34 protein-coding genes are annotated in these 42228 nt (G+C 68.4%); 14 read left to right on the plus strand and 20 right to left on the minus strand.

What is annotated here, in order from left to right; all coding sequences use genetic code 11:
- Window positions 1–151: 151 nt before the first annotated feature.
- Together GRX31_RS26365 and gorA are read right to left on the minus strand one after the other, a co-directional pair.
- Complete coding sequence (locus tag GRX31_RS26365) at window positions 152–406, minus strand: hypothetical protein (protein ID WP_160855591.1); 255 nt, start codon at window positions 404–406, stop codon at window positions 152–154.
- Window positions 407–1020: 614 nt separating this feature from the next.
- Window positions 1021–2370 (minus strand): glutathione-disulfide reductase, encoded by a 1350-nt coding sequence (gene gorA, locus GRX31_RS26370; RefSeq protein ID WP_016449732.1) that lies wholly within the window; start codon window positions 2368–2370, stop codon window positions 1021–1023.
- A gap of 388 nt (window positions 2371–2758) precedes the next feature.
- Between gorA and GRX31_RS26375 the strand changes: the two genes are divergently transcribed.
- Window positions 2759–4795 (plus strand): Ig-like domain-containing protein, encoded by a 2037-nt coding sequence (locus GRX31_RS26375; protein WP_237426783.1) that lies wholly within the window; start codon window positions 2759–2761, stop codon window positions 4793–4795.
- A gap of 38 nt (window positions 4796–4833) precedes the next feature.
- On the opposite strand, the gene GRX31_RS26380 is transcribed toward GRX31_RS26375, so the two are convergent.
- Window positions 4834–5922 carry a tartrate dehydrogenase gene (locus GRX31_RS26380; RefSeq protein ID WP_017406912.1) on the minus strand — a complete coding sequence of 363 codons (1089 nt, stop codon included), beginning with the start codon at window positions 5920–5922 and terminating at the stop codon, window positions 4834–4836.
- Between the two features lie 126 nt (window positions 5923–6048).
- On the opposite strand from GRX31_RS26380, the gene GRX31_RS26385 reads away from it, so the two are divergent.
- Window positions 6049–6963, plus strand: coding sequence for a LysR substrate-binding domain-containing protein (locus tag GRX31_RS26385; RefSeq protein ID WP_017406911.1), 915 nt, complete (start codon window positions 6049–6051; stop codon window positions 6961–6963).
- Between the two features lie 33 nt (window positions 6964–6996).
- On the opposite strand, the gene GRX31_RS26390 is transcribed toward GRX31_RS26385, so the two are convergent.
- From GRX31_RS26390 to GRX31_RS26400, 3 genes are all read right to left on the minus strand, one after another.
- Entirely contained in the window at window positions 6997–7443 is a 447-nt protein-coding gene (locus GRX31_RS26390; protein WP_016449728.1) for a GatB/YqeY domain-containing protein, read from the minus strand.
- Window positions 7444–7559: 116 nt separating this feature from the next.
- Window positions 7560–7772, minus strand: coding sequence for a 30S ribosomal protein S21 (rpsU, locus tag GRX31_RS26395; protein WP_003052999.1), 213 nt, complete (start codon window positions 7770–7772; stop codon window positions 7560–7562).
- 165 nt (window positions 7773–7937) lie between these two features.
- Window positions 7938–9158 carry an aminoacetone oxidase family FAD-binding enzyme gene (locus tag GRX31_RS26400; RefSeq protein ID WP_160855593.1) on the minus strand — a complete coding sequence of 407 codons (1221 nt, stop codon included), beginning with the start codon at window positions 9156–9158 and terminating at the stop codon, window positions 7938–7940.
- Between the two features lie 69 nt (window positions 9159–9227).
- Here GRX31_RS26400 and GRX31_RS26405 point away from each other — a divergent pair, with 69 nt between their 5' ends.
- Window positions 9228–9731 carry an acyl-CoA thioesterase gene (locus GRX31_RS26405; protein ID WP_017406259.1) on the plus strand — a complete coding sequence of 168 codons (504 nt, stop codon included), beginning with the start codon at window positions 9228–9230 and terminating at the stop codon, window positions 9729–9731.
- On the opposite strand, the gene GRX31_RS26410 is transcribed toward GRX31_RS26405, so the two are convergent.
- From GRX31_RS26410 to GRX31_RS26430, 5 genes are all read right to left on the minus strand, one after another.
- Window positions 9718–12681: an ATP-binding protein gene (locus GRX31_RS26410; RefSeq protein ID WP_160855595.1), complete on the minus strand. Its 2964-nt coding sequence runs from the start codon at window positions 12679–12681 to the stop codon at window positions 9718–9720. The genes GRX31_RS26405 and GRX31_RS26410 overlap by 14 nt on opposite strands.
- Before the next feature lie 252 nt (window positions 12682–12933).
- Complete coding sequence (gene cobA, locus GRX31_RS26415; RefSeq protein WP_016449724.1) at window positions 12934–13746, minus strand: uroporphyrinogen-III C-methyltransferase; 813 nt, start codon at window positions 13744–13746, stop codon at window positions 12934–12936.
- A 26-nt stretch (window positions 13747–13772) separates the two neighbouring features.
- Window positions 13773–14687 carry a DNA-binding protein YbiB gene (ybiB, locus tag GRX31_RS26420; RefSeq protein WP_074923178.1) on the minus strand — a complete coding sequence of 305 codons (915 nt, stop codon included), beginning with the start codon at window positions 14685–14687 and terminating at the stop codon, window positions 13773–13775.
- A 98-nt stretch (window positions 14688–14785) separates the two neighbouring features.
- Window positions 14786–17623, minus strand: coding sequence for a nitrate reductase (locus GRX31_RS26425; RefSeq protein ID WP_160855597.1), 2838 nt, complete (start codon window positions 17621–17623; stop codon window positions 14786–14788).
- A gap of 50 nt (window positions 17624–17673) precedes the next feature.
- On the minus strand, window positions 17674–18927 hold the full coding sequence (locus tag GRX31_RS26430; RefSeq protein ID WP_160855599.1) for an NAD(P)/FAD-dependent oxidoreductase: 1254 nt from the start codon (window positions 18925–18927) through the stop codon (window positions 17674–17676).
- A gap of 414 nt (window positions 18928–19341) precedes the next feature.
- On the opposite strand from GRX31_RS26430, the gene GRX31_RS26435 reads away from it, so the two are divergent.
- From GRX31_RS26435 to GRX31_RS26445, 3 genes are all read left to right on the plus strand, one after another.
- Window positions 19342–21030, plus strand: a complete 1689-nt coding sequence (locus GRX31_RS26435; RefSeq protein ID WP_016449720.1) for a methyl-accepting chemotaxis protein — start codon at window positions 19342–19344, stop codon at window positions 21028–21030.
- A 122-nt stretch (window positions 21031–21152) separates the two neighbouring features.
- On the plus strand, window positions 21153–21803 hold the full coding sequence (locus GRX31_RS26440; protein WP_016449719.1) for a DUF937 domain-containing protein: 651 nt from the start codon (window positions 21153–21155) through the stop codon (window positions 21801–21803).
- Window positions 21804–21925: 122 nt separating this feature from the next.
- Entirely contained in the window at window positions 21926–22366 is a 441-nt protein-coding gene (locus tag GRX31_RS26445; RefSeq protein WP_016449718.1) for a CBS domain-containing protein, read from the plus strand.
- Between the two features lie 60 nt (window positions 22367–22426).
- On the opposite strand, the gene GRX31_RS26450 is transcribed toward GRX31_RS26445, so the two are convergent.
- From GRX31_RS26450 to GRX31_RS26465, 4 genes are all read right to left on the minus strand, one after another.
- Window positions 22427–23233 (minus strand): ABC transporter ATP-binding protein, encoded by an 807-nt coding sequence (locus GRX31_RS26450; protein WP_017407363.1) that lies wholly within the window; start codon window positions 23231–23233, stop codon window positions 22427–22429.
- Window positions 23230–24165, minus strand: coding sequence for a nitrate ABC transporter permease (gene ntrB / locus GRX31_RS26455; protein WP_160855613.1), 936 nt, complete (start codon window positions 24163–24165; stop codon window positions 23230–23232). Before ntrB ends, GRX31_RS26450 begins: the two co-directional genes overlap by 4 nt.
- Before the next feature lie 40 nt (window positions 24166–24205).
- The gene (locus GRX31_RS26460; RefSeq protein ID WP_034367671.1) at window positions 24206–25486 is read right to left on the minus strand and encodes a CmpA/NrtA family ABC transporter substrate-binding protein; all 1281 of its coding nucleotides are present in this window, start codon (window positions 25484–25486) and stop codon (window positions 24206–24208) included.
- A gap of 317 nt (window positions 25487–25803) precedes the next feature.
- Window positions 25804–27069 (minus strand): nitrate regulatory protein, encoded by a 1266-nt coding sequence (locus GRX31_RS26465; protein WP_017407366.1) that lies wholly within the window; start codon window positions 27067–27069, stop codon window positions 25804–25806.
- 295 nt (window positions 27070–27364) lie between these two features.
- Between GRX31_RS26465 and GRX31_RS26470 the strand changes: the two genes are divergently transcribed.
- Window positions 27365–29059: a putative bifunctional diguanylate cyclase/phosphodiesterase gene (locus GRX31_RS26470; RefSeq protein ID WP_160855601.1), complete on the plus strand. Its 1695-nt coding sequence runs from the start codon at window positions 27365–27367 to the stop codon at window positions 29057–29059.
- 90 nt (window positions 29060–29149) lie between these two features.
- Window positions 29150–30190, plus strand: coding sequence for a tRNA (adenosine(37)-N6)-threonylcarbamoyltransferase complex transferase subunit TsaD (tsaD, locus tag GRX31_RS26475; protein WP_016449712.1), 1041 nt, complete (start codon window positions 29150–29152; stop codon window positions 30188–30190).
- Window positions 30191–30341: 151 nt separating this feature from the next.
- Here tsaD and GRX31_RS26480 read toward each other — a convergent pair whose 3' ends face one another.
- Window positions 30342–30722: an Hsp20/alpha crystallin family protein gene (locus GRX31_RS26480; protein ID WP_016449711.1), complete on the minus strand. Its 381-nt coding sequence runs from the start codon at window positions 30720–30722 to the stop codon at window positions 30342–30344.
- Window positions 30723–30819: 97 nt separating this feature from the next.
- On the opposite strand from GRX31_RS26480, the gene GRX31_RS26485 reads away from it, so the two are divergent.
- A complete protein-coding gene (locus GRX31_RS26485; RefSeq protein WP_160855603.1) occupies window positions 30820–32130 on the plus strand; it encodes a branched-chain amino acid ABC transporter substrate-binding protein in 1311 nt (436 codons plus the stop codon).
- Window positions 32131–32157: 27 nt separating this feature from the next.
- On the opposite strand, the gene mltB is transcribed toward GRX31_RS26485, so the two are convergent.
- Genes mltB through GRX31_RS26505 form a run of 4 tightly spaced genes read right to left on the minus strand, consistent with a single transcriptional unit; the run spans window position 32158 to window position 37440 of the window.
- A complete protein-coding gene (mltB, locus tag GRX31_RS26490) occupies window positions 32158–33330 on the minus strand; it encodes a lytic murein transglycosylase B (protein WP_160855605.1) in 1173 nt (390 codons plus the stop codon).
- Window positions 33327–35489 (minus strand): transglutaminase family protein, encoded by a 2163-nt coding sequence (locus tag GRX31_RS26495; protein WP_160855607.1) that lies wholly within the window; start codon window positions 35487–35489, stop codon window positions 33327–33329. The genes mltB and GRX31_RS26495 overlap by 4 nt, the downstream gene beginning before the upstream one ends.
- Window positions 35486–36520, minus strand: a complete 1035-nt coding sequence (locus GRX31_RS26500; RefSeq protein WP_016453787.1) for a DUF58 domain-containing protein — start codon at window positions 36518–36520, stop codon at window positions 35486–35488. The genes GRX31_RS26495 and GRX31_RS26500 overlap by 4 nt, the downstream gene beginning before the upstream one ends.
- The gene (locus tag GRX31_RS26505; RefSeq protein WP_016449706.1) at window positions 36520–37440 is read right to left on the minus strand and encodes an AAA family ATPase; all 921 of its coding nucleotides are present in this window, start codon (window positions 37438–37440) and stop codon (window positions 36520–36522) included. Before GRX31_RS26505 ends, GRX31_RS26500 begins: the two co-directional genes overlap by 1 nt.
- Before the next feature lie 90 nt (window positions 37441–37530).
- On the opposite strand from GRX31_RS26505, the gene GRX31_RS26510 reads away from it, so the two are divergent.
- The 5 genes from GRX31_RS26510 to GRX31_RS26530 form a co-directional block, all read left to right on the plus strand.
- Complete coding sequence (locus GRX31_RS26510; protein ID WP_017406772.1) at window positions 37531–38436, plus strand: histone deacetylase family protein; 906 nt, start codon at window positions 37531–37533, stop codon at window positions 38434–38436.
- Window positions 38437–38453: 17 nt separating this feature from the next.
- The gene (locus tag GRX31_RS26515) at window positions 38454–39263 is read left to right on the plus strand and encodes an enoyl-CoA hydratase (RefSeq protein WP_016449704.1); all 810 of its coding nucleotides are present in this window, start codon (window positions 38454–38456) and stop codon (window positions 39261–39263) included.
- Window positions 39264–39355: 92 nt separating this feature from the next.
- Complete coding sequence (locus GRX31_RS26520) at window positions 39356–40645, plus strand: mechanosensitive ion channel family protein (protein WP_016449703.1); 1290 nt, start codon at window positions 39356–39358, stop codon at window positions 40643–40645.
- A 209-nt stretch (window positions 40646–40854) separates the two neighbouring features.
- On the plus strand, window positions 40855–41604 hold the full coding sequence (locus GRX31_RS26525) for an electron transfer flavoprotein subunit beta/FixA family protein (protein ID WP_046239651.1): 750 nt from the start codon (window positions 40855–40857) through the stop codon (window positions 41602–41604).
- A gap of 14 nt (window positions 41605–41618) precedes the next feature.
- Window positions 41619–42228 (plus strand): electron transfer flavoprotein subunit alpha/FixB family protein (locus GRX31_RS26530; RefSeq protein WP_160855609.1); only part of this gene is annotated, 610 nt, incomplete at its 3' end.

The following is a 42228-nucleotide window of genomic DNA, read 5'->3' on the forward strand; positions in this document are numbered from 1 at the left end:
GCGCAACGCGGGCCACCGCGCAACGCGGGCCACCCTCTGTCGGCGGACCGCATGATCGTGGGCGCGCCCACGATCATGCGGTCCGCCGACAGAGGGTGGCCCGCGTTGCGCGACCCGGTCAACGGGGACCGGGTATCGAGTACATCGGTTGTCATGGATCTGTCTCCTCGTTGAGTGTGGTGTTGCGCCCCGGCCGCTGCTCAGCCCCATAGGCGCTGCGGGCCAAGAAGGCGTCATCGGCCAAGCGGCTCCCGGCGCCGCTGCCCGCACGGTGGAAGGCCTCCAGCGCGAACACTGCTTTCAGCCTGCTGCCCAGCGCGTGCGTTTGCCGCAGGGGCCAGAAGCTGGCCTGCATGCCGCCTGGCGCGGGCTCGCCATGCCCTGTCTTCGAATGCAGTCTGGGCATGGGATGTCTCCTGGGCTCCGATCGCGGCTCTCGACCCATGGCTGCTGGGTTGATGTGGAAAATCAAGGTGTATGCACTCGAATTAAGTCGGATTGCCTATAAAGAAACACCAAGGCTTTCCATGGAGCAATGCCTCTTTTTCCCCGCGTACAAGGATTGTGAATTTTTCGATTTGACTTGACTATCGGGAAAATACTTTATTTGTTTTTGACTATTGAATTGGGTGTTTGAGCGTAGGCGCTTGAAATTCCCGCGGTGGACGGATGTTTCCACCGGGGCCAGCGTGGCGACGCAGGACCCTGGACGGTGGCAATGCACCGCAGGCAGCTGAAATGTCAGCGCACAGCCATGCAGGCAGCGGCGGCATGCAGGGGCAGGAGGTCCATGTCGGGGGAATGAAAAGGAGAAGGAGGAGGAGCGGAGCCGGCTGCGGATCGCGCGCAGCTTGTGGCTGCCCACCAGCGTCCGCGAGGCTGGCGTCAGGAGCACGGCGCAGATCGGCCTGCTCACGGCCATTCCCGATGCCTTCGCCGACCTGGGCGGCTTCGCGCTCGCCCGGCGCGTGCCCTGCCCAGGCCGGTGGTCAACCGCCGAAGGCAGGTGGTGCGCGCCGTTCAGCGCATGGTCACGAACTCTTCTGCCGCCGTGGGGTGGATGGCCACGGTATCGTCGAAGTCGCGCTTGGTGGCGCCCATCTTGAGCGCCACGGCAAAGCCCTGCAGCATCTCGTCCATCCCCAGGCCGATGCCGTGTATGCCCACGATGCGTTCCTCGGGGCCCACGCAGACCAGCTTCATGCGCGCGGGCTGGCGGTGGCGCGTGACCGCCGTGTACATGGCGGTGAAGGCCGACTGGTAGATCTTGACCTGATCGTCGCCAAATCGCTCGCGCGCCTGCGGCTCGGTCAGGCCCACGGTGCCGATGGGCGGGTGGCTGAAGACCACGGTGGGCACGTTGTCGTAGTCAAGGTGCTCGCCGGTCTTGCCGTTGAACAGGCGCTCGGACAGGCGCCGGCCTGCGGCCACGGCCACGGGCGTGAGTTCGATGCGGCCCGTGATGTCGCCCACGGCGTGGATGCCGGGCACATTGGTGTCCTGGAACTTGTCCACCGCGATGTGGCCGCTGTCCTGCAGCGCCACGCCTGCGGCCTCCAGGTTCAGGCCCGAGGTGTCGGGCCTGCGGCCCACGGCCCAGACCACGCAGTCCACGGTGTGGCTGCTGCCGTCCTGCAGTTGCAGGTCCAGGCTGCCGTCTGCGTTGCGGACCACGGCCTTCGGGGTGGCCTGGCGGTGCACGGCGGGGCCTTCGGCCTCCATGATCTCCATCAGGGTCTGGCTCAGCAGCGGATCGAATCCGCGCAGTGCCGAGTTCTGGCGCAGGAACAGATGGGTCTGCGAGCCCAGCGCGTGCAGCACGCCGGCAATCTCCACGGCGATATAGCCGGCACCCACCACGGCCGTGCGCGCAGGCAGGGCCTTGAGGGCGAAGAAGCCGTCGGAGTCGATGCCCAGCTCGGCGCCAGGTATGTCGGGCCGTGCCGGGCGCGTGCCCGTGGCGATGAGGATGTGGTCGGCACTGAGCCGCTGGCCGCCCACCTCCACGGTGCGCGCATCCACGAAGCGGCCAAAGCCCTGGATCAGCTCGACCTTGTTGCGCGCCAGGCCGCTTTCATACGAGGCATGGATGCGGTCGATGTAGGCGCTGCGGCTGTCCAGCAGGCGCTGCCAGTCCAGGCCCTCGACGGTGGCATCCCAGCCGTAGTCGGGGCCGTAGCGGTGCATGGCCTCGCCGATCTGGGCCGCATGCCACATGACCTTCTTGGGCACGCAGCCCACGTTGACGCAGGTGCCGCCGATCTCGCCGGCTTCGATCAGCGCGCAGTGGCGCCCGTGCATGGCGGCGCGGTTGGCCGATGCAATGCCGCCGCTGCCGCCGCCGATGACGATGTAGTCGTAGTGCTTCATGGAGATTCCGTGCTGTGTCTGAGCGGCCCGAATGCCGCAGCCGGCCATCTTGCCCTGTTCGCCGGCCAGGGGCCTGCGGCGGGGGCAATGCCGCCATCTCCGCGCCCAGACGACGGCCCGGTTGGACGGCGTATCGCCGCTTTGCAGGGCCGGGGGCAGCAGGCGTTTGGTGGCAAATGAACGGACGGTGGCGCGGCAGCCCGCGTTGCGCAGGGGGCGGGACGCACTGTCAAGAAAAGCGCAACGCGCAGTCAAGGCGCGGGCAGGTGCGGCCGCTAGGCTCCTGCATTGCCGGTACCCCCGGCACGGACCAGAAGAACAGCAAGTTGAAACGGGAGTGCATGTGAGAGAACGAGGCAGTCGCCTTCAGGCGGAATTTTCCAGGGCCATGATGCCGTGGGTGGTGGTATTCGGAGCCGGCCTGCATTGCGTCGCGGCCGTGGCCGCGCCGGCGCAGGGGCTGGTCATGACGGGCTACCAGACGCAGTCCAACGCTTGGTATACGTCCATGGTGACCGAATACACGTTCAGCGTGGGCGGCGTGGTGCAGCAAGGCGGCTCGCCGCCCTCCACTGCGGATTGGGTCACCCCTTCCAACTACTGGGATGACGGCTGGGGTCTCAACAGTTGGAACGAGGACTACACATACAGCTACCAGGGCCAGGTCCTGCGGACGAGCGATCCCATGGGAATTCCCGCAGCGGCAGCCTGGGCCACGATCAGCTCCTTTCAGATCGAGGGGTCCTCCCTCCCGCGCCCCATCGACAGCACTGTTTTCCACTATTCGCTCGATGGCATCCAGACCCTGCTCGCCATGGACGCATCGACCATCCCCGCCAATGCGGTCTGGGCGGGCCTGTCATCCCTGTCCGATGGGTGGCATGCAGCGCAAAACCCTGGGTTTGCCGGCTATGTGCTGGGCCGCCCGGTCTTCAGTCTGGCTCCCGTCGTCGACCCGCAGGCAGGCGGTGTGACAGCCAAGGCCCGCGTGGCGCTGGACCGGGACGGCACGGGCTACTGGCAGGTGCTTGCTGCGGCCGCCGCGGCGCCGGATGCCGCCACGCTGCAGGCCGGTGGCTCCCCGGTCGGCATGACGGCAGGCGTGGTCCACGATATCGATATCGGGGGGCTGGCGGTGAATACGGCCTACAGGCTGCACTTCATCGCCAGGGATGGCGCAGGCCGCGTGCAGCCGGACGTGGCCAGCGTGCCCTTCACCACGCTCAGGCGGGAGCAGAGCATCGACTTTGCGCAGCCGTCGGCGCAAACCTTCGGCACGACATTCACGCCCGTTGCAACGGCTACCTCCGGCCTGGCCGTGACGTTTTCCGCATCTGCGCCAGAGGTTTGCACTGTCGATGCCGCAGGGGTGTTCAGCTTCCATTCCGCAGGCACTTGCACGATGACGGCCCGGCAGGGCGGCGACGCGACCTATGGTCCCGCCCCCGAGGTGGCTTACCCGGTGACGGTGCAGCCTGCTGCGCAGAACATCGTCTGGAGCATGCCGGCGCCCCTGGTCGTGGATGCACGGGTGGCTCTGAGCGCCGCCGGCGGTGGCTCGTCCCAGGCCGTGCAGTTCAGCTCCCTGACGCCGGCGGCGTGCTCCGTCAGCGGTGCCGAGGTGTCCGGCAGGCTGGCGGGTACGGACAACTGCCTGCTGGCCGCCGATCAGCAGGGGGATGCCAACCACCTGCCTGCGGCCCGGCAAGTCCTGTCCCTGAGCATCGGCAAGGGCGCGCAGGCCATTGCCTTCACTTCCGTGGCGCCAGCGGCCGCCAAGGTGGGCGATACCTATGCCGTGGCAGCAACGGGCGGGGCTTCCGGGAAGGCGGTGGTGTTCTCCGTGGATACGGCGACGGCTGCCCATTGCACCATCGCGGGCGGTTCTGTCTCCTTCATTGCGCCGGGTCCCTGCCGCATCCTGGCAGACCAGGCCGGCGATGCGAACTACGAGGCGGCGGCAAGGCAGCAGCAAAGCGTGCAGATCGCCCAGGCCACAACCACCCTGGCGATCACCTCGACCCCCAACCCTTCCCGGCCCGGCGACGATGTGACCATCAGCGTGTCGGCCGTGACCGGGGCGCAGGACCGACGGGGGGCGCTGCGGGCGATGGCGGCGGCGCTCCCCTCGGGCAGCATCACGGTCTCGTACAACGGGGCGCAGCTGGGGTCGGCGCCCCTGGTTGGCGGCGCCGCCAGCATCACGGTCCGGCTGCCCGTGGCGGCCGGATCCCACGGCCTTGTGGTCGACTACAGCGGGGATGCAGTCCACGCCCCGATGAGCCAGGGCTTCACACAGGCCGTGGTGGCGGCGTCGGTGCCCACGCCTGTGCCGGCCCTGCACACCGTGGCGCTGGTCATGCTGAGCCTGCTGGCGGCCGGGATGGGGGCCGGCAGGCTGCGCAGGGGCCGCATGGGCCGGTAGGCCAGGCTGCCGGGCGGCATGAACCCCGGCGCGGCGCCTCAGGCGGCAGCGATGCGCCGGGCGATGGCCTGGCCCACCTCGGTGGTGCTGGCCGTGCCGCCCAGGTCGGGCGTGCGCGGGCCGCTCCTGATGACTTCCTCGATGGCCGAGACGATGGCGTCGTGCGCCGCGCGGCCTGCGCCCTGGCCGTGGGTCAGGAAGTCCAGCATCAGCGCCGCCGACCAGACCATGGCGATGGGGTTGGCGATGTTCTTGCCGTAGATGTCGGGCGCCGAGCCGTGCACGGGCTCGAACAGGCTGGGGAAGCTGCGGTCGGGGTTGAGGTTGGCCGAGGGGGCCAGGCCGATGGTGCCCGTGGTGGCCGGGCCCAGGTCGCTGAGGATGTCGCCGAACAGGTTGGTGGCGGCCACCACGTCGAAGCGGCCCGGCTGCAGCACGAAGCGCGCGGTCAGGATGTCGATGTGCTGCTTGTCCAGCGTGACTTCCGGGTAGGCCTTGGCCACGTCCTCGGCGCGCTGGTCCCACCAGGGCATGCTGATGGCGATGCCGTTGCTCTTGGTGGCCAGGGTGACGTGCTTGCGCTCGCGGCTTTGGGCCAGGTCGAAGGCGTACTTGAGCAGGCGCTCGGCACCCTTGCGCGAGTAGACCGATTCCTGGATCACGATCTCGCGGTCCGTGCCCTCGTACATGATGCCGCCCAGCGAGGTGTACTCGCCTTCGGTGTTCTCGCGCACCACGTAGTAGTCGATGTCGCCGGGCTTGCGGCCGGCCAGCGGGCAGGGCACGCCTTCGAACAGGCGAACGGGGCGCAGGTTGATGTACTGGTCGAACTCGCGGCGGAACTTGAGCAGCGAGCCCCACAGCGAGACATGGTCGGGCACGGTGGCGGGCCAGCCCACGGCGCCGAAGAAGATGGCATCCATGCCGGACAGCTGCGCCTTCCAGTCGTCGGGCATCATTTTTCCGTGGGCCAGGTAGTAGTCGCAGTGGGCCCAGTCGAAATGGTGGAATTCGAGCTTGATCGCAAAGCGGCTGGCGGCAGCTTCCAGGGCGCGCAGGCCTTCGGGCATGACTTCCTTGCCAATGCCGTCACCGGCGATGACGGCGATCTTGAATGTGTCTTGCATGGTGTCTGTCCTTGGAATGGATTGATATGAAGCGGCGCCGCTGACAGCCTGGCCGCATGCATGGCATTGTTGGCTGCGCCAGGGCTAAATACAATCGGCCAACTGTGGTTCCATTATTTACAGATCGTGAATAAACAGCCGTCTCCCGAAGACCTGCGCGTCTTCACCGTGGTGGCCCGCAAATCCGGCTTTGCCGCTGCGGCCGAGGAATTGGGGGCTTCGCCCGCCTATGTGAGCAAGCGCATCCGCCTGCTGGAGGAAGAGCTGGGCGTGAAGCTGCTGCACCGCACCACGCGCCGCGTGGCCGTGACCGAGGAGGGCGAGCGCGTCTTCCACTGGGCGCAGCGCATCCTCGACGACATGGACCAGCTGATGCAGGAGGTGGCCATCACGCGCAGCGAGCCGCGCGGCCTGCTGCGCGTGAGCAGCAGCTTCGGTTTCGGGCGGCATGTGATCGCGCCCGCGCTTTCCAGGCTGGTGGAGCGCCATCCGGGGCTGCAGGTGCGGCTGGACGTGTTCGACCGGCTGGTGGATGTGGCGGGCGAGGGCTTCGATCTGGATGTGCGCGTGGGCGACGAGATCGCGCCCCACCTGATTGCGCGGCGCCTGGCCGACAACCACCGCGTGCTGTGCGCCGCGCCTGCCTACCTGGCGCGCCGTGGCACGCCGCGCACGCCGGCCGAGCTGTCGGCCCATGACTGCCTGGCCATCAAGGAGCGCGACCAGGCCTTTGGCGTGTGGCGGCTGCGCGCGGGCGCGGCCGAGCAGGCGGTGAAGGTCACGGGGCCGCTGTCGGCCAACAACGGCGAGATGGTGGTGCAGTGGGCCGTGGACGGTCGCGGCATTGCGCTGCGCTCGCTATGGGATGTGGGCGCCCATCTGCAGGCCGGGCGCCTGGTGCAGGTGTTGCCCGAATGGCGGCAGGAGGCCAATGTCTGGGCTGTGTATCCGACGCGGCTGCAGCTGTCGGCCAAGGTGCGGGTGTGCGTGGAGTTCCTGCAGGAACACTTCAAGAAGGAGTGGATGGCAGCCGCTCCCTGAGCGGGGCGGCTGCTGCAGCGGGCTGGCCGGGGATCAGCCTGCCAGGGCGGCCTTCACTGCGGCGGAGACCTGGCCCATGTCGGCCTTGCCTGCCAGTTGCGCCTTGACCGCGCCCATGACCTTGCCCATGTCGCCGGGGCCGGATGCGCCCAACTCGGCCACGATGGCCTTGACGGCGGTGGCCACTTCCTCGGCCGACATGCGCTCGGGCAGGTAGGCGGTCAGCACGGCCATCTCGGCCTTTTCCTTGTCGGCCAGGTCCTGGCGGCCCGCGCCCTCGAAGGCGGCGATGCTGTCCTTGCGCTGCTTGATCAGCTTGTCCACGATGGCGATGACGGCGGCGTCGTCCAGCTCGATGCGCTCATCGACTTCCTTTTGCTTCATCGCTGCCTGCAGCAGGCGGATGGTGCCCAGGCGCTCGCTGTCCTTGGCGCGCATGGCGGTCTTCATGTCTTCGGTGATCTGGGCCTTGAGGCTCATGGCTTTTCTCCTGAGGTGATGGCGTCGGAAAACACGGAACAAAAAACAAAAAACCCGCGCCTGGCGTCCCGAGCGCGGGTTTTGCGGCTGACGAGAGCCGGCTGGTCAAGGGCTGATCAGTACAGCTTCTTGGGCAGCTGCATGCTGCGAACGCGCTTGTAGTGACGCTTGACGGCGGCAGCCTTCTTGCGCTTGCGTTCGGCAGTGGGCTTCTCGTAGAACTCGCGAGCGCGCAGGTCGGTCAGCAGGCCGAGCTTTTCGATGGTGCGCTTGAAGCGGCGCAGGGCAACTTCATAGGGCTCGTTTTCTTTTACGCGGATGGTGGTCATTAGCTAGATTTCCAGATATCTGTGCTGACAGCGGGTTCCCGGGAAGATCGGGCCTGAGAGCCATGTTCAGCGGTTGGTCCCCGTCCAAAGTTAACTAGTATTGGCCGACGGGGCGATTGCCAGCAAAGCGGGCGATTATACGCGAGACGAAAGCGGTCTGACAAATCAGGCAGAAGGCAAGGCCTGCGCACAGGCGTACCCACTGGCCCAGGCCCATTGGAAGTTGTATCCGCCGAGCCAGCCGGTGATATCCACCACTTCGCCAATGCAGTACAGGCCCGGCTGGGTCTTGCATTCCATGGTCTGCTGCGAGAGCGCCCGCGTGTCCACGCCGCCCAGCGTCACTTCCGCCTTCTTGTAGCCTTCCGTGCCCGTGGGCACGATCTCCCAACGTGACAGGCGCTCGGCCAGCTGGTTCAGGGCCTTGTCGGAGGCTTCGGCGATGGGGCGCTGCCAGGCAGCATCCTGCTGCACCCAGGCATCGGCCAGTCGCGAGGGCAGCCACTGCGCCAGTTCATTGGCGATGAGCTTGCGCGAGCGCGACTTGGCCCTGAGCAGCTCGCCCTGCAGGTCCACCTCGGGCGCGAGGTTGATGCTCAGGGGCGTGCCGGGCTTCCAGTAGCTCGATATCTGCAGCACGGCCGGGCCCGACAGGCCCCGGTGCGTGAACAGCAGGTCTTCCATGAAGGCCATGCGCTCTTTCTTGCTGCCGGTGCTGATCTCCACGGGCAGGGCCAGGCCCGCGAGCTGGGCGTAGGGGGCCCAGGCGTCGCCATCGAAGGTCAGCGGCACCAGGCCCGGCGTGCGTTCGACCAGGGGCAGGCCGAATTGCTGGGCCAGGCGGTAGCCGAAGTCGGTGGCGCCGATCTTGGGGATGGACAGGCCGCCCGTGGCGATGACCAGGCTGGGGGCCTGCACGGCGCCCCGGCTGGTCTGCAGGTGGTATTGGCCGTCCGAGTGCGCCACGGAATCGACCTTGCAGGGCTGCCAGCGCTGCACGCCGCCGGCCTGGCATTCGGCCAGCAGCATGGCGATGATGTCTTCGGCCGAGCGGTCGGCAAACAGCTGGCCCTTGTGCTTTTCATGGTGGGCGATGCCGTGCCTGTCCATGAGCGCAATGAAGTCGGCCGGCGTGTAGCGCGACAGGGCCGAGCGGCAGAACTGCGGATTGCCGCCCACGAAGTGCTTGTGGGGCGCGCGCACGTCCAGGTCGCGGTTGGTGAAGTTGCAGCGGCCACCGCCCGAGATGCGGATCTTCTCTGCCACCTTCTCCGCGTGGTCCAGGAGCAGCACCGACAGGCCACGCTGTCCGGCCTGGGCCGCGCAGAACAGACCGGCCGCGCCGGCGCCGATGACGATGGCGTCGAAAGAGAGGGAAGAGGTCACAAAAACGTCACTCGGGGGGCAAAAGGGCGCCCATTCTCGCGCAATGGCGCTTTTTCCTAGAATCCCGTGATGAATTTCCCATCGCACCAGCTGAGCATGACTGTGCTCATGTCGCCCGACATGGCGAACTTTTCGGGCAACGTCCATGGCGGCGCCGTTCTCAAGCAGCTCGACCAGGTGGCCTATGCCTGCGCCAGCCGCTACGCGGGCCGCTATGTGGTCACGCTGAGCGTGGACCAGGTGATGTTCCTGCAGCCCATCCACGTGGGCGAGCTGGTGACGTTCCTGGCCAGCGTCAACCACACGGGCAAGTCGTCGATGGAGATCGGCATCAAGGTGGTGGCCGAGGACATCCGCACCCAGGTGGTGCGCCATGTGAACAGCTGCTTTTTCACCATGGTGGCCGTGGACGAGAACAAGCAGCCGGCCGCCGTGCCGACGCTGGTGCCGTCCAACGACGAGGAAAGGCGCCGCTGGCAGGCTGCGCTGATCCGCAAGGACCTGCGCCGCGAGCTGGCCCAGCGCTTCGAGCAAAGCCGCGTGACGGCCAGCAGCACGGTCAGGCCGGGCTGAGCGTGGAGGGCGCGGCGGGCGGCGGATGCCAGGTGCCGGGCGTGCCGCCCTGCAGCTCGTTCCGCACCTGTTCGATGACGCGCCTGAGGTCTTCCATGGCAGCCGGCTTGGACAGCACCTCGTCGGCGCCGGCCTGCAGGTAGCGCAGCGCTTCGGAGGCTTCGGGGCTGGCGGTCAGTGCGATCACGCGGCAGCGGCGCAGCTGGTTTTCGGCCTCGCGCTGGCGCAGGCGCCGGATGAACTCGAAGCCGTCCATGAGCGGCATGCGTCCATCGGTGATGATGAGATCGAAGGACTCGACCAGGCAGCGTGCCCAGGCTTCCTGTCCATCGCCGGCCAGGCAGATGCCGTGGCCCAGCGTGGCCAGCTGGCTCTTGAGCAGCTCGCGGTTGAACAGATAGTCTTCCACGGCCAGGATTCTGAGGTCGGACCCGGACCCGGGCTGTGATGCGGGCAGGGGCTCGGCACTGGCCTGGGGCTTTCCTTGCAGCGCCACCGAGGCGGGCAGGACCAGGGGCAATATTCCCTCTGACGCGGGCGTGACGTCGGCCTGCATGCGATGGTCCGGCTCCACCAGTGGCAGGCTCAGCCTGACCGTGAAGCGCGAGCCTCGGCCCGGTGCGCTGTCCACCGTGATGGTTCCCCCCATGTGCTCCAGCAGGCGCCGCGTGATGCTCAGGCCCAGGCCGCTGCCAAAGGCCCTGTCCTGGTGGGCGCCTTCCACCTGCGAGAAGGGCTGGAACAGCCGGGCCTGGTCCTGCGGCGCAATGCCGATGCCCGTGTCCTCGACCTCCATCTGCAGCAGCAGGCGGTCATGCCGGCTGGCGCCATGCGCGCGCAGGGTGACGCTGCCGCGCTCGGTGAACTTGATGGCATTGCTGAGCAGGTTGAACAGCACCTGCTTGAGATGCAGCGGGTCGGCCGTCACGCTGTGGTCCACGCCGCTGCCCACTTCGGTGCGCAGCGACAGCCGCTTGCCGTGGGCCAGGCCTTGCAGCAGCGGGGCCATGTCTTCGATCAGCGGGCGCAGTGCCACGGGCTGGAGCGTGGAGTCGATATGGCCCGACTCGATGCGGTGCAGATCCAGCACATTGCCCAGCAACAGCAGCATGCCCTGGGCGGCCTTGTGGGCGGAGGCCAGCATATCGCGGTGGGGCAGGCCGAGCTTTTCCCGGTCCTGCGCCAGTTCCAGCAAGCCGATGACGGCGCTCAGCGGCGTGCGTATCTCGTGGCTGGTGGTAGACAGAAACAGGCTCTTGGCCTGGTTGGCGGCCTCGGCGCGCCGCTCGGCCCGGCGTGTCCTGCGCATCTGGCGGCTCAGGTAAAAGCCCCAGACCAGGGAGATGACCGTGACCAGGGCCAGCGCCCCGGCCAGCAGCAGCAGGCGCTGGCGGTGCTCGCGCCAGAAGCTCGCGCCGTTGCCGTTATGGTGCGGCGCCCAGTGGTGGACGATTTCGGCCACCTCTTCGGGTGCGATGGACAGCTGGGCCTTTTCCAGGATGCCCAGCAGTTCAGGTTCGGCGGCGTGCACGGCCAGGCTGATGGGGCGGGTGTAGTCGTCCAGGATGCCGGTGAGCTGCAGCCGGCTGCCCAATTGCTGGGCGTTGGCATAGCGCGCCGCGTAGTCGTTGCCCACGAAGGCATCGCTGTCATTGGCCGCCACGCTGGCCAGGGCCTGGGTCAGGTCGGCATACAGCTGCAGCCGTATGCTCGGATGCTCCCTGCGCACCGTGCTTTCGAGAAAGAAGCCCGCCACCATGGCCACGCGCTTGCCCTCCAGTCCCTGGAGGTGGTGTATGGGCTTGTCGCGCGGGGTGCCTGCGTTGGCCTCGGGCCGGGCCATCACCACGACCGTGCTGCGCAGATAGGGCGGCAGCAGCCTGATATCGGGCGAGGCCGTGGGCGGCGAGGTGTACGCCGGGGTGAGCAGGGCCTTGCCGGAGCCCAGCATGGTTTCGAGTTCGGAATAGTTGCGCGCGGCGATGTACTCGAACTGCAGGCCGGCGCGGCGGCTGATCAGGTCCAGGTAGTCGGGGCCTATGCCCTGGGCCTGGCGGTCGGCATCGAGCTGTCCCAGCGGACCCAGCGAGCCGTTGAGGACCACGGGAATGCGCGGATGGGCATCCAGCCACTGCTTTTCCGAGGGCGTCAGCGCCACGCGGTCGCCGCCCAGCAGCGGGCGGCGGCTTCCACTCCAGCTGCGCAGGATGTCGTCGCCGTGCTGCACGGTGATGCTGGGCAGGGCCTGGTCCAGGTAGGCCTTCAGCTGTGCATCGCCATGCCTCACCAGCATGCCGAAGCCACGGCTTTCTATGGGCGCAAAGCCCTGCACGCGCAGGTTGAGCAGGTAGTTGGCCTGGATCAGGTAGTGCACCGTGACCGTGTCGCCGACGAAGCCGTCGATCTCGCCCAGGCTCAGCGCCTCCAGCGCGCGGCGGGGTGTTTCATAGGTCAGCAGCTCGCTGAGGGGGTAGGCGGCAGCCACCTGGGAGCGCAGCAGCTGGTCGGGCGTCATGGCCAGCCGCGCACCCCGGCGCCGGGCGTCGAAGGGAGCATTCGACGGGGAGACCAGCACGGGCTGGCTGGGCAGGTAGGGCACGCTCAGGGCCAGGTCGGCGCGCTCGGCTTCCAGCTCGGTGCCGCCGCAGGCCAGGTCGATCTCGCCGCGGCGCAGCGCATCGAGCACGGCCGCACGCGATCCATAGGACTTGAAGCGCACGGGCGTGGGAAAAAGCAGGCCCAGGTGGTCGGCCGTGATGCCCTGGAAGCGATCGCCATCGATCATGCCCAGCGGCGGATGGTCCGGCGTGGAAATGCCCAGCGTCAGCGGCCCGCGCGCCTGCAGCCATTGGCGGTGCGCAGGCGTGAGCCAGGGCTTGGCGCCTGCCGTGACCCGCGTGGCCAGCACCATGTCGGCGCCGCTGGCCAGGCCGGGCATGGGCATGGCCATGCCAAGTGCGCAGCCGGCCAGCAGTTGGGCCGCCAGGTGTCGGCATGCCGGCCACCATGCCTGCGTCGCTGTGGAAGTGAGAGTACGGCTTGATGTTTTCATTGAATCCCCCGGTGGCGCTGCCGCCGTCCGGCGCAGCTGACGGCCTGCGAAAACGGTCTAGACGCTGTTTTCGGCAACCAACAGGAGATTTTTAATGAAAACTAATGATTTTATCTATCGATAGATTTTTTCTTTGTTGCAGCTCGGCACTCAGGCGGCAGCAACCGCAGGGTTGGGCTGCTCCTGGGGTTCGGCCATTGCCCGAATGCCATGGACCACATCTCCAACGACGATGACGCTGGGGCTGCCCAGGCCGGTGTCGGCAATGCATTGCACGAGCGTGTCCAGCGTGGCCAGTGCATGGCGCTGCTGCGGCAGGCTGGCGTGCTGGATCACGGCCACGGGCGTGGCGGCGGGCAGGCCGTGCAGCAGCTCGGCGCGGATGTGTTCCACGCTGCTCACGCCCATGTAGATCACCAGGGTGAGCCGGGCATCGCGCGCGGTGGCGGCCAGCTGGCGCCAGTCCGTGCCGCTGTCGCCGGGCTTGGCGTGGCCGGTGATGAAGACCACGCCGTGCGCCCGGTCGCGGTGCGTGAGCGGCGCGCCCAGGCTGGTGAGCCCGGCCAGGCCGGCCGTGATGCCGTTGACGACCTGGACCTCGACGCCGGCCTCGCGCAGATGCTCCACCTCTTCGCCGCCGCGCCCGAAGATGAAGGGGTCGCCGCCCTTGAGGCGCACCACCGTCTCGCCATCCTGCACGGCGGACAGCATGAGCTTTTCGATGAAGGCCTGGGGCGTGCTCTTGCAGCCGCCGCGCTTGCCCACGTAGACGATGCGCGCCGTGGGCGAGGCATGGGCCACGATGGCATCGCTGACCAGGTCATCGACCAGCAGCACGGTGGCCGCCTGTATGGCCTTGAGGGCCTTGATGGTCAGCAGCTCCGGGTCGCCGGGGCCGGCGCCGACCAGGGTGCAGCTGCCGCGCCGGGCGGTGTTTGCGGGGGTGTGGGACGGGGTCGTCATGGCGGGGCTCCGTTTTTCTGGGGTGTTCAGCGAATCTGATCGGCAAGGTGGACGATGTGTTCCACCTGGCGCGTGAGCGCCGGCGGCACGGGCAGGCGGCCCGCAAGCACGTCCTCGGTGTAGCGCGCCGTGGTGTCCACGTCGATCTCGGCGGGCAGGCCCGGGATTTCGGAGGCCGTGCCGCTTTGCTGCTCGGCCAGCAGCTGGTGGGCGCCTGCGACGAATCCGTCGTAGCGCGGCAGCCGGCGCGGGTCGGCCGCGACCTCGCCCTCCAGCCCGCGCGAGAGCAGCACATTCATGCCCAGCGTCCCGAAGGTGCCGTGCAGCATGGGCAGGTACTCGGGATGGGTGTAGGCCGTCACCAGCAAGGACGGGCCGTCGCAGGGCGCCAGCAGCTTGACCACGCTGTGGCCCGGATTGCGCAGGCCGATGACCTCGCGCACGGACAGCAGCCGGGCCAGTGCCGGATGCAGGTGTTCGGTATGCAGATGGGCCACCTGGCCGCCATCGAGTGCCTGGGGTGCCCGCAGCGGCGCAATGCCCAGCGCCTGCAGCACATCGCTGGCCAGGATGCGCCGCGCCTCGGTGCGCATGCCGTGCAGCAGCACGGGCAGGCCTTCGCGCGCCAGCAGCAGGGCCAGCAGGGGCGTGAGCACGGGCAGGCGGCGCGCGCCGTTGTAGCTGGGCAGCACGATCACGGGGCGGCCATGGGCCGAGGCGGGAAAGCGCGCGGCGCGCGCATGCACGGCATCCAGGAAGCCGCTCATCTCCTCGACCGTCTCGCCCTTGATGCGCATGGCGATGCAGAAGGCGCCGATCTCCAGATCGGTGACGCCCCCGTCCAGCACCTGGCCGAACAGGTCGGCGGCCTGCGCGCGCTCCAGCGCCTTGGCTCCGCGTGCGCCGCGGCCTATTTCCTTGATATATTGGCTGATGCCCATGGCGTGGTGATCGTGGGTGGAATCCTGTGGGCGCATATTTTCCCGCAGGTTTCATTACTTTTCGCTATATATGCAAACCTGTCGTTCCATGGCCTCTTTCATGCCGCCTGCGGGCTGGGCGCAACGGGGATGTGGCGCACCAGGCGCTTGAGTTCAGGCAGGCAGGAGCCGCAGTTGGTGCCGCAGCGCAATTGGCCTTGCAAAGCGGCCAGGCGGGCATCGTCGCTGCCCTCGCAGCGTGCAAGCACGCCTTCGATGGCGGCCTCGTCCACGTCGAAGCACGCGCAGACCTGGCGCGTGCGCTGCGCCAGGGGCAGCGGTGCCGAGGCCGAGGACATGAGCAGCAGGCGCCCATAGTCCTGGGCCGGCAACTGGTCCTTCAGCAGGGTGCCCAGCCAGCTGCCGGCGCGTGTGTCTCCGGCCAGCAGCAAGGCTTCGACCGTGGTGGACAGGCTGGTGCGGTCCAGCCGCAGCGCACGGCTGTGCTGGCGGCGGCGGTCGCTGTAGCGCAGGGTGTCGGCGGCATCCAGGCCCAGCAGGGACTCGATCTGCGCGATGAGGGCGTCGTCGGGCGCCTCATGCGCGGCGGCGCGCAGCAGCACGCCGTGGCGGGCGCGGGCGGCGTCCTGCAGCGGCACGGCATTGCCGAAAGGCACGCAGCTGGCGAAACCGAAGCGCGGCATGAGGGCAGACAGCTGCTCGCGCACGGCCAGCACGCGGTCCTCGGGCAGCCAGGCCATGGCCAGCAGGGTCCAGGGCAGAGCGGCCTTTTGCAGCTTGACGGCCGTGTGCTTGAGTTCAGGCTGCTTGGATGCGGGGCAGAAGGCTGGCGTGGTCAGTGCGTTGAGGCCCCCCGTGGCCGTGCCGCCCAGGTACTCGCCGCCCCAGTGCATGGCCATGAAGAGCTGGGAGGGCGCGAGCGTGGCATCGGGCTGCACCGGCACCAGCAGGGCACCGCGGCGGCTGCTCACCTGCACCAGGTCGCCCGCGCCCAGGCCGCGCTCGGCCATGTCCTGTGGATGCATCTGCACACTGGGCTCGGCAGCCTGGCCGAACAGTCGTCCCAGCTGGCCCGTGCGACTCATGCCGTGCCACTGGTCGCGCAGCCGGCCCGTGGTCAGGCTGAAGGGGTAGCTCGCATCGGGCGACTCGGCCAGCGGCTGCCAGGGCAGCAGGGCAAAGCGGGCGCGTCCATCGGGCGTGGGAAAGCGGCCGTCTTCGTAGAGCCGTGCGCGGCCCAGGGCTGCGCCTTCGGGCAGCGGCCATTGCTGGGGGCCTTGCGCGTCCAGCAGATCCCAGGACAGGCCGGTGATGTCCAGGTCACGCCCGCGCGTGCTTTCGCGGTGCTCGTTCCAGATGGCTTCGGCGCCTGCGGCGGCGTCCTCGGTGTCGTAGGGGAAGAGGCTGGGCCGGCCCGGGCGCAGCCGCGTTTCCATGCGCCGCGCGCAGTCCACGGCGATGTGCCAGTCATGGCGCGCGGCGCCCGGTGCGGCCACGGCGGGGCGTACGCGCGAGATGCGCCTTTCGCTGTTGGTCACCGTGCCGATCTTCTCGCCCCAGGTGGTGGCGGGCAGCAGCAGGTCGGCGTAGGCGCAGGTGGCGGTGGTGGCGAAGGCCTCCTGCACGATGACGAATTCGGCCCGCTGCAGCGCGCGCCGCACCAGGGCCTGGTCGGGCATGCTTTGCGCAGGGTTGGTGCAGGCTATCCACAGCGCGCGGATCTCGCCCTCGGCGGCGGCCTCGAACATCTCCACGGCGGTCTTGCCAGGGCGGGGCGGCACGGCGTCCACGCCCCACAGGGCGGCCACTTCGGCGCGGTGGGCGGGGTTGGCCAGGTCGCGGTGGGCCGACAGCAGATTGGCCAGCCCGCCCACCTCGCGCCCGCCCATGGCATTGGGCTGGCCCGTGAGCGAGAACGGTCCCGCGCCTGCGCGCCCGATCTGGCCCGTGGCCAGGTGCAGGCCGATCAGCGCGGCGTTCTTGGCCGTGCCGTTGCTGCTCTGGTTCAGGCCCTGGCAGTACAGGCTGAGCGTTGCGCCACGGGCGGCGCCGTCCCGCGCATCTCCTCCCAGCGCGAACCACTGCGCGGCCTGGAAAAGGTCGTGGCGGGGCAGGCCGCAGACCTCGCTCACGCGCTCGGGCGTGGCCTCCCGCACCAGGGCCTGCAGGTCGGCAAAGCCGCTGGTGTGGCGCGCGATGTAGGCCCGGTCCAGCCAGTCTTCCAGCTCCATGATGTGCAGCATGCCGTGGAACAGCAGGGTGTCGCTGCCGGGGCGCAGCGGCAGGAAGAGGTCGGCCATGCCGGCCGTGTCGGTGCGGCGTGGGTCGGCCACGATGATCTTCATCTGCGGCCGCGCGGCTCGCGCCTGCTCGATGCGCCGCGTGAGCACGGGATGGGCCCATGCCGCGTTGCTGCCCACGATGAACAGGCAGTCCGCATGGTCCACGTCCTCGTAGCAGGCCGGTGGCGCGTCGGCGCCCAGCGTGGCCTTGTAGCCCGCCACGGCGCTGCTCATGCACAGGCGCGAATTGGTGTCGATGTTGTTGGTGCCGATCAGGCCCTTGGCCAGCTTGTTGAAGACGTAGTAGTCCTCGGTCAGCAACTGGCCGCTCACATACAGGCCCACGGCATCGGGGCCGTGCTCCTGCACGATGGAGGCCAGCCTGCCGGCTGCCAGGTCCAGCGCGGCATCCCAGCTGATGTCCCGGGGCGCCGCCCCGCGCGTGGTGCGCAGGGCGGGCTGCAGCAGCCGGGTCTGCCGCGCCAGGGCGGGCGAGGCCGTCAGATGCAGCGTGCTGCCCTTGGTGCACAGGCGCCCGTGGTTGGCCGGATGCACCGGGTCGCCGCGCACGCCCGTGATGCGGGCGCCATCGCTTTCGATGATGACGCCGCAGCCTGTGCCGCAGTAGGGGCAGGTGGATCGGGTTTCTTGCATGGTGGGCCTGGGGTGGATGAGGGAAGGGCAGGGCACGGGGGCGGGCGCCGTCACGGGCCGCTGGCCGGGTCGGCCTGGCTGGCTTGACTTTCGCCGAACATGAGGCGGTCCCGCAGTTCCTGCACTGCCACGCCATCGCGCAACAGGCGGAAGTACCAGCCACCGTCCTCGGTGTCGCCATACAGGCAGGCGCCGACCAGCCTGTCGCCGCGCAGCACCAGCTTGCGGTACACGCCCGCGCCGGGGTCGCTGAGCACGATTTCCTCCGTGCCCTCGTCGCCGCGAAAGTCGCCTGCGCTGAACAGATGAATGCCCGTGACCTTGAGCTTGGCCGAGGTCTGCGAGCCCGGGTAGCGGCCGATGCCGATTTCGGCCAGGTGGTTGGCCAGCACCTTGCCCTGCTCGAACAGCGGCGCCACCAGCCCGTAGGCCACGCCCCGGTGCGCCGCGCACTCGCCCACGGCGTAGATGCGCGGGTCGGTCACGGTCTGCAGCGTGTCGCTGACCACGATGCCGCGCTGCACGTGCAGGTGCATCTGCTCGGCCAGCGCGGTCTCGGGCCGGATGCCCACGGCCATGACCACGAGCGAGGCCGGCGCATCGCGCCCGTCCTGCAGGTGCACGCAGGCCACGCGGCCCCGGCCGTCGCCCGTCAGCGCGCGGGTCTGGGCCTGCATCAGAAAGCGCATGCCGCGCTCGGCCAGCGAGGCCTGCAGCAAGGCGGCGGCGGTCTCGTCCAGCTGGCGGTCCAGCAGGCGCTCGCCCGCATGCACCACGGTAACCTCCATGCCGCGCTTCATGAGGCCGTTGGCGGCCTCCAGGCCCAGCAGGCCGCCGCCGATGACCACGGCATGGCGGTGGCTGGCGGCCGCCGCGATCATGGCCTGGGTGTCGGCAATGTCGCGGTAGCCGAGCACGCCTTCCAGCTCGCGCCCGGGCACGGGCAGCATGAAGGGGCGCGATCCCGTGGCCAGGATCAGGCGGTCGTACCCGGCGCTCACCGGCTGTCCGGCCGCGTCCACGGCGTGCACCACGCGGCGCGCCCGGTCCACCGCATGCACGCGGCAGCCTGCATGCAAGGTGATGCCGTGCCGGGCATACCAGGACCAGTCGTTGAGGATGATTTCGTCCAGCTGCTGCTCGCCCGCCAGCACCGGCGACAGCATGATGCGGTTGTAGTTGGGGTGCGGCTCGGCGCCGAACACGGTGATCTCGTAGAGGTCGGGCGCGATCCTGAGCAGCTCCTCCAGCGTGCGCACGCCGGCCATGCCGTTGCCCACCATCACCAGCCTGGATTTCTTCATTGCGCCCCCGCATTGGTTCGAAAAGCAAAAAGGCGTCATCCCCACTGCGCGGCTGCTGCCTGCGCGCGGGTTGACGCCTTTGTCCCTGGGGCAGCGGCACCTCGTTGCGCCTTGCCCCCATGGCCTGCAATGGCCACGCACGGGATGAAGCAAGCAGCATGCCAGGGCGCGCAGCCCTGCGCGGGCGCTGTCCTCGGGGCTGCCGCCCGGCGGCCGAGCCATGGTGGTGCGCCGCATGCCTCAAGGCGGTGCGCCCGCTATCGAGAGCGCGCAATCAGATGTCTGAATCGAATGGAGGTTTTGTGGCGATTTGTTTCAAATGCGACGAATCGGGGTACAACAAGCCACCGGGTCCTGCAGTAAGCCAGGGCTGCAATGACGTGAAGGATTTTTCTTCTTCAAGGGACCACGCCTATGAGAGTGAATCTGCCAGTCAGCACGCGTGAATACGCATTTCCCAAGGGCCAGACCCTGGTGTCCACCACGGACCTGAAGGGGCGCATCCTCTACTGCAACCCGATGTTCATCGAGGTCAGCGGCTACGAGCGCGAAGAACTGCTGGGCCAGCCCCACAACATGATCCGCCACCCCGACATGCCCGAGGAAGCCTTCCGCGACATGTGGGCCACCATCTCGGCCGGCCTGCCCTGGTCGGCGCCCGTGAAGAACCGGCGCAAGAACGGCGACTTCTACTGGGTCATGGCCAATGTCACGCCGCTGATGGAAGGCGACCGGCCCTCGGGCTACATGTCGGTGCGCACCGAGGCCACGCGCGAGCAGACGGATGCGGCCGAGCGCCTCTACGCCACCATGCGCGCCGAAAAGGACGCAGGGCGCAAGGTCCACGTGCTGCGCGCCGGCCATCTGGTGCGCAACAACCTGCGCGGACGCCTTGCCAGCGCGCTGAGCCTGGGCCTGGCAGGCAAGCTGGTGCTGATCTTCTTCCTGGTGGTGGCGGCGGCCTTTGGCGCGGCGATGGCGGGAGGGCACACGCTGGATGCATGGTCCGCGCTGGCCTGGCTGGCGGTCTGCATCTTCACGGGGCTGGCCGGGGCCTGGGCGTACCGGCTGACCGTGGCGCCGCTGGCGCAGATGGTGCTGCAGGCCAACCGCCTGGCGGCCGGCGACCTGACGCAGACCATACGCATCACGCGCAAGGACGTGGTGGGCGATCTGCAGAAGGCGCTGAGCCAGCTCAATGTGAACCTGCTGTCCATCGTGCGCGATGCGCGCGAGGAAAGCGACAAGATGCAGATCTCCACGCGGGAAATCGCGCAGGGCAACCAGGACCTGTCCGCGCGCACGGAAACCCAGGCCGGCAACCTGCAGCAGACGGCGGCCTCGATGGAGGAGATCACGGGCACGGTCAAGCACACGGCCGAGTCGGCGCGCCAGGCCACGGACCTGGCCACCCAGGCCAGCGAGGTGGCCGAGCGCAGCAGCGGCGCCGTCGACGGCGTGGCGGCCACCATGAAGCAGATCCAGGCCGCGTCGGGGCGTATTGGTGAGATCACGCAGCTCATCGACTCCATCGCCTTCCAGACCAACATCCTGGCGCTGAACGCCGCCGTGGAGGCCGCGCGCGCGGGCGACCAGGGCCGGGGATTTGCGGTGGTGGCGGCCGAAGTGCGCAGCCTCTCGCAGCGCACGCAGGCAGCGGCCAAGGAGATCCGCGAACTCATAGACGACTCCGCCGCCAAGGTGCTGGATGGCAATCAGCGCACCGAGGTCGCGCAGAAAACCATGACCGAATCGCTGGACCTGGTGCGGCGCGTGAACCTGCTGATCGGCGAAATCCACAGCGCCTCCAACGAGCAGCTCAGCGGCATCTCGCAGGTCAACGCGGCCGTGGCGCATCTGGACAACATCACGCAGCAGAACGCGGCGCTGGTGGAGCAGAACGCGGCATCGGCCATGGCCTTGCAGGCCCAGGCGCAGACCGTGTCGGAGACCGTGCAGGTCTTCCGGCTGGACGCCACGGCCCGGGCACCGGCGGCCGTGGCCGACGCAGTGGCGCTGCGCCGGTCCATGAAGGCGCAGGCGCCGTTGCCGCCGCTGCGGCCGCCGCGCACCCAGCCGCAGCCGGCGCTGACCACGGGCTGAGCGCGATCCGGGCGCTGGAAAACATCGTTGACACTTGGGGCGCTGCGCCGTCATGCCCGCTGCGCCGGCCGGCGCTACCATGTGACTTTGTGTTGACCGGGCGACCGGATGAAGGAACGACCATGAACTCCAGCTCTTCCCTGGCCGCGGAACTGATGGCCCAACTGCAGGGCGCGCCCATGCAGCAGATGGCAGACCAGATCGGCGCCAGCCCCGCTCAGACCGAAAGTGCCGTGGGCGCGGCCCTTCCCGTGCTGCTGGGCTCGCTGGGCCGCAATGCGGCCGATCCGCAGGGCGCGGCCAATCTCTTCGGCGCGCTGCAGCGCGACCACGGCGCGGCCAGCGGTGGCGCCGGCGGGCTGGATCTGGGAGGCCTGCTGGGCTCGCTGCTGGGCGGCGGCGCAGGCGCAGGCGGCAATGCGGGCGGCGGGCTCGACGGCGCAGCCATCCTGGGCCATATCCTGGGCGGCAACCAGCAGCGCGCGCAGGACGGCCTGGGCCAGGCCACGGGCCTGGGCAGCGGCGGCGCGGCCCAGCTGCTGCAACTGCTGGCCCCCATCGTCATGTCCTTTCTTGCACAGCGCGTGAGCGCAGGCGGCATGGATGCCGGCGGCCTGGGCCAGGTGCTGGGCCGCGAGCATGCGCAGGCGCAGCAGCAGGGCGGCCTGGGTGGTGGTTTGCTGGGAAGCCTGCTCGATCAGGATGGCGACGGCCAGGTAGGTCTCAGCGATCTGATGAAGATTGGTGGCAGCCTGCTGGGCGGCCGCCGCTGAAGGGCCGCATTCACTGAATCGGGCAGGGCCGGTGCGTGTGCATACACGCGCTGGCCCTGTTGCTTTTTGGGCGCAGTTCGGATGACACTAGAACCGAATTGGCGAACGACTGAAAGGCACCCATGACAGCAGTTGCAGACATTCTCAAGTCCAAGGCCACCAGCGCGGTGTACAGCATCGCGCCTACCGATTCCGTGCTCGACGCGCTGCGGCTCATGGCCGACAAGGGCATTGGCGCCCTGCTCGTGATGGAGGGCAGCGAGATCGCCGGCATCGTCACCGAGCGCGACTACGCACGCAAGATCGCGCTGCTGGGGCGCACCTCGGGCGCCACCCTGGTGCGCGACGTGATGACGCGCGACGTGCTGTTCGTCGGCCCCACCCAGACCACGCAGGAGTGCATGGCGGTGATGACCGAGAACCGGCTGCGCCACCTGCCCGTGGTGGACGAAGGCGGCAAGCTGCTGGGCCTGATCTCCATCGGAGACCTGGTCAAGGACATCATCTCCGAGCAGAAGTTCATCATCGAGCAGCTGGAGCACTACATCTCGGGCCGGCACTGAGCCGGGGCTCGGCCTGCCCGCCATGGGCAGGGTCTCGAAGGCGGCAGGACCTGTGAAGGTTCAGGCCGCCTTTTCCACATGCCCCTGGCGGGTGTAGAGGAAATCGATCACGGCCTTGCGGCACTGGCGGTAGAGGTCGTCCTCGGCCAGCGCCACGCGGTTGCGCGGGCGGGCCAGGCCGACCTGCAGCACCTCGCCGATGGTGGCGGCCGGGCCGTTGGTCATCATCACGATCTTGTCGGACAGCAGCACGGCCTCGTCCACATCGTGCGTGACCATGACCACGGTGCTTTGCGTGCGCGCCACGATCTCCAGCAGCTCGTCCTGCAGCTTGGCGCGCGTGAGCGCATCGAGCGCGCCGAAGGGCTCGTCCATCAGCAGCACCTGCGGCTCCATCGACAGCGCGCGCGCAATGCCCACGCGCTGCTTCATGCCGCCCGATATCTCGCCGGGCCGCTTGTGCGCGGCATGGGCCAGGCCCACCAGTTCCAGCGCGGCCAGGGTGCGGGCCTTGAGCTGGGCGCGGCTTTCCGTGCGGCCATAGACGCGCTCCACGGCCAGGTGGATGTTGCCCTCGCAGGTCAGCCAGGGCAGCAGCGAGTGGTTCTGAAAGACCACGGCGCGCTCGGGTCCGGGGCCCTTGATCTCCTTGTTGGCGCACAGCAGCACGCCCGTGGTGGGCGTGGTCAGGCCCGCGATCAGGTTCAGCAGGGTGGACTTGCCGCAGCCCGAGTGGCCGATCAGCGAGACGAATTCGCCCCGCGCAATGGTCAGGTCGATATTGCGCAGTGCCGGAAACAGGCCCTTGGCGGTCTTGAAGCTCTGCTCCACGCCCTGGATCTCGATGAACTTGGACGATGCATTCATGCCTTCACCTCTTCGAACGTAAATGCCGTTGCCAGCTTGACCAGGGCCATCTCCAGCAGCAGGCCCACGATGCCGATCACGAAGATCGCGATGATGATGTTCTTGACGTTGAGGTTGTTCCACTCGTCCCAGACCCAGAAGCCGATGCCCACGCCGCCGGTGAGCATCTCGGCCGCGACGATGACCAGCCAGGCCGTGCCCACGGCCAGGCGCACGCCGGTCAGCATGTAGGGCAGCACGGCCGGGAACAGGATGGTGGTGGCGATCTTCCACTCGCTGAGGTTGAGCACGCGCGCCACGTTCATGTAGTCCTGCGGCACGCGCTGCACGCCCACGGCGGTGTTGATGAGCATGGGCCAGATCGAGCAGATGAAGATGGTCCAGATGGCCGCCGGGTTGGCGCCCTTGAAGACCAGCAGGCCGATGGGCAGCCAGGCCAGTGGCGACACCGGGCGCAGCAGGCTGATCAGCGGGTTGAACATGCGCGACAGGAAGTTGAAGCGCCCGATCACGAAGCCGGCCGGAATGCCGACCAGGGCCGCCAGGCCGAAGCCCACGGCCACGCGCTGCAGCGAAGCGAGCACGTTCCAGCCCACGCCCTGGTCATTGGGGCCGTTGCGGTAGAACGGGTCGCTGAAAATCTCCACCGCCTGCTGCCAGGTCGCCAGGGGCCCCGGAATGCTCTGGCCCGAGCCTGCGGCCACCAGGGACCACACGCCCACGAGCAGGCCGAGGCCGCACAGCGGCGGCAGCACGGCCAGCCAGAAGGCGCGCGACAGCGCCGCCCAGTCGCGCGCAGGGGTGGTAGTCCTGGGCGTTGCCGGTGCAGCCTGCATGGCCGGGACCGGGGATGCAGGGGTGGGGGAAGCCGGCGCAGGCGGGGCGGCGGCGGTGGAGGACTCTGCCGGGAAGTGGAAGACGGCGCTGACCATGGTGTGTTCCTCGGTGGGATGGGTCTTCAAAGGGGATCTCTCAGGCCTTGATGGCGAAGCTGTCCGCGTACTTGCGCGGGTCCTTGCCGTCCCAGACCGTGCCGTCCATCAGCTTGCTGCTGCGCATCTCGCCCTTGGGCAGCGGGGCCTTGGCGGCGGTGGCGGCCTGCTGGTAGATGTCCAGGCGGTTGATGGAGCGGGCCACGCCCAGGTAGTCGGGGTGCTCCTTGAGCAGGCCCCAGCGCTTGTGCTGGGTGAGGAACCACATGCCGTCGGACAGATAGGGATAGCCCACGCTGCCGTCGCCATAGAACTTCATGTGGTGGGGGTCGTCCCAGGTCTTGCCCATGCCGTCCTGGTAGCGGCCCAGGATGCGCTGGTTGATGGCGTCCACGCCGGTGTTCACATAGGCCTTGCCGGCAATGGTGTCGGCCATGCGGGTCTTGTTGGCCAGGCTCTCGTCGATCCAGCGGCCGGCCTCGATGATGGCGGCCGTCACGGCGCGTGCCGTATTGGGGTTCTGGCGGGCAAATTCGGCCGTGGTGCCCAGCACCTTCTCGGGATGGTCCTGCCAGATGGCCTGGGAGGTGGTGGCCGTGACGCCGATGCCGTCCATGATGGCGCGGTGGTTCCAGGGCTCGCCCACGCAAAAGCCGTCCATGTTGCCCACGCGCATGTTGGCCACCATCTGCGGCGGCGGCACGGTGATGACCTTGGCATCCTTGAGCGGGTGGATGCCGTTGGCCGCCAGCCAGTAGTACAGCCACATGGCATGCGTGCCCGTGGGAAAGGTCTGGGCAAAGGTGTATTCGCGCTTTTCGCTGGCCATCAGCTTGGCCAGGCCTGCGCCGTTGACGGCGCCCTTGTCGGCCAGCTTCTTGGACAGCGTGATGGCCTGGCCGTTGTGGTTGAGCGTCATCAGCACGGCCATGTCCTTCCGGGCGCCGCCCACGCCCAGGTGCATGCCGTAGACCAGGCCGTACAGTACATGGGCAAAGTCCAGTTCGCCATTGGCCAGCTTGTCGCGCACGCTGGCCCAGCTCGCTTCCTTGGAGGGAATGATCCTGACACCGTACTTCTGGTCGATCCCCAGCACCGAGGCCATGACCACGCTGGCGCAATCGGTCAGCGGAATGAAGCCGATGCGCACTTCCTTTTTCTCGGGCGCATCCGAGCCGGCCGCCCAGGCGCCGTGGTGGCCCAGCTGGGTGTAGAGCGCCGCGCCGCCTGCCAGCGTGCCGGCCTGGCGCAGAAAATCGCGCCGGGGCAGTGCCGGGCCGGAGGTGAGAGGGCCTGTGGTGGGCTGGGGCGTGGACGCCATGGCGGAACTCCTTCGATCGTCGGGAATGGAACACTTGCAAACCGGCATGTCCCAAGCAAAACGGCGTCCTCTCCGGCCGCGCTGCGCGGGGAGAGTGACGCCGTTGTCCTGGGGCCCTGAATCAAGACCGGGTTCCCGGCCGCCTTTGGCCGGGATTTGCCAGAGTCAATGCAGAAACCGTGCCAGGCGGCGTTCAAGGGGGACCATGCACTCCACCGGCCTTGCCGTCCGCGCCGGGCCACCTTCTGGTGCGCGACTTGCCGCAGCACTGCACCAAGTCGGTGCTGCGCTGCAACATGGCGCGCAGCGGCACGGGTTCATGGGGCGGGCGGCAGCAGATCGGCCATGGAAAGCACGGCCTGCGCCACTTCGGCCAGGCGGCGGTTCTGGTTCATGGCGGTTTGGCGCAGCAGCTTGTGGGCCTCGCCTTCGCTGAGCTGGCGCCGTGTCATCAACAGGCCCTTGGCGCGCTCCAGCAGCTTGCGTTCCGTCAGCGTGGCGCGCACGGTCTCCAGCTCGGCCTGCATGGCCTGCAGCCGCTGGGACTGGTCCTGCACCAGGTCCATCACGGATCGGTCCAGCTGCGGGCCCAGACGCGCGGCCGGGGGCTGCAGCCCGCCCAGCGCCAGCGTGGCGGAGACGGGCGTGATCTCCATTGCCTGCGGCGCCTGCAGCAGCGTCTGCAGGGCGGCGCGCGCATCGACAATGCAGCGCTGGCACTGCTGCTGCAGCTCGGCCGTCAGGCGGGCCTCGACGGTGTGCAGCGCATCCATGCGCCGCGAGCAGCTGTCGAACCAGGGCTCGGCCATCTCCGGCGCCAGGGGAGTGCCCGGCGCGGCCGTGCAGCCCACGCGGCGCAGGCGTTCGATCACGGCCAGCGTGGCATCGGCCGCGCTGCTTTCTTGCCACAGGGCCAGGGAATGGGGCGGCGCAAACTCCGCAAAGACCTGAAAGCAGCGCTCCTGCGACGCGATCAGGTGCAGCCAGTGCTGCTGGCGCGGCGCATCGCTGACGCCCGCACCAAAGGCGGCCACGCCCGTGGCACGCTCCTGGCCCGCGAATTCCTTGCCCTGCATGAAGTTGAACAAGGCCACCAGCAGGCGCGAGATACCGGGCTCGGGTGCGCTGTCGGCCGCCTCGAACACCACGGCCAGCAGGCCTGCCACCAGCTCGATGTAGATGGCGGTGGCCGCCTCCGGCGACAGGTCGTGGCTGGCGACGCGCTCGCGCAGCGCAGGCAGGGCGTCCAGGCACTGCAGCACATGGGCGATGCGGCTGAACAGCCGCGCGCCATGGCCGGGGTGCCCCGTGGAGTCTGTTTGGCCGGGCTGCATGTCCAGCCGGTCGAAGCCGTCAAGGGCCGCCGCGGCAATCCGGTCGCACTCGGCCATCTGCGCCAGCCGTGCCTCGCCGCCATGCGCGCCCGCGCTGGCCAGAAAGACGTTGGACAGGCCGCGCTCCTTTTGCAGCGCATGGATGAGGCGGCTGAGCAGATCCACCAGTGCGCTGGTGCGCTGCAGTTGCTCCAGCTCGCCGATTTCGCACTGGCGCGCGGCCACAAGAAAGTTGAGAGCGGTTTTCATGGGGGACGGGTCCTGTCTGCCTGCATTGATGCAATTCCCATGCCGGGCCTGCCGTGGCGCAAAAGGAGAAGTAGAAGCAAGGCGCAGGGTTTGATAGAATTTTTCTAACGTTTTGAAATCGTCGATACAAATTTGGACGCGCGAATGTGTCGAGTATTTGCCGGGCGTCCTGCAGGAAAAAGCCCGGCTTTCCGGCACACACGACAACCATGGCATAGCCATCCACAAGATCGGGCTGCGCAATGCGGCAGCGAGGCTGAATCAGCATGAGCTTGCAATATCACGAGAAGATCGGATGTCCCCCGTGCGCTGGCGGTTCATGACCCAGGCGGTGTTGGGGCGGACTGCTGTGCGCCGGCGTGGCCCGTCCCTGGCTGCGCTGCTGCTGGGCCTGGCGCAGTGCCGGGCACTGGAGGGGGGCGTGCTCCTGGCCGCATCGGCGCCATCCGATGGCCAGGGAAGCTGGGCCGCGGGGTGGAGCGCTTTCGGCCTGTGGGGCGCCATTCCCGTTCTGATATTCCTGCTGGTTTCGCTGGTGGTCCATGTGCGCCTGCGCGAGAAGGCTCAGCGCCTGACGCAATCGCTGCAGCAGACCAATGAAAAGCTGCTGCGCGCCAATGTGAAGCTCAAGCGCATCGCCTTCAGGGACCCGCTGACCGGCACGGCCAACCGGGCGCTGCTCGAGTACCGGCTTGGCCGGGCGATTGCGCGCGCCGACAGCTCGGTGGAGCAGCCAGGGCCCGGCGGGCCGGTGCGCGTGGGCCTGCTGTACATCGATCTGGACGGATTCAAGCCCATCAACGACGTGGAGGGCCATGCCGCAGGTGACGCGCTGCTGTGCCAGGTGGCTGTGCGCCTGAACCGTATGACGCGCAAGTCGGACACGCTGGCGCGCGTGGGGGGCGATGAGTTCGTGCTGCTGCTGGGCTGCCTGGCATCGGAGGACGATGCCGTGGCCATGGCCGGCCGGGTGCAGAAGGTTTTGGGCCAGCCCTTCGATCTGCCGGGAAAGTCCATCTCCATCGGCAGCTCCGTCGGCGTGGCCATCTATCCCGATCATGGCCAGAAGGAAAAGCTCATGGCGGCGGCCGACCTCGCCATGTACACGGCCAAGCGCGCCGGCGGGAATTCCTGCGCCATCTTCAAGGAAAGCATGCGCAAGGATGTGGCCGTGCAGTTCGACCTGCAGCAAGCCCTGCGCCGCGCCGTCGCAAGCCAGCAGCTGGTGCTGTTCTACCAGCCCAAGATCGATGCCCGCACGGGCCGCATCCGCAGCGTGGAGGCGCTGGTTCGATGGAACCATCCCCGATTCGGCCTCATCAGCCCCCGCGTGTTCATTCCGCTGGCCGAGCGCTTCGGCCTGATCAGCGAGATCGGCGACTGGGTCATCGACGAGGCCTGCCGCCAGACTGCCCAGTGGACGCGCCAGCGGCGCTTCATGCGCGTCTCCATCAATATCTCGGGCTATCAGCTCTTTCAGACACGGCTGGCGCAGTACATCGGCGAAGCGATCGAGCGGCACCGCATTCGGCCCGAGCAGCTGGTCTTCGAGATCACCGAGTCCGTGGCCATGGAGGACGACAAGACCACCATGGCCGTGATTGCCGAGTTGACGGGCATGGGCGTGCAGATTTCCATCGATGACTTCGGCACCGGCTACTCCAGCCTGGCCCTGCTGCGCCAGCTGGGCGCCGACGAGGTCAAGATCGACCGCAGCTTCGTGCGGGACGTGGCCATCAAGAGCGACGCGCGGGCCGTGGTCGATGCCATCGTGCGCCTGGCCCATGCGCTGGAGCTGCGCGTGGTGGCCGAAGGCGTGACCGACCAGCAGCAGCGCGAAGTGCTTCAGACGCTGGGCTGCGACGAGCTGCAGGGCTTTTACTTCGCTCGCCCCATGAACGCCCAGGCGCTGATCGCCAGCGAAATCTGGACCTCCGACGGCATCGAGCCCGTGCAGTTCTCGCGCTCGTCATACCTGGACAACCTGTAGCGGCCCGCCGGCCCCGCAACTGCCCGCCGGCCAGGGGCCATTGACGCGGGCGGCCGTGCGCCGCGCCCGCAGGTTCTACACTTCAGTCCCATGAGTTTGCTGATTCTGGGGATCGAATCCTCCTGCGATGAAACCGGCGTGGCCCTGGTCGAGGCCCCCGATGGCACGGGCGTGCCCAGGCTGCTGTCCCATGCGCTGCACAGCCAGATCGACATGCACCGCGCCTATGGCGGCGTGGTGCCGGAGCTGGCCAGCCGCGACCACATCCGCCGCGTGCTGCCGCTGACCGAAAGCGTGCTGGGCGAGTCCGGCCGCACGCTGGACCAGGTCGATGTGATCGCCTTCACGCGCGGCCCCGGCTTGGCCGGCGCGCTGCTGGTGGGCGCGGGCGTGGCCTGCGCCATGGCTGCGGCGCTGGACAAGCCCGTGCTGGGCGTGCACCACCTGGAAGGCCACCTGCTGTCGCCCTTCCTGAGCGCCGATCCCCCCGAATTCCCCTTCGTGGCCCTGCTGGTCTCGGGCGGCCACACGCAGCTGATGCGCGTGGACGGCGTGGGCAGCTACGCCATCCTGGGCGAGACCATCGACGACGCGGCCGGCGAGGCCTTCGACAAATCGGCCAAGCTCATGGGCCTGCCCTATCCGGGCGGCCCCGTGCTCTCGCGCCTGGCCGAGGGCGGGGACGCGCAGGCCTTCAAGCTGCCCCGGCCGCTGCTGCATTCGGGCGACCTGGACTTCTCGTTCGCCGGCCTGAAGACGGCCGTGCTGACCCAGGCGAAGAAGCTGGGCGATGACCTTGAGGCGCGCAAGGCCGACCTGGCCGCCAGCACGCAGGCGGCCATCGTCGAGGTGCTGGTCAAGAAGACGCTGGCGGCGCTGCAGCAGACCGGCATGAAGCGCGTGGTCGTGGCCGGCGGCGTGGGCGCCAACCGTCTGCTGCGCGCCCAGCTGGATGCGGCCTGTGCCAAGCGCAAGCTGCGCGTGCACTACCCCGAGCTGCACCTGTGCACCGACAACGGCGCCATGATCGCCATGGCCGCCGCCATGCGCCTGCAGGCAGGCCGCGAAATGGCGAACAGGCACTACGCGTTCGACGTCAAGCCGCGCTGGCCGCTCGATTCGCTGGCCTGATGGTCCGGGGCCGCGTGCCCGGCCTGCACGGCGGGCGCAAAAAAAGCCCGGCGCGGGCCGGGCTCTGGAAACGGGCTGTCACCTTGCCAAGAGGATGGAAGAAAGGATGGTTGACAGCCCGGGTGCACAAACGCGCTGGCCGTGACCGGACTTACTGGATGCTCAGCATGGTGGCCTTGCTCTGGGGTTCCAGGCGGGCCAGGGACAGCGTGAGCACGCCGTTTTCCAGCTTGGCGCTGCTGGCGGCCGTGTCGATTTCATGGTCCAGCTCCCAGGCACGCTGCACCTGGCGGGGCGCGCCCTCGACGCTGGACAGACGGACCACGGCGCCTTCGATGCTCAGCTGCAGCTGCTCGCGGGACAGGCCGGGCACATCCAGCTGCAAGGTCGTGGCCTTTTCATCGCGCTGAACCTGCACCGACGAGAGCGAAGGGGCCGCGTTGCCCAGGGTGCCTTGCAAGAAGCGCTGCAGGGCCAGATCGGCGGCTTGGGGAGCGAAGGCGTTGCGGCGGAGAACAGGCGTGAAGATCATGGTGGGTTGGCTCCTATAAACTGCGCGGCTTCATCGAAGTTGTCGCCGCATGAAGCCTAGTTAAGCGGTGTTGAACGCATTTCAAGAGGAAAAAGCCATGAATAAATTGCGCCGCAAGGTCTTGAAAAGCGGCGCCATGGCGCTATTTGCGGCGCCCGCGCTGCTGGCCCGGGCGTCAAGCGGACACGACCGGCCCGTGTCGCCGCCGCGCGGCGAGCCGATACGGCTGGCGCTGATCGAAAGCCTGTCCGGCCCCTTTGCCAACACGGGCGAGGCCGTGTTCCGCAACCTGCTGTGGGCCGCCGAGCGCGTGAACGCGCGCGGCGGTGTGCTGCTGCCGGCTGCGCAGGGCGGCGCCCGGCCCCTGGCCATCGAACGCCATGACAGCAAGGGCCAGAACGAGGAGGCGCTGTCTGCGCTGCGCGCAGCCATCGACGGCGGCGCGCGCGTGGTCATGCAGGGCAATTCATCGGCCGTGGCCGCCGTGCTGGTCGACGCCATTGCCAAGCACAACGAGCGCGATCCGGCCCGGCGCGTGCTGTACCTGAACTACTCGGCCGTCGATCCCGCGCTCACCAACGAGCGCTGCAGCTTCTGGCACTTTCGCTTCGACGCCCATGCCGACATGCGCATGGCCGCGCTGATGCAGGTGCTGCGCGAGGACGGGGCCGTGCGCAACGCCTACCTGATCGGGCAGGACTACAGCTTTGGCCAGGCCGTGCTGCGCGAGGCAAGGCGCCAGCTGGCCGCGCAGCGGCCCGATGTGGCCATCGTGGGCGACGAGCTGCATCCCGTGGGGCGCGTCAAGGACTTTGCGCCTTATGCGGCCAAGATCAAGGCCAGCGGCGCCCAGGCCGTGGTCACGGGCAACTGGGGCAACGATCTGATGCTGCTGGTCAAGGCCGCGCGGGAGGCGGGTTTTGAGGGCCGCTTCTACACCTTCTACGGCAATGCGCTGGGCGCGCCCGCTGCCCTGGGCGAGGCCGGCGTGGGCAAGGTGCTGGCCGTGGCCGACTGGCTGCCCAACGTGCCGGGCCCCGACAGCCAGGCCTTCTACAAGTCATTCCGCGAGCGCTTTCCCAGGCCTGCCGATGACTATGTGCACATGCGCATGCAGCTGATGATGGAGGCCCTGGCCCAGTCCATGGCGCGTGCGGGCAGCACCGACACGGTGGCCGTGGCGCAGGCGCTGGAAGGCGCCGAGGTGGCGCTGGCCGGACGCAGGGGCCGCATGCGCGCGGCCGACCACCAGTTCCAGCAGGCGCTGGTGGTCGGCGTCATGGACAGGCAGGGGGCGCCAGGCGTGCCCTTCGATGTGGAAGGCTCGGGCTACGGCTTCCGCGTGGTGCGAGAGATCGAGGCCGCGCGTGCCGAGCAGCCCGCGATGTGCCGCATGCGCCGGCCCTGACCGCCTCGACGGTTTGGATGGCCTGGATCAGCGGCCCATGGCTGCCGCGACTTCCTGGCCCAGCTCTATCACGGACAGCGCGTAGTAGCTGGACCAGTTGTAGCGCGTGATGGCATAGAAGTTCTCCGTGCCCGCGATGTACAGCGGCTGGCCCTGCGCGCCGTTTTCCAGCTTGACCAGGGCCAGCGGCCCCGGGTGCGCGGCGCCGTCGCCTGGCACCTGCACGCCGCGTGCGGCCATCTCGTCGGCCGTGAACTGGGGAAGGATGTCGGGCGCCAGCAGGGCGGCCAGGTCGGCGCCCTGGGCCTGCATGATCACCGGGTAGTGGGTGGGCATGCCGCTTTTCCAGCCATGCGCGACAAAGTAGTTGGCCACCGAGCCGATGGCATCGGCCGCGCTGCCGAACAGGTCGATGCGGTCGTCGCCGTCAAAGTCCACGGCCCACTTCACCCAGCTGCTGGGCATGAACTGGCCCATGCCCATGGCGCCTGCGTAGCTGCCGCGCAGCGAGAACGGGTCCGTGCCCGCACGGTGGGTGAAGCGCAGGAACTGCTCCAGCTCGCCACGGAAGTACTCGGTGCGCGCCGCAGCGCGCGGGTGGGCGGCAGGGAAGTCGAAGCTCAGCGTGGCCAGGGCGTCCATCACGCGGAAGTTGCCCATCTGCTGGCCGTAGATGGTCTCCACGCCGATGATGCCGACGATGATTTCGGCCGGCACGCCGTACTGCTTTTCGGCACGCGCCAGCGCAGCGGCATTGGCCTGCCAAAAGCGTGTCCCGGCACGTATGCGCACGGGCTCGACAAAGCGGCTGCGGTAGACGCCCCAGTTCTTGGCCGTGCCCTGGACGGCCGGCGTCATCAGGCGCGGCACCTGGGGCAGAAAGCGGGCCTGGGCGACGGTCTCGCGCACCCAGTCCACCGGCAGGTCGTGGCGCATCGCAATGTCGGCGGCCATCTGCATGGCTTGAGGCCGTTCGCCGTAGGGCGTGCTGCCCTGCACGGTCCTTGCCACGGCGGCGCCGCCAGCGGCCGTGGCGGCGGCAGCAGCGGCCGTGCGCTTTTTCGTGGAAGGTTTGGCCGTGGACTTGGTCGTGGCTTGGGCGGCAGGGCTGGCTGCCGGCTTGCCGGCCAGCGCGCCGCAGGGCACGGCCGCGGCCGCAAGCAGCAGCAGGGCGCAGGGGATCAGTCGTTGCTTGGTCATGGTGTGCTTGTCGTGGGACCGGCAGCGGCGGCTTGTGGCCGTGGCTGCGGATTGCGTGGCCAGTCCAGCGCCCGCCATTGGCGTCGCAGGGCGGGCAGGCCGGGGGTGTCGGGTGCGGATGAGGATGGGGATGGGGATGGGGATGGCCGTGCGTAGCGCTGGCGCTCCATGCCCAGGAGCCAGTCGTGAAGGGCCTGGGCCGCCTTGGCATCGTCCCGGCCCCAGCGGTCCATGACCTGGGCTGCCAGCGCACGTGGAGGCAGGCTGGCGTCGGCGTCCAGGCCGATGCGCCGCAGCCGGGCGCGGGTCCTGTCCATGAGGCGCAGCCATTCGTCGCGGCTGGTGCGCTGGGCGCGGGCCATCCAGGCCAGCCAGGCCAGCGCGGCCACGCCGGCCAGCGCGCCCAGCAGGCGCAGCATGTCCACCCACGAGGGCGATTGCACGCCCAGGTTCTTGAGCAGGTCCAGCTGGCGGCTTTGCGTGTAGTTCAGCACCCACTGGTTCCATCCGTTGTTGACGGCCTCCCACACGGCGCGCATCTGCTGCAGCATGCCCACGCCCACGAAGTTGCCCATGGCTCCGGCGATGGTGCCCTGCGGCGCGCGCAGGCGCTGGAACTCGCCCACGCGCGACGGGGCCACGGCGCCGGTGGGGTCGATGCGCACCCAGCCCTCATCCTCCAGCCACACCTCGGTCCAGGCATGGGCGTCGGCGTTGCGCACGGTCCAGTAGCCGTCGACCGGGTTGCGCTCGCCACCCTGGTAGCCGGTGACGATGCGGGCAGGCACGCCCATGCCGCGCATCAGCACGGCGAAGGCGGAGGCGATGTGCTCGCAGAATCCCTCTTTGCTGTCGAACCAGAAGTCATCGGCCGTGTGCACGCTGTCCACCACGCCGGGCGCCAGCGTGTAGGTGTAGCCGCCCTTGCGCAGGCGCGCCAGCGCGGCCTGCACCCAGGCGCGGGGCGCGGCATCGGCCAGTTGCGGGTCGGCGCGCATCTGCCGGGCCAGCTCCAGCGTGCGCGGGTTGCTGCCTTCGGGCAGCTGGGTGTAGCGGCGCAGGGCGCGCGTGGGCTTGAGCGGGCCGTAGCTGAACTGCACATGGCTTTGGGCGCTGATGCGCACCACGTCGGTGATGGGGCGCCAGGTCAGCCATTGCAACTGGGGCGTCATGCGGGCGGTGCCCATGCCTGGGGGGAGCTCGGGAGTCCTGGCCGCGGCGTCCAGCAGGGGTAGCCAGGGGCGGCGGCTGGGCTCTATGGTCATCTGGTAGCTCACGCCCTCGCCGGAGACGCGCAACTGCGCGTCCTCCAGAACGGCCTCCGTGTCCATCTGCCATTCCTGTCCGTCAAAGCGAGACAGAACGGGTCCCCGGAAATACAGGGTGTTGGCAGGCGGAGGAGCACCATCGGGCGTATCGAAACGCAGGCGCAGGGCCACGTTTTCGTCCAGCACCAGCGAGGCCATGGAGCCCACGCGCATGTTCTCCGACAGGCCGCTGCGGCCCGCCAGGTCGTTGCCCGGCACGCCCCACAGCGGGGCCATGCGGGGAAAGAACAGGAACAGCGCCACCATCACCGGCGTGCCCCACAGCGCCAGCAGGGCTGCCGTGCGCAGCGCCTGGGTCAGCGGCGGCCGGCCGGCGGTCATGTGGGCATTGACCAGGGCCGTGAGCAGGCCCAGCAGGCCCAGCACCATGGCCAGGGCCAGCAGCAGGGACTGCGAGTAGAAGAAGTTGGCCAGCAGCGCGAAGAAGCCCAGGAAGAACACCACCATGGCGTCGCGCCGGGCGCGCAGCTCCAGTGTCTTGAGCGCCAGCAGCAGCACGATCAGCGTCACGCCCGCATCGCGCCCGACAAAGGTGCCGTGCGAGACCCAGGTGGCGCCCAGGGCCAGCAGCAGCAGTCCGCCCAGCAGCCAGCGGCCGGGCAGGGGCTGGCCGCGCCAGGCCAGCAGGGCGCGCCACAGCAGCAGGCCGGCCACGAAGACCATGGTCCACCAGGGCGTGTGGGCGGCCTGGGGCATCAGCACCCAGGCCACCACGGCCAGCAGGAACAGGGTGTCGCGCGCATCGCGGGGCAGGGCGGCCAGGCGCTGGCGCCAAGTGGCCGCAGGCTGCGCAATGGCTTGGAAGGAGGAGGGCATGGACGTGCGATTCATGGGCAGGCCGCCAGGGCTTCCAGGCAGAGCGTGGCATGGGCCGGGCCCTGGTCGGGGGCGATCTCGCGGCCGTCGGGCAGGCGCAGGCCCCAGGTCAGGTCCTGCTGGCGCGCGGCCAGCACCCAGGCGGTCAGGCGGCTGAGGCGGGCCTCGGGGTCGGCCAGGCCGGTGGCCTTGGCATCCAGCCACAGGCGGTGCTGCTGGGACAGCGGGCGGTCGCGGCTCACCAGCTGGTTGCTGCCCGTGGCAAAGGCCTGTGCAGCCTTTTTCCAGACCACCAGCTTGAGCGGATCGCCGCGGCGGTAGGCCCGCACACCGTCGAACTCGTCGCCGTGCCGCGTGGCAGCCGCGCTGCGGCCGCCGGCATCGGCGCTGGCCGGTGGCAGGGGTGGCGGATTGTGCTCGGGCGCCGGGTAGATCCAGGCCTGCGTCTGTGCGCGCCACAGCGCCCAGACGCGGAAGGTGCCCAGCGGATAGCGGGTGGCCGCCGTGATCGTGGGCAGCGGCTGCCGTCCCCGGCGCAGCGGCGTGAAGGCCAGCTGTGCCGTGGTGCTGCCCTGTGCCGGTACATCGATCCAGGTCCAGTCGTTGGCCGGGGCATCGCCCTGCACGGCCAGGCCTATGCCCCAGCGCGTGCTGCGGCGGCTGTTGTGCAGCACCACGTCGAAGCGGCAGGGCTGGCCGGCAAAGCTGCCGGCCGGCGGCACCAGGTGCATTGCCAGGCCGCGCAGGTTGCCGTGGCCGACCACCATGCCCGCAGCCGCGCTTCCGGCCAGCAAAAAGGTCAGCAGGTAGCCCAGGTTGAGCTGGTAGTTGATGGCCGCCACCAGCAGAACGCACAGCGTCAGCGCCAGGGCCCAGCCTGCGCGCGAGGGCATGATGTAGACATTGCGCTGGGTCAGCCTGAGGCTGTCGGTGCGCGGCAGGCGGGCATGCCACCACTGGCGCACGCGCCGCGCAGGAGACCAGCGCTGGCGCAGCGATGCCCCCGGCTGGGCGGCGCCGGGCGAGGACGCGGGAGCGGCCGGCATCAGCGCAGCGCCACGGCGTCCAGCATGGCGCGCACCTGCTCCACGGCACCCCGGCCGCTGGAGCCTATGGGCACCAGGCGGTGGGCCGCCGTCTGCGGCAGGATGGCCTGCACATCGTCGGGCGCCACGTAGTCACGCCCCTCCATCAGGGCCACCGCCCTGGCCGCGCGCAGCAGCGCAATGCCCGCGCGAGGCGACAGGCCCTGCACGAACCACTGGCCCGAGCGCGTCGCCTCCAGCAGGTCCTGCACATAGTCGAGCAAGGCATCGCTGGCATGGACCTGCAGCACGGCGGCCTGCAACTGCTGCAGCTCGTCCGTGGCCAGCAGCGGTAGCAGTGCATCGGCCTGGGCGCGCCGGCCATTGCCGGACAGCAGGGAGCGCTCGGCCGCGCGGTCGGGATAGCCCAAGCTGATGCGCATCAGAAAGCGGTCCAGCTGGCTTTCGGGCAGCGGGAAGGTGCCCAGCTGTTCCTGCGGGTTCTGCGTGGCGATCACGAAGAAGGGCTCGGGCAGGCGGTGCGTGCGGCCTTCGGACGAGACCTGGCGCTCTTCCATGGCTTCGAGCAGGGCGCTCTGTGTCTTGGGGCTGGCGCGGTTGATCTCGTCGGCCAGCAGTACCTGGGCGAAAACGGGACCTGGATGGAAGACGAAGGACTCGCTGCTGCGCTCATAGATGGACACGCCGGTGAGGTCGCTGGGCATGAGGTCGGCCGTGAACTGCACGCGCGAGAACTGCAGCCCGAAGCTGTGCGCCAGCGCATGGGCCAGCGTGGTCTTGCCCACGCCGGGAACGTCTTCCAGCAGCAGGTGTCCCCCGGCCAGCAGGCAGGCCACGCTGTCGCGGACCTGAGCCGGCTTCCCTACAACCACCGTGTTAAGCTGATCCAGAAGCGCCTTGATCTTGTGTGTAGCTTGCATGGCGCGACGTTATCCTAAAAAAAACATCGCGGAGACATCACTGTGGGCAAGACGGGTTATTTCACCCATAGGGAGTGCTGGCGGCATGAGATGGGGCCGGGGCACCCAGAGTGCCCGGCCCGGCTGGACGCCATCGAGGACCGGCTGCTGGTGACCGGCGTGGCCGATGCGCTGGAGCGGCACGAGGCCCCCCAGGCCTCGCTGGCCGACATCGAACTGGCCCATGACCGCATGCATGTGGCCGCGCTGCAGGGCCTGACCCAGCGCCTCATCGAGGAGCAGCAGGCCGGCGGCCCCGAGTACTCCCAGATCGACACCGACACCTCCATCAACAGCCACACCTTCTCGGCCGCGCTGCATGCGGCCGGTGCCGCGCTGGCGGCCACCGATGCGGTGATGGCCGGCGAGCTGGAGAACGCCTTTTGCGCCGTGCGCCCTCCCGGCCACCATGCCACCCGCCACCAGGCCATGGGCTTTTGCTTCTTCAACAACGTGGCCGTGGGCGTGAAGTACGCGCTCAGCCGCCACCACCTCAAGCGCGTGGCCGTGATCGATTTCGACGTGCACCACGGCAATGGCACGGAGGACATCCTCTCCGGCGACGACCGTGTGCTCATGTGCGGCATCTTCCAGCACCCCTTCTATCCCTTCAGCGGCGACCAGCACCCGGCCGCCAACATGGTCAACGTGCCGGTGGCCGCCTATACCAAGGGCATGGACATCCGCGAGATCGTCGAGATGATGTGGATCCCGCGACTGGAAGCCTTCAAGCCCGAGCTGATCTTCATCAGCGCCGGCTTCGACGCCCACCGCGAGGACGACATGGGCCAGCTGGGCATGACCGAGCAGGACTTCACCTGGATCACCTCGCGCATCAAGGACATTGCGCGGCGCTTCTCCAAGGGGCGCATCGTCTCCTGCCTGGAAGGCGGCTACGTGATGGGGCCGCTTGCGCGCAGCGTGGAAGCGCACGTGCGCGTGCTGGCCGACCTCTGAACCCGATCTGGAGCACCATGAACGCGAGCACCCATCCTTCTGAAGCCAGCCCCCTGCTCGACGTGCAGCGCGACGCGCGCGGCGTCGTACGGCTCACGCTCAACGATCCGCAGCGCTTCAATGCCCTGGGCGAGCAGATGCTCACGCAGCTGCAGCAGGCGCTGGACGATGTGGCGCGCGACGAGTCCGTGCGCGTGGTCGTGCTGGCTGCGGCCGGCAAGGCCTTTTGCGCGGGGCACAACCTCAAGGACATGGCGGCCCATCCGCAGCTGGACTACTACCAGAAGCTGTTCGCCCAGTGCAGCCGCATGATGCTGTCCATCCACCGGCTGCCCGTGCCCGTGATTGCGCGCGTGCACGGCATTGCCACGGCGGCGGGCTGCCAGCTCGTGGCCCAGTGCGATCTGGCCGTTGCTGCGCAGGCGGCGCGCTTTGCCACCAGTGGCATCCACTATGGCCTGTTCTGTGCCACGCCCAGCGTGCCCTTGGTGCGCAATGTGCCGGCCAAGCAGGCCATGGAGATGCTGCTCACGGGCGACTTCATCGACGCGCAGCAGGCGCTGGACCAGGGCCTGGTCAACCGCGTGGTGGCCGAGGAGGCGCTGGACGATGCGGTGGAGCACTTCGTGCAGTCCATCGTCAGCAAGCCCCGCGCGGCCGTGGCCATGGGCAAGGCCCTGGTCTACCGCCAGCGCGAGATGGGCATCGAGGCGGCCTACCAGCTGGCCGGCCAGACCATGGCCGCCAACATGATGGATGCCGATGCCCAGGAGGGCGCCCAGGCCTTCGCCGCCAAGCGCGAACCGGCCTGGAAGACGGGCCGCTGACCGACCTGCATGTAGGCCCCGGTCCGGTTGGCCTGTCCTGGATCTGCGCGATGATGGCGGCCTGCGCCCTTGCGGCGGAACGGCCCTGATCCATGGACATCTTCGACAAGCTCATCAACGACTTCCAAAGCTCCAGCGCCTGGCTGGAGTTCTCCGTTCTCATCGGCTGCCTGCTGCTGGCCTACGGCGCCATGCGCGGCCTGCATGCGCGCTACGGCCATCTGAACGATGGCAAGCCCTCCGTATGGATTGGCCGCCATGCGCTCGATGGCGCACTGTTCCCGCTGCTGGCGCTGGTGCTGGTCTTCACCAGCCAGGAGATCCTGGCGCGGTTTTCCACGGTGTTCTGGTTGCGCGTGGCCGTGTCGCTGCTGGTGTCCCTGTCGGTGATCCGCTTCGTGGCGCGGGTGCTCAGCCGGACCTTCCCCCACTCCACCGTGGTGCGCCTGATCGAGCGCATCTTCTCCTGGCTGGCCTGGGGCGCGGCCGTGCTGCACAGCATCGGCCTGCTGCCGCAGGTCATGGAGGAGCTGGAGGCCCTGCAGTTCAACATCGGCAAGACGCCGGTCAGCCTGCTCAACCTGATCGAGGGCACGCTGTCGGCGGGCCTGATGATGGTGGCCGTGCTCTGGCTGTCCACGCTGTTCGAGCAGAAGGTCATCAACCAGTGGGTCAGCGACCTGTCCATGCGCAAGGTGGCCATGAACATCACGCGCAGCGTGCTGATCCTGGTGGGCCTGCTGGTGTCGCTGTCCATGGTGGGCGTGGACCTGACGGCGCTGTCCGTCATGGGCGGCGCCATCGGCGTGGGCCTGGGTTTCGGCATGCAGAAGATCGCCTCCAACTACGTCAGCGGCTTTCTGGTGCTGATCGAGCGTGCGCTGCGCATCGGCGACAACGTGCGCGTGGACGGCTTCGAGGGCCGCATCACCGACATCCGCACGCGCTACACCATCATCCGCGCGCTCAACGGCCGCGAATCCATCGTGCCCAACGAGACGCTGATCACCCAGCGTGTGGAGAACCTCACCGGATTCGACGTCAAGTTCGGCCTGTCCACCAACATCGTCGTGGGCATGGACAGCGATGTGGAGCAGGTGCGCGGCATCCTGCTCGAAGCCGCAGCCGCGCAGCCGCGCGTGCTCAAGACGCCCGCGCCTTCGGTGGCTCTGGTCGACTTTGTGGAGCAGGGCCTGCAGTTCAGTCTCAGCTACTACATCAACGACCCGCAAAATGGCCAGGGAAATGTGCGCTCCGAGGTCAACCTCGCCGTGCTGCGCGGCCTGCGTGCCGCAGGCGTGAGCCTGCCGGTCCCCAGGCAGGTAGTACAGATCACCGAACGCGTGGGCGTGGCGGCCCAGGCAGCAGAGAAAAGCAGCTAGGATTATTCCTAGGTGCATACCCTGAGTTCAGGCTGTTCCCCTGCAGGAAATCTCAAGGGTCGTGCTTAAAATGGCACGATCGTTCTTTTTTGTGAGCGCGCATGCGGCCCTCGGCCGTCAGGGAAACCTGCCTCAGCTGCTGCAGCGCCGCATACAATGATTTCGGTTTACGTAAACGTCAATCTATCAATCAATCAGGAGCCGCTGCAATGAAGGTTTTGGTCCCGGTCAAGCGCGTGGTGGACTACAACGTGAAGGTCCGCGTGAAGTCGGACGGCACGGGCGTGGACATCGCCAACGTCAAGATGAGCATGAACCCCTTTGACGAAATCGCCGTCGAAGAAGCCGTTCGCCTCAAGGAAAAGGGCGTGGTCACCGAAGTCATCGCCGTCTCCTGCGGCGTGGCCCAGTGCCAGGAAACCCTGCGCACGGCCATGGCCATCGGTGCCGACCGCGGCATCCTGGTGGAGACCACCGAGGAGCTGCAGCCCCTGGCCGTCGCCAAGCTGCTCAAGGCCCTGGTGGACAAGGAGCAGCCCGGCCTGATCATCCTGGGCAAGCAGGCCATCGACGACGACGCCAACCAGACCGGCCAGATGCTGGCGGCCCTGGCCGACCTGCCGCAAGCCACCTTCGCCTCCAAGGTCGAAGTCGCTGGCGACAAGGTCAACGTGACCCGTGAAGTGGACGGCGGCCTGGAAACCCTGGCCCTGAGCCTGCCGGCCGTCATCACCACCGACTTGCGCCTGAACGAGCCGCGCTACGTCACGCTGCCCAACATCATGAAGGCCAAGAAAAAGCAGCTGGACACCGTCAAGCCTGAAGAGCTGGGCGTCGATGTCGCCCCGCGCCTGAAGACGCTCAAGGTGGCCGAGCCCGCCAAGCGCGGCGCTGGCGTGAAGGTGCCCGATGTGGCGACCCTGGTCAGCAAGCTCAAGAACGAAGCCAAGGTCATCTAAAGGAATTCGCAGACATGACATCCCTCGTTATTGCAGAACACGACAACGCTTCCATCAAGAGCGCCACGCTCAACACCGTCACTGCGGCCCTGGCCTGCGGCGGCGACGTGCATGTGCTGGTGGCGGGCGAGAATGCCGGCGCCGCTGCGCAGGCTGCGGCCCAGATCGCTGGCGTTGCCAAGGTCATCCACGCCGACGGCGCCAGCCTGAAGGACAGCCTCGCCGAGAACATCGCAGCGCAAGTGCTGGCGATTGCCTCGAACTACAGCCATATCCTGTTCCCCGCCACCGCCAGCGGCAAGAACGCCGCGCCGCGCGTGGCCGCCAAGCTGGACGTGGCCCAGATCAGCGACATCACCAAGGTGGACAGCGCCGACACCTTCGAGCGCCCCATCTACGCAGGCAACGCCATTGCCACGGTGCAAAGCAGCGACAAGATCAAGGTCATCACCGTGCGCGGCACGGGCTTTGACGCAGCGGCCACCACGGGCGGCAGCGCCCAGGTGGAGCAGCTGGCGGCCGCTGGCGACAGCGGCAAGAGCAGCTTCGTGGGCCGTGAAGTGACCAAGAGCGACCGCCCCGAGCTGACGGCCGCCAAGATCATCGTCTCCGGCGGCCGCGCGC

The organism is Delftia sp. CH05 (assembly GCF_009827015.1).
Lineage (GTDB): Bacteria > Pseudomonadota > Gammaproteobacteria > Burkholderiales > Burkholderiaceae_C > Comamonas > Comamonas tsuruhatensis.

What these genes read in the sequence shown, in the direction of transcription:
- GRX31_RS26365 (WP_160855591.1), bottom strand. Translation starts at nt 406, where the DNA reads ATGCCCAGACTGCATTCGAAGACAGGGCATGGCGAGCCCGCGCCAGGC.
- gorA (WP_016449732.1), bottom strand. Translation starts at nt 2,370, where the DNA reads ATGAAGCACTACGACTACATCGTCATCGGCGGCGGCAGCGGCGGCATT.
- GRX31_RS26375 (WP_237426783.1), top strand. Translation starts at nt 2,759, where the DNA reads ATGATGCCGTGGGTGGTGGTATTCGGAGCCGGCCTGCATTGCGTCGCG.
- GRX31_RS26380 (WP_017406912.1), bottom strand. Translation starts at nt 5,922, where the DNA reads ATGCAAGACACATTCAAGATCGCCGTCATCGCCGGTGACGGCATTGGC.
- GRX31_RS26390 (WP_016449728.1), bottom strand. Translation starts at nt 7,443, where the DNA reads ATGAGCCTCAAGGCCCAGATCACCGAAGACATGAAGACCGCCATGCGC.
- rpsU (WP_003052999.1), bottom strand. Translation starts at nt 7,772, where the DNA reads ATGACCACCATCCGCGTAAAAGAAAACGAGCCCTATGAAGTTGCCCTG.
- GRX31_RS26405 (WP_017406259.1), top strand. Translation starts at nt 9,228, where the DNA reads ATGAATTTCCCATCGCACCAGCTGAGCATGACTGTGCTCATGTCGCCC.
- GRX31_RS26410 (WP_160855595.1), bottom strand. Translation starts at nt 12,681, where the DNA reads ATGGCCATGCCCATGCCCGGCCTGGCCAGCGGCGCCGACATGGTGCTG.
- cobA (WP_016449724.1), bottom strand. Translation starts at nt 13,746, where the DNA reads ATGACGACCCCGTCCCACACCCCCGCAAACACCGCCCGGCGCGGCAGC.
- ybiB (WP_074923178.1), bottom strand. Translation starts at nt 14,687, where the DNA reads ATGGGCATCAGCCAATATATCAAGGAAATAGGCCGCGGCGCACGCGGA.
- GRX31_RS26425 (WP_160855597.1), bottom strand. Translation starts at nt 17,623, where the DNA reads ATGCAAGAAACCCGATCCACCTGCCCCTACTGCGGCACAGGCTGCGGC.
- GRX31_RS26430 (WP_160855599.1), bottom strand. Translation starts at nt 18,927, where the DNA reads ATGAAGAAATCCAGGCTGGTGATGGTGGGCAACGGCATGGCCGGCGTG.
- GRX31_RS26435 (WP_016449720.1), top strand. Translation starts at nt 19,342, where the DNA reads ATGAGAGTGAATCTGCCAGTCAGCACGCGTGAATACGCATTTCCCAAG.
- GRX31_RS26440 (WP_016449719.1), top strand. Translation starts at nt 21,153, where the DNA reads ATGAACTCCAGCTCTTCCCTGGCCGCGGAACTGATGGCCCAACTGCAG.
- GRX31_RS26445 (WP_016449718.1), top strand. Translation starts at nt 21,926, where the DNA reads ATGACAGCAGTTGCAGACATTCTCAAGTCCAAGGCCACCAGCGCGGTG.
- GRX31_RS26450 (WP_017407363.1), bottom strand. Translation starts at nt 23,233, where the DNA reads ATGAATGCATCGTCCAAGTTCATCGAGATCCAGGGCGTGGAGCAGAGC.
- ntrB (WP_160855613.1), bottom strand. Translation starts at nt 24,165, where the DNA reads ATGGTCAGCGCCGTCTTCCACTTCCCGGCAGAGTCCTCCACCGCCGCC.
- GRX31_RS26460 (WP_034367671.1), bottom strand. Translation starts at nt 25,486, where the DNA reads ATGGCGTCCACGCCCCAGCCCACCACAGGCCCTCTCACCTCCGGCCCG.
- GRX31_RS26465 (WP_017407366.1), bottom strand. Translation starts at nt 27,069, where the DNA reads ATGAAAACCGCTCTCAACTTTCTTGTGGCCGCGCGCCAGTGCGAAATC.
- GRX31_RS26470 (WP_160855601.1), top strand. Translation starts at nt 27,365, where the DNA reads ATGTCCCCCGTGCGCTGGCGGTTCATGACCCAGGCGGTGTTGGGGCGG.
- tsaD (WP_016449712.1), top strand. Translation starts at nt 29,150, where the DNA reads ATGAGTTTGCTGATTCTGGGGATCGAATCCTCCTGCGATGAAACCGGC.
- GRX31_RS26480 (WP_016449711.1), bottom strand. Translation starts at nt 30,722, where the DNA reads ATGATCTTCACGCCTGTTCTCCGCCGCAACGCCTTCGCTCCCCAAGCC.
- GRX31_RS26485 (WP_160855603.1), top strand. Translation starts at nt 30,820, where the DNA reads ATGAATAAATTGCGCCGCAAGGTCTTGAAAAGCGGCGCCATGGCGCTA.
- mltB (WP_160855605.1), bottom strand. Translation starts at nt 33,330, where the DNA reads ATGACCAAGCAACGACTGATCCCCTGCGCCCTGCTGCTGCTTGCGGCC.
- GRX31_RS26495 (WP_160855607.1), bottom strand. Translation starts at nt 35,489, where the DNA reads ATGAATCGCACGTCCATGCCCTCCTCCTTCCAAGCCATTGCGCAGCCT.
- GRX31_RS26500 (WP_016453787.1), bottom strand. Translation starts at nt 36,520, where the DNA reads ATGCCGGCCGCTCCCGCGTCCTCGCCCGGCGCCGCCCAGCCGGGGGCA.
- GRX31_RS26505 (WP_016449706.1), bottom strand. Translation starts at nt 37,440, where the DNA reads ATGCAAGCTACACACAAGATCAAGGCGCTTCTGGATCAGCTTAACACG.
- GRX31_RS26510 (WP_017406772.1), top strand. Translation starts at nt 37,531, where the DNA reads ATGGGGCCGGGGCACCCAGAGTGCCCGGCCCGGCTGGACGCCATCGAG.
- GRX31_RS26515 (WP_016449704.1), top strand. Translation starts at nt 38,454, where the DNA reads ATGAACGCGAGCACCCATCCTTCTGAAGCCAGCCCCCTGCTCGACGTG.
- GRX31_RS26520 (WP_016449703.1), top strand. Translation starts at nt 39,356, where the DNA reads ATGGACATCTTCGACAAGCTCATCAACGACTTCCAAAGCTCCAGCGCC.
- GRX31_RS26525 (WP_046239651.1), top strand. Translation starts at nt 40,855, where the DNA reads ATGAAGGTTTTGGTCCCGGTCAAGCGCGTGGTGGACTACAACGTGAAG.